Source organism: Gemmatimonadaceae bacterium (assembly GCA_035533015.1).
Classification (GTDB): Bacteria; Gemmatimonadota; Gemmatimonadetes; order Gemmatimonadales; family Gemmatimonadaceae; genus JAGWRI01.
The window spans coordinates 1-56,597 of record DATLUQ010000006.1; the positions used below are offsets into that span (position 1 = coordinate 1).

General features: G+C 67.8%; 56 protein-coding genes (1 of these 56 running past the window's edge). 46 read left to right on the forward strand and 10 right to left on the reverse strand.

Annotated elements, in window-relative coordinates; genetic code table 11:
• Positions 1 to 198: 198 nt before the first annotated feature.
• Positions 199 to 612 (forward strand): hypothetical protein, encoded by a 414-nt coding sequence (locus VNF92_00805; protein HVA56400.1) that lies wholly within the window; start codon positions 199 to 201, stop codon positions 610 to 612.
• Between the two features lie 1,542 nt (positions 613 to 2,154).
• A complete protein-coding gene (locus tag VNF92_00810; GenBank protein ID HVA56401.1) occupies positions 2,155 to 2,736 on the forward strand; it encodes an ECF-type sigma factor in 582 nt (193 codons plus the stop codon).
• Here the strand turns inward: VNF92_00810 and VNF92_00815 are convergent.
• Positions 2,733 to 5,351, reverse strand: a complete 2,619-nt coding sequence (locus VNF92_00815) for a serine/threonine-protein kinase (GenBank protein HVA56402.1) — start codon at positions 5,349 to 5,351, stop codon at positions 2,733 to 2,735. The genes VNF92_00810 and VNF92_00815 overlap by 4 nt on opposite strands.
• A gap of 193 nt (positions 5,352 to 5,544) precedes the next feature.
• Here VNF92_00815 and VNF92_00820 point away from each other — a divergent pair, with 193 nt between their 5' ends.
• The 5 genes from VNF92_00820 to VNF92_00840 all read left to right on the forward strand — a co-directional run bounded on the left by VNF92_00820 (position 5,545) and on the right by VNF92_00840 (position 9,733).
• Positions 5,545 to 6,924: a cytochrome c peroxidase gene (locus tag VNF92_00820; GenBank protein HVA56403.1), complete on the forward strand. Its 1,380-nt coding sequence runs from the start codon at positions 5,545 to 5,547 to the stop codon at positions 6,922 to 6,924.
• A 636-nt stretch (positions 6,925 to 7,560) separates the two neighbouring features.
• Positions 7,561 to 7,959, forward strand: a complete 399-nt coding sequence (locus VNF92_00825) for a hypothetical protein (GenBank protein HVA56404.1) — start codon at positions 7,561 to 7,563, stop codon at positions 7,957 to 7,959.
• Positions 7,960 to 8,170: 211 nt separating this feature from the next.
• On the forward strand, positions 8,171 to 8,710 hold the full coding sequence (locus VNF92_00830) for a hypothetical protein (GenBank protein HVA56405.1): 540 nt from the start codon (positions 8,171 to 8,173) through the stop codon (positions 8,708 to 8,710).
• The gene (locus VNF92_00835) at positions 8,700 to 9,245 is read left to right on the forward strand and encodes a Rieske (2Fe-2S) protein (GenBank protein HVA56406.1); all 546 of its coding nucleotides are present in this window, start codon (positions 8,700 to 8,702) and stop codon (positions 9,243 to 9,245) included. The genes VNF92_00830 and VNF92_00835 overlap by 11 nt, the downstream gene beginning before the upstream one ends.
• A 38-nt stretch (positions 9,246 to 9,283) precedes the next feature.
• Complete coding sequence (locus tag VNF92_00840; GenBank protein ID HVA56407.1) at positions 9,284 to 9,733, forward strand: ubiquinol-cytochrome c reductase iron-sulfur subunit; 450 nt, start codon at positions 9,284 to 9,286, stop codon at positions 9,731 to 9,733.
• A gap of 59 nt (positions 9,734 to 9,792) precedes the next feature.
• On the opposite strand, the gene VNF92_00845 is transcribed toward VNF92_00840, so the two are convergent.
• The gene (locus VNF92_00845; GenBank protein ID HVA56408.1) at positions 9,793 to 10,344 is read right to left on the reverse strand and encodes a DUF4142 domain-containing protein; all 552 of its coding nucleotides are present in this window, start codon (positions 10,342 to 10,344) and stop codon (positions 9,793 to 9,795) included.
• A gap of 195 nt (positions 10,345 to 10,539) precedes the next feature.
• Between VNF92_00845 and VNF92_00850 the strand changes: the two genes are divergently transcribed.
• Positions 10,540 to 11,193 carry a helix-turn-helix domain-containing protein gene (locus tag VNF92_00850; protein ID HVA56409.1) on the forward strand — a complete coding sequence of 218 codons (654 nt, stop codon included), beginning with the start codon at positions 10,540 to 10,542 and terminating at the stop codon, positions 11,191 to 11,193.
• A gap of 324 nt (positions 11,194 to 11,517) precedes the next feature.
• On the forward strand, positions 11,518 to 11,904 hold the full coding sequence (locus VNF92_00855) for a DUF1801 domain-containing protein (protein HVA56410.1): 387 nt from the start codon (positions 11,518 to 11,520) through the stop codon (positions 11,902 to 11,904).
• An 86-nt stretch (positions 11,905 to 11,990) separates the two neighbouring features.
• Here the strand turns inward: VNF92_00855 and VNF92_00860 are convergent, their stop codons facing one another.
• A complete protein-coding gene (locus VNF92_00860) occupies positions 11,991 to 13,595 on the reverse strand; it encodes an alpha/beta hydrolase-fold protein (GenBank protein HVA56411.1) in 1,605 nt (534 codons plus the stop codon).
• 265 nt (positions 13,596 to 13,860) lie between these two features.
• Positions 13,861 to 14,862: a hypothetical protein gene (locus tag VNF92_00865; GenBank protein ID HVA56412.1), complete on the reverse strand. Its 1,002-nt coding sequence runs from the start codon at positions 14,860 to 14,862 to the stop codon at positions 13,861 to 13,863.
• 432 nt (positions 14,863 to 15,294) lie between these two features.
• Here VNF92_00865 and VNF92_00870 point away from each other — a divergent pair, with 432 nt between their 5' ends.
• On the forward strand, positions 15,295 to 15,825 hold the full coding sequence (locus VNF92_00870; GenBank protein ID HVA56413.1) for a DUF1697 domain-containing protein: 531 nt from the start codon (positions 15,295 to 15,297) through the stop codon (positions 15,823 to 15,825).
• A gap of 61 nt (positions 15,826 to 15,886) precedes the next feature.
• On the opposite strand, the gene VNF92_00875 is transcribed toward VNF92_00870, so the two are convergent.
• The gene (locus tag VNF92_00875) at positions 15,887 to 17,296 is read right to left on the reverse strand and encodes an IS30 family transposase (GenBank protein ID HVA56414.1); all 1,410 of its coding nucleotides are present in this window, start codon (positions 17,294 to 17,296) and stop codon (positions 15,887 to 15,889) included.
• 374 nt (positions 17,297 to 17,670) lie between these two features.
• Between VNF92_00875 and VNF92_00880 the strand changes: the two genes are divergently transcribed.
• From VNF92_00880 to VNF92_00900, 5 genes are all read left to right on the forward strand, one after another.
• Positions 17,671 to 17,874, forward strand: a complete 204-nt coding sequence (locus tag VNF92_00880; protein HVA56415.1) for a hypothetical protein — start codon at positions 17,671 to 17,673, stop codon at positions 17,872 to 17,874.
• On the forward strand, positions 17,871 to 18,335 hold the full coding sequence (locus VNF92_00885) for an AraC family transcriptional regulator (protein ID HVA56416.1): 465 nt from the start codon (positions 17,871 to 17,873) through the stop codon (positions 18,333 to 18,335). The genes VNF92_00880 and VNF92_00885 overlap by 4 nt, the downstream gene beginning before the upstream one ends.
• Before the next feature lie 26 nt (positions 18,336 to 18,361).
• On the forward strand, positions 18,362 to 18,769 hold the full coding sequence (locus tag VNF92_00890) for a VOC family protein (protein HVA56417.1): 408 nt from the start codon (positions 18,362 to 18,364) through the stop codon (positions 18,767 to 18,769).
• A 10-nt stretch (positions 18,770 to 18,779) separates the two neighbouring features.
• On the forward strand, positions 18,780 to 19,178 hold the full coding sequence (locus VNF92_00895) for a DUF1801 domain-containing protein (protein HVA56418.1): 399 nt from the start codon (positions 18,780 to 18,782) through the stop codon (positions 19,176 to 19,178).
• 102 nt (positions 19,179 to 19,280) lie between these two features.
• Positions 19,281 to 20,849: a DUF4173 domain-containing protein gene (locus VNF92_00900; GenBank protein ID HVA56419.1), complete on the forward strand. Its 1,569-nt coding sequence runs from the start codon at positions 19,281 to 19,283 to the stop codon at positions 20,847 to 20,849.
• Here the strand turns inward: VNF92_00900 and VNF92_00905 are convergent.
• Positions 20,846 to 23,269, reverse strand: a complete 2,424-nt coding sequence (locus VNF92_00905) for a M1 family aminopeptidase (protein HVA56420.1) — start codon at positions 23,267 to 23,269, stop codon at positions 20,846 to 20,848. The two genes, VNF92_00900 and VNF92_00905, sit on opposite strands and share 4 nt — an antisense overlap.
• A 217-nt stretch (positions 23,270 to 23,486) precedes the next feature.
• Between VNF92_00905 and katG the strand changes: the two genes are divergently transcribed.
• From katG to VNF92_01005, 20 genes are all read left to right on the forward strand, one after another.
• On the forward strand, positions 23,487 to 25,667 hold the full coding sequence (katG, locus tag VNF92_00910) for a catalase/peroxidase HPI (protein ID HVA56421.1): 2,181 nt from the start codon (positions 23,487 to 23,489) through the stop codon (positions 25,665 to 25,667).
• 12 nt (positions 25,668 to 25,679) lie between these two features.
• Complete coding sequence (locus VNF92_00915) at positions 25,680 to 26,348, forward strand: matrixin family metalloprotease (GenBank protein HVA56422.1); 669 nt, start codon at positions 25,680 to 25,682, stop codon at positions 26,346 to 26,348.
• A 119-nt stretch (positions 26,349 to 26,467) separates the two neighbouring features.
• Positions 26,468 to 26,842, forward strand: a complete 375-nt coding sequence (locus VNF92_00920; GenBank protein ID HVA56423.1) for a hypothetical protein — start codon at positions 26,468 to 26,470, stop codon at positions 26,840 to 26,842.
• 369 nt (positions 26,843 to 27,211) lie between these two features.
• Positions 27,212 to 27,478, forward strand: a complete 267-nt coding sequence (locus tag VNF92_00925; protein ID HVA56424.1) for a hypothetical protein — start codon at positions 27,212 to 27,214, stop codon at positions 27,476 to 27,478.
• A 69-nt stretch (positions 27,479 to 27,547) separates the two neighbouring features.
• Positions 27,548 to 27,712, forward strand: a complete 165-nt coding sequence (locus VNF92_00930; GenBank protein ID HVA56425.1) for a hypothetical protein — start codon at positions 27,548 to 27,550, stop codon at positions 27,710 to 27,712.
• 72 nt (positions 27,713 to 27,784) lie between these two features.
• Positions 27,785 to 28,141, forward strand: coding sequence for a hypothetical protein (locus VNF92_00935; protein HVA56426.1), 357 nt, complete (start codon positions 27,785 to 27,787; stop codon positions 28,139 to 28,141).
• A 162-nt stretch (positions 28,142 to 28,303) separates the two neighbouring features.
• On the forward strand, positions 28,304 to 30,628 hold the full coding sequence (locus tag VNF92_00940) for a DUF2723 domain-containing protein (protein HVA56427.1): 2,325 nt from the start codon (positions 28,304 to 28,306) through the stop codon (positions 30,626 to 30,628).
• 180 nt (positions 30,629 to 30,808) lie between these two features.
• Complete coding sequence (locus VNF92_00945; protein HVA56428.1) at positions 30,809 to 33,805, forward strand: acyl-CoA dehydratase activase; 2,997 nt, start codon at positions 30,809 to 30,811, stop codon at positions 33,803 to 33,805.
• Entirely contained in the window at positions 33,802 to 35,013 is a 1,212-nt protein-coding gene (locus tag VNF92_00950) for a hypothetical protein (protein ID HVA56429.1), read from the forward strand. Before VNF92_00945 ends, VNF92_00950 begins: the two co-directional genes overlap by 4 nt.
• Before the next feature lies 1 nt (position 35,014).
• Positions 35,015 to 35,494: a hypothetical protein gene (locus tag VNF92_00955; protein HVA56430.1), complete on the forward strand. Its 480-nt coding sequence runs from the start codon at positions 35,015 to 35,017 to the stop codon at positions 35,492 to 35,494.
• Between the two features lie 207 nt (positions 35,495 to 35,701).
• Complete coding sequence (locus VNF92_00960) at positions 35,702 to 35,956, forward strand: GlsB/YeaQ/YmgE family stress response membrane protein (protein HVA56431.1); 255 nt, start codon at positions 35,702 to 35,704, stop codon at positions 35,954 to 35,956.
• Between the two features lie 203 nt (positions 35,957 to 36,159).
• The gene (locus VNF92_00965) at positions 36,160 to 36,576 is read left to right on the forward strand and encodes a DUF488 family protein (GenBank protein ID HVA56432.1); all 417 of its coding nucleotides are present in this window, start codon (positions 36,160 to 36,162) and stop codon (positions 36,574 to 36,576) included.
• Between the two features lie 12 nt (positions 36,577 to 36,588).
• On the forward strand, positions 36,589 to 36,840 hold the full coding sequence (locus tag VNF92_00970; GenBank protein HVA56433.1) for a hypothetical protein: 252 nt from the start codon (positions 36,589 to 36,591) through the stop codon (positions 36,838 to 36,840).
• A gap of 41 nt (positions 36,841 to 36,881) precedes the next feature.
• Entirely contained in the window at positions 36,882 to 37,331 is a 450-nt protein-coding gene (locus VNF92_00975) for a lipocalin family protein (protein ID HVA56434.1), read from the forward strand.
• Positions 37,332 to 37,401: 70 nt separating this feature from the next.
• Positions 37,402 to 37,875: a nuclear transport factor 2 family protein gene (locus VNF92_00980; GenBank protein HVA56435.1), complete on the forward strand. Its 474-nt coding sequence runs from the start codon at positions 37,402 to 37,404 to the stop codon at positions 37,873 to 37,875.
• A gap of 176 nt (positions 37,876 to 38,051) precedes the next feature.
• Positions 38,052 to 38,750, forward strand: coding sequence for a hypothetical protein (locus VNF92_00985; GenBank protein HVA56436.1), 699 nt, complete (start codon positions 38,052 to 38,054; stop codon positions 38,748 to 38,750).
• 147 nt (positions 38,751 to 38,897) lie between these two features.
• Positions 38,898 to 39,338 carry a VOC family protein gene (locus VNF92_00990; protein ID HVA56437.1) on the forward strand — a complete coding sequence of 147 codons (441 nt, stop codon included), beginning with the start codon at positions 38,898 to 38,900 and terminating at the stop codon, positions 39,336 to 39,338.
• A 7-nt stretch (positions 39,339 to 39,345) separates the two neighbouring features.
• Positions 39,346 to 40,131 carry a glycosyltransferase gene (locus tag VNF92_00995; protein HVA56438.1) on the forward strand — a complete coding sequence of 262 codons (786 nt, stop codon included), beginning with the start codon at positions 39,346 to 39,348 and terminating at the stop codon, positions 40,129 to 40,131.
• Between the two features lie 139 nt (positions 40,132 to 40,270).
• Positions 40,271 to 41,785 carry a hypothetical protein gene (locus VNF92_01000; protein HVA56439.1) on the forward strand — a complete coding sequence of 505 codons (1,515 nt, stop codon included), beginning with the start codon at positions 40,271 to 40,273 and terminating at the stop codon, positions 41,783 to 41,785.
• A 593-nt stretch (positions 41,786 to 42,378) separates the two neighbouring features.
• Positions 42,379 to 43,170 (forward strand): hypothetical protein, encoded by a 792-nt coding sequence (locus VNF92_01005; GenBank protein HVA56440.1) that lies wholly within the window; start codon positions 42,379 to 42,381, stop codon positions 43,168 to 43,170.
• Positions 43,171 to 43,262: 92 nt separating this feature from the next.
• On the opposite strand, the gene VNF92_01010 is transcribed toward VNF92_01005, so the two are convergent.
• On the reverse strand, positions 43,263 to 43,664 hold the full coding sequence (locus VNF92_01010; GenBank protein ID HVA56441.1) for a hypothetical protein: 402 nt from the start codon (positions 43,662 to 43,664) through the stop codon (positions 43,263 to 43,265).
• A 40-nt stretch (positions 43,665 to 43,704) separates the two neighbouring features.
• The gene (locus tag VNF92_01015; protein ID HVA56442.1) at positions 43,705 to 45,252 is read right to left on the reverse strand and encodes an AMP-binding protein; all 1,548 of its coding nucleotides are present in this window, start codon (positions 45,250 to 45,252) and stop codon (positions 43,705 to 43,707) included.
• A gap of 82 nt (positions 45,253 to 45,334) precedes the next feature.
• Here VNF92_01015 and VNF92_01020 point away from each other — a divergent pair, with 82 nt between their 5' ends.
• The 7 genes from VNF92_01020 to VNF92_01050 all read left to right on the forward strand — a co-directional run bounded on the left by VNF92_01020 (position 45,335) and on the right by VNF92_01050 (position 51,720).
• Positions 45,335 to 46,276, forward strand: a complete 942-nt coding sequence (locus VNF92_01020; GenBank protein ID HVA56443.1) for a ring-cleaving dioxygenase — start codon at positions 45,335 to 45,337, stop codon at positions 46,274 to 46,276.
• Position 46,277: 1 nt separating this feature from the next.
• Positions 46,278 to 46,922, forward strand: a complete 645-nt coding sequence (locus tag VNF92_01025) for a hypothetical protein (protein HVA56444.1) — start codon at positions 46,278 to 46,280, stop codon at positions 46,920 to 46,922.
• A gap of 80 nt (positions 46,923 to 47,002) precedes the next feature.
• Positions 47,003 to 48,007 carry a maleylacetate reductase gene (locus VNF92_01030; GenBank protein HVA56445.1) on the forward strand — a complete coding sequence of 335 codons (1,005 nt, stop codon included), beginning with the start codon at positions 47,003 to 47,005 and terminating at the stop codon, positions 48,005 to 48,007.
• Positions 48,008 to 48,118: 111 nt separating this feature from the next.
• Complete coding sequence (locus VNF92_01035) at positions 48,119 to 49,549, forward strand: APC family permease (protein HVA56446.1); 1,431 nt, start codon at positions 48,119 to 48,121, stop codon at positions 49,547 to 49,549.
• Positions 49,550 to 49,572: 23 nt separating this feature from the next.
• On the forward strand, positions 49,573 to 51,003 hold the full coding sequence (locus tag VNF92_01040; protein ID HVA56447.1) for a serine hydrolase domain-containing protein: 1,431 nt from the start codon (positions 49,573 to 49,575) through the stop codon (positions 51,001 to 51,003).
• A gap of 121 nt (positions 51,004 to 51,124) precedes the next feature.
• Positions 51,125 to 51,397 (forward strand): DUF4242 domain-containing protein, encoded by a 273-nt coding sequence (locus tag VNF92_01045; protein HVA56448.1) that lies wholly within the window; start codon positions 51,125 to 51,127, stop codon positions 51,395 to 51,397.
• A 68-nt stretch (positions 51,398 to 51,465) separates the two neighbouring features.
• The gene (locus VNF92_01050; GenBank protein ID HVA56449.1) at positions 51,466 to 51,720 is read left to right on the forward strand and encodes a DUF2892 domain-containing protein; all 255 of its coding nucleotides are present in this window, start codon (positions 51,466 to 51,468) and stop codon (positions 51,718 to 51,720) included.
• 96 nt (positions 51,721 to 51,816) lie between these two features.
• Here the strand turns inward: VNF92_01050 and VNF92_01055 are convergent, their stop codons facing one another.
• Positions 51,817 to 52,365 carry a hypothetical protein gene (locus VNF92_01055; protein ID HVA56450.1) on the reverse strand — a complete coding sequence of 183 codons (549 nt, stop codon included), beginning with the start codon at positions 52,363 to 52,365 and terminating at the stop codon, positions 51,817 to 51,819.
• Between the two features lie 150 nt (positions 52,366 to 52,515).
• Positions 52,516 to 53,868 carry a multicopper oxidase family protein gene (locus VNF92_01060; GenBank protein HVA56451.1) on the reverse strand — a complete coding sequence of 451 codons (1,353 nt, stop codon included), beginning with the start codon at positions 53,866 to 53,868 and terminating at the stop codon, positions 52,516 to 52,518.
• A 229-nt stretch (positions 53,869 to 54,097) separates the two neighbouring features.
• Here VNF92_01060 and VNF92_01065 point away from each other — a divergent pair, with 229 nt between their 5' ends.
• The 4 genes from VNF92_01065 to VNF92_01080 form a co-directional block, all read left to right on the forward strand.
• Positions 54,098 to 54,745: a GNAT family N-acetyltransferase gene (locus tag VNF92_01065; protein ID HVA56452.1), complete on the forward strand. Its 648-nt coding sequence runs from the start codon at positions 54,098 to 54,100 to the stop codon at positions 54,743 to 54,745.
• Between the two features lie 230 nt (positions 54,746 to 54,975).
• Positions 54,976 to 55,383: a hypothetical protein gene (locus tag VNF92_01070; protein ID HVA56453.1), complete on the forward strand. Its 408-nt coding sequence runs from the start codon at positions 54,976 to 54,978 to the stop codon at positions 55,381 to 55,383.
• 11 nt (positions 55,384 to 55,394) lie between these two features.
• Positions 55,395 to 56,021, forward strand: coding sequence for a carbonic anhydrase (locus VNF92_01075; protein HVA56454.1), 627 nt, complete (start codon positions 55,395 to 55,397; stop codon positions 56,019 to 56,021).
• A gap of 137 nt (positions 56,022 to 56,158) precedes the next feature.
• Positions 56,159 to 56,597, forward strand: partial view of an amidase family protein gene (locus VNF92_01080; GenBank protein ID HVA56455.1) — the 5' portion only. 1,361 nt of this gene lie beyond the right edge of the window; the window shows 439 of its 1,800 coding nt (coding positions 1–439); the start codon lies at positions 56,159 to 56,161; its stop codon lies beyond the right edge, outside the window.

Here is a 56,597-nt window from a genome sequence, read left to right on the forward strand (position 1 = left end):
CGGCCATGAGCAACGCGGAGGCGCGGCGCAGCTCCGCCGGAGAGGCGGCCTGACTCGGCGCTGCTGCTGGCGGCGTGGGGGGAAGTGGCTGGCGGCCTGCGGCCGCCTGCCGCTATTATGAAAGAACGCCGCCGCAGAGCGCCGCGACGTTAGCCGAACCATCGGAGCTTGATTGAACATCAACTGCCGGTGTCATCGATGACTTCAGTCGAGCGTTCCTCCGGTCTCTCCCGCGCGATCCGGTGGCGGATCACGCTTGGCCTGATCGTTGCCGGTGCGCTGGCCGGTGCCATGGTCGGCGTGGGCATCACCGTGCTGGGGAAGATCGTGGCGGGGGCGCCGCCCGCCGACGCCGCAAACTACCGGTGGAACGCCACGGTCTTCGGAGTGCTCGGTGCGTGTGTTGGACCGCTGGTGACGTGGTCGGCGCTCCGGCGAGTCCCGCTCTGGCGCACGATCACGGAGCCGCTTGTCGGTGCGTTGGTGGGGGCGGGGATCGGAACGCTGCTGGGTTCGGGCGTGTTATTCCTGCTCCTGACGCCGCTGGGCGCGGGTGCAGCAGTGCTGCGACTCGAGCGCCGGCACCGTGGCCGGGCGCTTCCACCGGGGTAGTGCGTAGGCGCGGGCCGGCTAACGAGGCACGGCTGCTGGCGGCGGGGGCTTCGGAGGCGGCTTGCTCGCTATGCTCGCATGCCGCAATCAATACGGGAACTACAGAAGGGAAACCTTGCTCTGGACACCCCGGCAAACACCAAATGAGACCGACTACCCAAGGTGTGCCCTGACGGCGACCTGGTCAGCGAGCCAGATGAGGACTGCGGCTGCAAATCGTGCATGGCCAGAAAGCGAGAGGCCAAAGGGGCGGTCTGCAAGCCATGCCGTTAGAGGACACGCAGCTCTGCCGGAGCACGGAGCGAACCAGCCATTCGTCAGCAGCCAAGGCCCTCTCTCGATCAATAGGATCGGACCTCCTCCGTCTGCGAGCGTCGTCCATGCCCAGGCCGCGATCAGTCCTGAGTTGTGGCCATCCACCTTGCTCTCTGTTCGGTAGAGGATTGCACACTAGCGTTCCGGGCCATGAAGCTGGCCTCCCCTGGGTACAGGCGGCATGTGGGCGCCACGCTCGGTGCCCTGTTCAGCGACTCATCAGCCGGCCCGCGAATGGCGGGCGCGATCTGCAAGGCGAAGGACGGGGATCAGCGCACCCACCTGCCCTTGGTATTCAGCGTAGGGAGAACCGAGAGATTGAACGAGCATCTGGTCCTCAACCTTGATGCGATACGCATAGGCCGCAGAAGTCGCTACGAGAGACGCTGCAAGAGTCACGATGTTTCCCGAGGCCAATGCAAGTCCATTCAGGCAGAGAAGAGACCCCAGGTAACCGGGATGGCGTACCCCACGATACGGTCCCCCGCGCTCGATCGAGTGCTGGTCTTGAACGAGCAGGGTTCTGGTGTAGCGCTCACGTCGTGTGAGGACTGACCACAGCCGAATGCAGAGACCGACAGCGCCCAGCGCTATACCAATCCAGGCGACGAGAGGAAGTCCAGGTAGCGCAGCCGGCGGAAACCAGTTGGAGACCCTATGGGAAGTGCCGGGGGAGATGGCCTTCATGGAGAGGGCAAATCCGAGGACTGGGACGGCGGCCACTGAGACGGCCAGGGTGCTCCTTCGGTCCGAGGCGCCGGTCCGATGGGCGCGGGCGCGCGCACCAAAGCGGATTTCGGACTGCACGGCGTACAGGAGGAGCACGAAGAGCCCGCCAATCCCGTAAGGCGGTCGTGCGGTGAAGCGTGAGATCCATTCAGCCATTCGCTCTCCACGATCGCAACTCAGACGGCTAACGCCGCGGCAGCAGCGTCTTGATGTTTCCACGCAGCTCCGGACGACGTAGCCTCTGATCATCCAAGTGATGGAGTTGGAGTCTCGACAACCTCAAGGCAATGCCGGGCAGCGGCGCATTCATGCCCGTGAATGCCGACGCCGGCCAGAGCGCGACGGTGGCCGTGATGCGCGGTTTCGCTTCGGTCGCCTTGCCCGGCCGGCGAAAGCCGGGGCGCCTCGGCGCGGGGTGGGCGCTGCTCCAGGTTTCGGTCGCGGTGGGTTGCGGGCAGCTTCCGCCGGCCCTATCGTCCCTCCGCGGCAGGAGGCCGTATGGACCCAGGCTTCGATTCCCTCATGCGGCGCGCCGAGCACGCGGATCCGGGCGCGGCAGACGAGCTGTTCGCGCTCCTCTACCGCGAGCTGCATGATCTTGCCGAGCGCAACCTGCGGCGCGCCGGCGCTCCGCCCACGCTGGGCCCCACCACGCTGCTGCACGAGGCCTACCTCAACATCGCAGAGCGCGGCGGCGTGGCCTTCCCCGATCGCGGCCGGTTCCTGGCCTACGCATCGCGCGCCATGCGTGGGTTGGTGATCGACTATGCCCGGCGGCGCCGGGCGCGAAAACGGGGACGCGAACTCGAAATAACGTTGACCGACGAGATCGGGTCGGCGGCCGGCACGCTGGCGGACGCAGACGAATTGCAGCGACTCGGCGACGCGCTGGACGAGCTGGCCATCCTCGAGCCGGCGTTGGCGGAACTCGTGGACATGCATTTCTTCAGCGGGTTCGCATTCGCCGAGATCGCCGGCGTTCGCGGCGTTTCCGAGCGCACGGTGCAGCGCGACTGGCGCAAGGCCCGGCTGCTGCTGCATCGCACGCTGCTCGACGGGGACGACGTGGCCGTCGTCTAGCGCGGGAGGCCGGCGAGCAGCGCGCGCGCCTCCCGCGTGCGCGGGTGCCCGGCCCCGACGCCGGCCGTGAGCGCCATCACGGCCTGCGTCAGGCTGGCGCGCGCACGGGCGGTGTCGCCGGCGGCCAGGAGTGCCCTCGCCTCGACCAGTCGCGCTTCGCCCACGTAGGCGCTGCGCGTGGCGGTGAGTGAATCCACGGAGGCGAGGGCGAGCGCGGCGCGGGCATAGCCGAGTGCGCTGTCGGGTGGGCTCACCTCGGCCGCCACGATGAGGCCGGCGCGCATCAGATCGCGCCGGTGGCCCTGGAAGTACCCGTTGTCGCGGAGCATGGCGACGACCTTCGCGCGGGCGGCGGCGGTGTCGCCCTCGGCCCGCGCGAGCAGCGCTTCGAGCATGCGGTAGTCCACGATCTCGTCGTCGCTGCTGCGCAGCGCCCGGGTCGTGCTGATCGGCCGGAAGCGGGCCATGGTGCGCCGAGCGGCGGGAAGATCGCCGGCGGCGATCTCCGCCTCCCCGAGACCGAACAGCGCGCGGCCCTCCCAGTAGGTATTGTGGTCCGCAACGGCCTGATCGGCGAGCACGCCGAAGTACTTCCGCGCCGAGTCCAGGTTTCCTCCGAACAGCGCCGCGCGCGCGTAGTGGATGAGCGCCTGGACCGGCAGGCGCCCGGTCGTATCGGCCTGACGCATCCGGCGCAGGACGTCGTAGAGCAAGGCGCTGGCTTGGACGTTCTCGCCCAGCTCGACATACACCAGCGCCATGTCGTGTTGGATGATGGTTCGAGCCACCGTTCCGCCGTGGCCGGTGGTGTCCATCAGGGCGGCGGCCCGCTTGGACACGGCGATGGACTCGCGCGGCCGTCCCGCGCGGTCGAGAGTGTAGGCGAGCGTGCTCAGCAGACCGGCGTACGCCACGTCGTCGACGTGGCCGAGGCGGCCGCGGACGGCGATGGCCCGGGTGATTGCGGAATCGGCGGCCTTCCAATTTCCGAGTTCGTTCTCGAGGTCGGCCCGATAGCCGAGACAGGTGGCCTCGACGTCGGGGTCGGGCGCGGCCGTGAGGAGCGAGTCCACGCCGGCGAATGCGCGGCGCGCCTCGTCGTAGCGTCCCTCGGTGCGCAGGTTGTCCGCCGCGGCGCACCGCGCGGCGGCGAGATCAGAAGAATCGTATGCGGCCGCGGCGAGGCCCCGGGCCCTGTCCAGCACGGCGCCCCGCACCTTGCTGTCGCCCAGCTCGGCGTACCGATCCGAGAGCTGCACGAGGAGCCCGGCCAGGAATCGCGGGTCCTGGGAGTACTGGCGTTCGAGCATTTCGCGCCCGCGGTCCAGGATCTCGCGCATCGTCATCGGCCGGTCCCCGAGTTGCGACATGAGCAGAGACTGAAAGGCAATCTGCGCGTCGGCACGAGCGCCGGCGAATACGGCGGCGTCGCGTTCGCGGTGGGCCGCCGCCGTCTGCCGGAGCGCGAACAGCGTGATCGCCGACAGCGCAGCGCCGATGGTGACGAAGCCGGCCACACCCACGCGATGCCGGAGGACGAATTTGCGCGCGCGGTACGCGACGGAATCCCGGCGCGCGCTCACCGGCTCGCGGCGCAGGTAGCGCGCGAGGTCGTCGGCGAGCGCGACAACGGTCTGGTAGCGCTCGCCGGGTTCCTTGCGCAGCGCCTTGGCGAGGATGGTGTCGAGGTCGTCCATGCCGAGCCGCGCCGGTTCCACGTCGAACAGGGCGCGGATCGCATCGGCCGGAGTGCGGCATCCCTCGGCCGTGGGGTGCCGCCCGGAAAGCAGGAGATAGAGGAGCACGCCTGACGCGTAAACGTCGGTGGCGGTGGTGACCGCGTCGCCCCGCACCTGTTCCGGTGCGGCGAAGAGCGGCGTGAGCGCGCCCGCGCCGTCGGCCGTGAGCGCGGAGTGCGCGCCGCTCCCGTCGGCATCGAGCAGCTTGGCGATGCCGAAATCGAGCAGCTTCACCGTGCCGTCGTGCGCGACGAGAATGTTCGACGGCTTGAGATCGCGGTGGACGACGAGATTCGCGTGCGCGTGGCCCACCGCGGCGAGGACCTGGAGGACCAGGTGGATGCGCTGCTCGCGCGAGAGATGATGGGCGTCGGCCCACGCATCGATCGGTTCGCCGTCCACGTGCTCGAGCACGAGATACGGCTGCCCGCTCGGGCCCACGCCCGCGTCGAGGAGCCGAGCGATCCCCGGGTGGGCGAGTCGCGCGAGCACCGTGCCCTCGCGTCGAAACCGCTCCTGACCGGTAGCGCTGAGGAGGGAGAGATTGAGCAGCTTGACAGCGGCAAGCCCTTCGAAACGGCCGTCGGTTCGGCGGGCGAGCCAGACGGAGCCCATGCCCCCGTGCCCCAATGGGCGCTCGATGGTCCACGCGCCCAACTCGAGTCCGGCGACCGACACCTCGAGCGGACCGGACAGGAATCCGCTGTGATCGGCCGCGGCCTCGCCCGAGAGGACCGCGGTCAACTCGGCCGCAAGCTCCGGGGACTCCGAGCGAAGCGTGTGCAGCCACGCCTCGCGCTCGGCGTCGGACAACTCCAGCGCGCGATCGAGGAGCGGCGAGAGAGCGCGCCAGCGCTCGGGGTCGAGAGAGGGCATGAGCAGCGGGATGGAATCGCCCAAGCATAGGGCGTCTGCGGAGTTCCGCAACCGGCGGGGCCGGATTCGGGTGGCGTGTCGGGTTCGGCGGGCGAATTGCGATCTAAGAGGTGAAGGGCTCGCGGCAGCGGCGACGGGGCGGGGCGGCCCGCCGCCGCATGGCGCGCGAAGAGGAACCGCACCGGAGGTGGCGATGGACCGCAGAAGCACGAGAACGATTGCCGCGGCGCTGGTCGCCGCACTGGCGGCGTGCGATGCGCCGCGCCCGGTTGCACCCGCGGCGCCGCCGATTGCCGCGTCACGCGATCGCGATGGCGGGGATGCCGACACGCTGGCGCGCACCGTGCGCTTGCTGGCTGCGGCGCGCGGCATCGTGCCGCTCCCGCAGCCGCCGCGAATTCCGCCGGCGCTGGTGCGTCTGGGTCGCGCACTCGCGTTCGATCGCATCCTGAGCGGGAATCGTGACATCGCCTGCATGACCTGCCACGCCGCGTCGTACGCGACCGGCGACGGGAAGAGCCTGTCCATCGGACAGGGTGGCGTCGGGCTGGGCCCGACGCGCTATCACCCGAAGGGAATCTTCATTCCGCGCAACGCGCCCCCGCTGTTCAACCTGTTCGGGATGAAGCATCTGTTCTGGGATGGGCGCGTGGAGGTGGACAGCCAGGGGCACCTCCACACGCCGGCCGGGGCGCAACTCACGCCGCAAATGGCGCGCGTACTCCGGTACGGTCCGGTGTCGGCGATCGGGATGTTTCCGGTGACGGTGCGCGCCGAGATGCGCGGCGACGGCGGCAACGAGTTGGCGGCGCTGGGCGACGACGACTACACCGGTATCTGGAACGGGCTCATGAAGCGACTCGGCCGGATTCCCGAATACCGCGCGATGTTCGAGGCCGCGTATCCGGGCGAGCGGTTCGACCGGATGAACTTCGCGTACGCGTCGAACGCCATCGGCGCCTTCATCGTGGATCAGTTGACGCTCGAGGATACGCCGTGGGATGGATTTCTCGCCGGGCACGACGACGCGCTCAGCCCGCGGCAGCTCCAGGGGGCAGAGACGTTCCTCACACTCAAGTGCTCGCTGTGCCACAACGGTGCGACGCTCAGCGATCAGCAGTTCCATGACGTGGCCGTGGCGCAGATCGGACCGGGCGAGGGGGACGGCGTCGGCGGGCACGACGACTTCGGCCGGTTTCGCGTGACGCACAACCAGGACGACCTGTACCGCTTCCGGACCACGCCGCTGCGGAACGTGGAACTCACCGGCCCGTACGGGCACGACGGCGCCATCGTGGATCTGCGCAGCTTCATCGCGCACTACAGTGAGTCGGACGTGAAGCTCACCTCGTACGATCCCAGCCAGCTCGAGCCGCTGCTCCGGAATACCCTGGTGCAGAATGAGAGCCAGGTGATTGCGGCACGGGACACACTGATCCTGGGGGTCGTGCTCACGGACGACTTGGTGAGCAAGCTCGTGGACTACATGAGCGCGCTCACCGATCCGCGGGCCGCCCATCTCGACCGGCTGGCGCCGGTACGGGTGCCGAGTGGGCTGCCGGTGGATCGGTAGCGAGACGCGGCGGGAGACGGGCAGGACGGGCGCAGCCGGCGAGCCAGGCCCGCCGGCCACGGGGTTGCTCCCGCGGCCGGCGCCTTGGCCCGCAGTTCGGAGCGGTTAGCGGCTGCCTCGGAGGTTCCTCCCGGATTTCTCGGAGCGGGCGCTACGGCCAATCCAGCCAGTCGGTCACGTCGAACGCCTGAGAAAGCTGGACCGCCAGTGCATGGCCCCCGGGGCGAACGAAGGAGCAATTCGCCGGGTTCACTTGCCACTGGTCCCAGCGATACGACGCCTTCACGATCGTCGACGCCGAGACGCGGTACCCGAACCCGGCTTCGGTGTCGCGACAGTCGGCGAGCCTAGCGACGTCGTATCACGCGCGCCGAATCTGTGGAAGGCGCACGAGGACGCGCCGCCCCGAGGGCCGATGGCAAACGAGGGCCGTGTCGTCCCGGATCGGGAACGTGTGGGGCAACGGCCACGCGCCACCCGCCCCACCACAACGCTCAACGGCATCACTCGTCAGCGTCGGATCCGGTCCCCGGTGAAACACGCCGGGCGCTGGCGGCCGTGGAACCGAAATCAGAAGGCGCGAGTACGTCGTCAGGGCCCCGTGATGCTGGTTCTCCCAACCCGGAGCATGGACCAATGCGAACAGGTACCGCCATGCTTGCCACCCTTGGTGTCGTCCTCGGCATCGGCTGCTCGAGCGGCGCGCCGACCGGCCCGCACAACCTCAAGGCCGACCTCCCCGGCGTCTGGGCACAATCGTTCCCCTTGCCGGCCGGGTCCTCTCGCGTGTTGTCGCTGTCCGTCCAGGATACGACCGTGACGGGCACGGGCACGTACACTGCCGAGGCCATGCAGGGCGGCACGCTCACCGTGGCGGGATTCATCACTGGCCCCTACGTCAACTTCGACATCACGGAGAGCCCAGGGGGCGTGTACCACTTCACCGGCCAATTGGCCGGAACTGACACGCTCGCCGGCAGCCTGTGGACGACCTCCGACCCGGTGCCGGTGACGTTCGCCCGCGTGTCGCGGTAACCTGATGCGCCCGCGACCTGGAGCCCGACAAATCCCTTACATGCCCGCCACGGACTTCCGGGAACGCGAATCGCCGACCGCGCATTCACATGACGTTGCCCCGGACTCGCCGGAGTACGCACAGTCGTCTGCCTCCGCGACAGCGCAACGCTGTATGCCCCTACCGCTCGGTGAGTGACGCATGTTGATGGCCGTTTCAGCTCTGGCATTGATGTTGGCCGCCTCGCCGCCGGATACGACTCCCGCCGCGGGGCACAACGTACCAGACTCGATTCCCCGATCGATCGTGGACACCGTGCACCGGCGTCCGCGCGCTGTCGAGGTGAGTGATGCCTACTATACCCGTCTGCAGATCCATCAGTGGTCAGCGTATTCCATCATTCCGCTGTTTGCCTTCCAGTATGTCGCTGGGAACCGCCTCTTCAACGATCCGGCGGCCGCTCCCACGTGGGCCAAGACCGGACACCGTGTGGGCGCGACCTTGCTGGCCACGGCATTCACCGTAAGCACGGTCACCGGACTCTGGAACCTCTGGGATTCGCGCAGCGTTCCGGAGAACAGAGCACTGCGTTACGTGCACGCGCTGTCGATGCTCGCCGCCGACGGGGCCTTCACCTACGCGGGCTCGACCCTGGCCACGCAGGCTCAGAACAGCCTCGCCAAGCGGCGAGAACATCGCACCGTGACTCTGGCGGCGATGGGCGTGACGTTGGCCAGTGCCCTCATGATGAAGATCTGGAATGCCCATTGACCGCCGCGCAACGCCCGACGCTGCGGAGGATTCCCGGCACGCCCAGTGCGCCGCCTGCGTGCTGGGCGGACGCCGGCGCTTCATACGCGATCTCGCCGTGGTAGCGGCCGGAACGCTGCTCGCGCTCGGCGCCGCGCCGGCTGAGGCCGCCGCCGGCGAGTGGCGATTCGTGCGCGCCGGCCGGACCCGAGGTGAGACCAAGGAGTATCCCATCCCGCCCAGCGACGGGGTGAACATCGACAACGACGAGTCGGTGATCGTCGCCCGCTACCAGGGCGCGGTCTACGCGTTCTCCCTCGCTTGCCCGCACCAGAACACGGCCCTCCGCTGGGAGGCCGACGAACACGAGTTCCGCTGCCCCAAGCATCACTCGGAATACACGCCGACGGGTGAGTTCATCGATGGGCGCGCAACGCGCGGGATGGATCGGTTCGCCGTCACCCGCGATGGAAACAACGTCGCGGTCAATCTGGACGCGTTGTTCCGCCAGGACGACGACCCGGACGCGTGGAAGAAGGCATTCGTCTCGGTTTGACGACGCGGTGCGCCGCGCGCCGCACTTCCGGAGGAACGATGGCTTTGAGCGACTGCATCAATCGTCGTGAGTTTCTAATCACCTCGGCCGCGGCGACGGCGGGAGCGCTGGTGATCACCGGCTGCGGCAACGGCCAGTTCGGGCCGACCGGCGTGAACGACGCCGGTCCCGGCGGCATTCCGACCGACGGCCCGAAGCTGATCACGGTCGGTGATTTTCCCGACCTCGCGACCACCGGGCGCCTCGTGCAGGTCGCCGACCTCCGGGCCGCTAAGCGGCTCACGGCCACGACCTTCGCCGCGTACTCGCTGATCTGCACGCACCAGCAGTGCGCCGCCGGCGTGCAGAGCGGGACGCAGATCGTCTGTCCCTGCCACGGCTCCCGGTTCGACGCCAGCGGCAACGTCGTGAACGGACCCGCCACGCGGCCCCTGGCCACCCTCAACACGAGTTACGACCCGGCCACCGGCATCCTGACGGTGCAGTAGCACGCGGACCGACGGCCGGCGCGCCCCACATGGGGCGGCGCCGGTCGTTGCGTGCTCCGCTACTCGCCTTGCCGGTCGAGCAGACGCTGAGCCGCCTTCAGGTGCGCGTCGAACGCCGGCACGACTTCCTTCACGAGGCTCTTCAACTCCTCGTTCTGGATCGCCGGGAGGAACGTCCCGTTGAGCGCGTCGATTACCGCGCGGTGATACGCCACCTCGTGCTCCAGGAACGCGCGATCGAATGCTTTGCCCTGCGCCGCTTCCAGGGTCTTCATCGCCGCCGCATGATCCGCGGCCATCGCGAAATCCTTGGGCGGGGTGGGCGTGACGGCGAGCTTCTTCGCCAGATCGCGTCCCATCTGCCGGACCTTGGTGTGGTCGCGCTCGAGCATCGCGCCGAAATCACGAATCTCCTTCGTCGTCCCCTTCTTCGCCGCGAGCGCGCCGGTCTGCATGTCCCAGGTATTTGCCGCGTCGAAAATTGCCACGATCGTGGGGTCGTCCAGCCCGGCCCCTGGCGTCTGCGCCCGTACCGGGCGCGCCGTCGCGCTCATGGTCAGCATCCCCGCCGTCGCCAGCATGACCGCGTGCCGCATCGCTCCCTGCTGCATACCGACCTCCCGTATCAGATTGTCCGATGTCCCCGGGGCCGAGGCGCCCCGCGGGATCCCGCCACACGTCGCGGAACGTAGGCCCCGCTCCATAATTTGTCCAGTTTTATCTGTACTTATTTGCCTTTTGCGCGCGTCCGTCCTATTCTTGCACCCTGGGACATCCGCCCGCGTCGGGCCACCCGGAGCCAAGTCATGCCCGCATCACTACCGGGAAGCCGGCGGTTCTTCGAGAGCACGCGCGGTCGAGTCGTCGAGCGGCTCCGCCGCGGCGCGTGTACGGTCGAAGCGCTCGCCGATGAACTGGAGTTGACCGACAACGCCGTGCGTGGGCATCTCGCCACGCTCGAACGCGACGGCATGGTACGCGCCGCCGGCGTCCGGCGCGACGGCGGTGTGGGGAAGCCCGCCACGATTTACGAGTTGGCGCCCGAAGCCGAAGCCGCGATGTCGCGCGCCTACGTTCCCATGGTCCGGGCGCTGCTCGGCGCCCTGGCCCACCGATCGTCCCCGCGTCAACTCCGGGCCGTGTTCCGTGACGCCGGGCGGCGCCTGGCGCACGGCGGACCTCCCGCGGCCGGCGGGCTTCGCGCCAGAGTGGAGGTCGCGGCCGCCGCGCTCACCGAGCTCGGCGGGCTGCTCTCGGTAGAACCGAGCGACGCCGGCTACCGAATCGTCGCCTGCGGGTGCCCGCTCTCGGAGGCCGTGGTCCAGCAGCCGGAGGTCTGCACGGCCGTGGAGACGATGCTCGCCGAGCTCACCGGGGCCGCGGTGCACCAGCAGTGCGAACACGGTGCGCGGCCCCAGTGTCGATTCGAGGTGTCGGCGTCGCGACCCGCCGGTCGCTGATCCACCGTGTCCCCGGGGCGCGGCCTCCCGTTCACGGTACGTTTCCGCTGTTCGCTTTGCTCCGGGAGATGCGGAGTTCCGTTCAAGTGGCATGATCCGGGCGCCGGCGATTGCCAACGTGCCCGAAGAGATCGCGGATCAGGCATCGTCCCGGCGTGGCGTCCAACGACGCGCTGCTGCCGCCATTGTGAAGAAACGCCGCAGCAGAGCGCTGGGACGTTGAGCCGGCAGTCGAGAACTAGCGGCGGGGTTGCTGCGAGAGCGCGGCATCGTGTGAGTGCCTCGTGCGCCGCCTGATAATATGCGAAGCCAGGGAGGGGTGAAGTGAACGCTCGCAGTTTACCACCGAAAAGCATCGACGCGTACATTGCCGCCGCACCCATCGAAGTCCGGCCAATACTGAAGAGAATACGACGCACCGTGGCGGCCGCCGCGCCGGAAGCGAAGGAGATCGTCAGCTACCGCATGCCGGCGTTCCGGCTGCACGGCATCCTCCTGTACATCGGCGCCTTCAAACACCACATCGGACTCTTCCCCCCGGTCACGGGCGACGCGAAGCTCGCGAAGGCCCTGGCACCATACGCCGGCCCCAAAGGCAATCTCAGGTTCCCGCTGGATCAGCCCATTCCCTATGCGCTCATCAGGCGCATCGTCCTGTTACGGGTCAAGCAGGACCGCGCTCGAGCCGCCGCGAGGCGGAAGAGGGCATAGTGAGAGCCGAGCGCCGACGGACTTGTGAGCGGGGCTTCCCATCTGCCGTGCTGATCGGGACGCGCCGCCGCTGATGACGTGGCGGCTCAGTACCGCCAGCTCCTGGTGTCGGCACCGGCCGGCGCGGTCCGTTCCATGTGCGCCGCCATCTTCTGCAACAGTGCCGGCAGCGGCGGCCCCCAGCAGTGCGGCGCCCCGGGCTGGAAGACGATCTCGCTGGTCCACCTCGGCGACCTGGTCCGGCGCAGGAAGTCGTCGAGCAGGTGCACGGCGTCGTTCAGATAATACGTATCGGCGTCGCCCACGTACACGTTGATCTTGTCGGCGAGCTTGGGCCCCAGTGTCGCCCAGTTGGTCTCCAGCCGGTAGCGCAGGTCGAAGTGCTGCTTCCAGTAATCGGCCACCTGATGATCGATGACGCCGGTCCGTTTGTCCCAGATGCGCTGCGGGTAGCCGTCCGCGCCCACGGGCCCGTACGCCGCTTCCCAGATGTCCCACTGTCCGCCCGACCGCGAGTGGTCGCCCACAGCGCGTTCATACCAGTTCTCGTCCTTCATCATCGTCTCGACGTTGCCGTCGGGGCGGCGCACGTCGGGACGTTCCACCGTCATCCAGCCATGGTTCACCCAGTAGGCGTTGGAGTCGGCGTAGATGTTGACGATCTGGTGATAGCGGAAGTCCACGGCATCGGGACAGAGCGACCAGGTGCCGCCGTAGAAGTCGGGGTGGAACACCTGCTGCGCGAGCGAGATCCATCCGCCCGTGGAGCCGCCGGTGAGCAGGCGGGCCCACGGCTGGCCGATCACGCGGAACCGCCGCTCCACCGCCGGAATCAGCTCCTGCATGATCGCGTCGTCGTATGGACCCTCGTTTGCCGAGTTGACGTCGTACGAGTCGTCGTAGAAGGGCGAGGGATGCTGCAGCGTGACGAGGATGACGCGCGGCGTCGAGTCGGCGAGCCACGCGGTCGTCGCCCCGCCCCCCGGCGGCCGCAGCGAGAAGTGCCCTTCGTCGTAGACGATCGGATATTTCACGTTCGGGTGCGTGTCGTACCCCTTGGGCAGCAGCACGGTTGCGCCCAGATACATCGGGTGCCCCCACCACCTGGTGAGGATCTCGCTCCGGATCTTGAGGTGCTTCACGTACTGGTCGTCGGTCGGCTCGACGATGGGGGGAATCACCTGGTCGGCAACGAGCGCGATCGGCGTGTTGGACTTGGGATCAAACGCGATCTTCACCGGCTCGCCAAAGAGGTTGCCGGGCGAGCGCTTCCAGTTCTGCCCTTCCCACTGGTCCATGTGCATCCACACCGTGTGCCCGTCCGCCCGGTGGAACTCGGTGTACACGTTCACGAACGCCTGGGCCCAGTAGGTGCCGGCGGGGATGTCGGCCAGCGACCGGACCGGGTACCCGAATGTCGACGCGTCGATCGCGACCGGCTGGCCCGGCTTGAGATTCGACACGTCCACCCCGAACAACGGCACGCCGTCCTCGCCCGTCTGGTCGATGGGCGTGTGGCGAGCGTCGTTGGTACGCGAGAGTGCCACGTACACGCGCCCGGTGATCGGCGCGGCGTGGGCCGACCCGCCGAAGGAGACGTTGAAGCGGGGCGTTCCCGCCGGCATCGTCCCCTGGGCTGCGCCCAGCGCGGGAACGCATGCGAGAGCGATGATGAAAGAGCGAATGCGCATCCTGTGTCCGCCTCGGTCGGTCGACGTATCAGAGAGTCACGCGACTGGCGAGCGGAGTATAGAGGCTCTGCCGGGCAGAGTCCAATGGAGCGCGAGGACTTAGGCCATCGCGTCTGGCGCGCCCGTCGCGGCCCAGCCGCCGCGACGGCTGGTGATTCGCTGGCAGCATCAGAAATATCCCGGGCTCAGTGCCGAAGGTGTGTCGCTGTGCACGATGGAACTGGAGCCCAACGGAACGGCAGACCGAAATCACTCACATCGACTCTCACCTCGAGTCGCCGCCCCCGATCGATGGATAAGTGAGTGCCCACTCCTTGATCCCGGCGAACAGCAGGTCATCCGCCCGGTCAACCGCAGCAATTGATGCCTCCTGCGCCTTTGCGCCGACCTGCTCGGTCAACTCGCTCTCGATCATGACGGGATCGCGCGTGGGATACTGCACGAGCAGGTAGCACGTGACAGTCGCCTGCGACGAGGAGCCGACAAGAAGCCGCGACAGGCACCTCGCCTCGCCCCGTTCCCGGTACGTGTACGCATGGGAAGAGACGAACTCGCCAGGCTTCATGCGAAACGTCTTGGAGTCGTACATCGCATAGATGTCACGGGCAGCCTCGGCCGCTGCTCGATCGCGATAGACGACGAACGAGATCGTTGCCGGACTGGTCGACCCCCGTACCTCAGCCTGTACGATGCCGATCACTCCGTCGCTCCGTTCCTGCCCGTCCGGATCGACCGTCTCGGTACGACTCACTGTCAAAGGCGCCGTGAGGATTCGGTCATCGAAAGTGTGATGGGACAGATAGTCGTAGATGGTGGCCGCAGAGTATATGCCCGCCCCTCCGTCGGCCGTCCTCGGGGTGCTGTCCGGACTCCTGCCCGCCGAATGCGAAGCTTGTGAATCGTTCGGCGTCTGGACTGGCGCCGGCTGGACGCGAGTCCACGATGCGGTGCCGAGCCTGCCGCTGGCACTCAGTGTGTTGCCCTGAATCAACTGGTACGTGCCGTTATCGTCCCAGGCCATTGTTGTCGATCGCAGCGTATACTTTCCGTTCCTGGCCTCGAAGATGCCGCTGTGCGAAGGAACTCCGCCCGGACCTTCCGCGTGAAAGTCGTAGGTGCCTCCGGCATGGATCACCCAGACCCATCGCGCGACTCCGTCAGCGTTGGGCACGTTCAATTCCCAGGTGCCGACCAGACCGGGGTCGACCTTCGAGCGAGCGCACGAAAGCGCCATGAGCAGCGACAGGAATGCGATCGCGTAACGCATGAGTCGTTCTCCGTTGCGGGAGGGCGTCTTGTCCGTCACCGCCAGCAGGGAAGTCGTGTACCCGTATCGGCTATCATAGTGCCCATGATGAGTGCATTCGACAAGGCCACCTCCACGTTCGGAAATGCTTGCAGGTCCGGATGTGAAAGCGATCCGGATTCGCGATGAAGTGCGGGATAGTTGCGCGACCGCCCCGACTTTGTCGCGCTGACCACGCCCCGGGATGGAACGAGGGCGCGTGGCCGACATCTCGAGGCGGAAGGGATCAGCATGGGGAATGCAATTGCCCCGCCTTGAACGCGCAGCGCTGGGACGGCGGTGTGGGGGCGGACGGTTGGGGCGGCGGAGCGTAGCGCGGGCTGGCGCTCAGGCCAGGCGCTTCCTTAAAATTGCGGCAATCCGTTCTCGCGCGGCGCCAGCAGGAGGAGAGGGGTGGCACTCGTCGTTCTTCTGAGAGGGGTCAACGTCGGCGGTCACAGAAGCTTCCGACCCACCACGCTCGCTGAGCAACTGAAGCACCTCGACGCCGTCAGCATCGGCGCGGCGGGCACCTTCGTGATCCGGCAGCCAGTGACCCAGGCGCAACTGCGCGCCGAAGTGGCACGCAGGCTTCCCTTTGATGCCGAGATCATGATCTGCCAGGGTCGCGAGATCATCAGACTGATGTCTCAGAATCATTTCGCGGACCAGCCCCTGCGGCCCGACGTCGTCCGCTTCGTGAGCGTGCTGTCAAAGCGCCCCCGCCCGGCGCCGAGGACACCCTTGAGCCTTCCTTCCAGCGGCAGGTGGCTGCTGAAGGTCCTCGCGAGGGACAACCGGTTCGTCTTCGGCGTGTACAGGCGCCACATGAAAGCGATCGGCTACCTTGGCACGCTCGACCGGCTTTTCGGCGTCCCCGTTACCACGCGCAACTGGAATACGATCACCGCGATCGCCAGGGTGCTGGGCACTGCAGGGAGCTGACCGACCGGCGGGCCATCATCGGCCAGCCAGACGACTTCTCTCTCCAGAGTACCCCTCAGGTTCAACTGGTCGTCGCAACAGGTGGGGTGCCGGCGGATTGTAGCAGTTCGGCGAGGGCTTCGGCAGGGGTCCGCCAGCCAAGGGTCTTCCGTGGGCGCGTATTGAGCGTCAGCGCCACGGCAGCCAGCGTCGATGCGCTGTGGGCACTGAGATCGGTGCCTTTCGGAAAGTACTGCCGGAGCAGCCCATTCGTGTTCTCGTTTGTGGCCCGTTGCCACGGACTGCGCGGATCGCAGAAGTAGATGGCGAGGTCGGTGGCGAGCCGGAGTTGGATGTGCTCGGCCATCTCGGCGCCTTGGTCCCAGGTCAAGGAGCGTCGCAGTGCCACCGGCAAGGTGCGGATCGTCCGCGTGATCGCGTCGCGGACGGCGGTTGCGCCGTGTCCGGCCAGCGCCGGCCCGTTCTTTTCCCGTAACCCGCGCCCGTGGCCCGCCATCGGCGGCAAATGGAGCAAGAGGGTGAAGCGTGTCGTCCGCTCCACGAGTGTGCCAATGGCCGAACTCTGAAGGCCGAGGATCAAATCGCCTTCCCAGTGCCCGGGCACGGCCCGATCGGCGACTTCCGGTGGCCGCTCGCCGATCATGACGTCGGTGCTAATGAAGCCTTTGCCTCGACGGCGGCCCCGGGCTCGCGGTACGCGCAGCGCCCGCCCGGTGCGCAGGCAGGCGGTGAGCTCCCGGCGGAGCGCGCCCCGTCCTTGCACGTACAGCGCCTGGTAAATGGCCTCGTGGCTGATACGCATGGTCGGATCGTCCGGGAACTCGAGCGGAAGCCGATGCGCAATTTGCTCCGGGCTCCAGGCCCGGCCCCAGCGGCGATGCTGGCGACGGCCACGTCCTCGGCCCGTCCACGACACGGTGGGGCCACGCACCGGCGCGCCGTCGGGCGTGGCGATCATCCCGGCTAAGCGCTCCTGCACATACTGCCGTAATTGCGGGTGCACCGCCAGCTTCGCGACTTTCGGTCGCTGCGCGGCCCGGTCGGCGTGCCACTGCGCGGTGGTGGCCCGGTAGTCGAGCGTCCCGCTACGCGTCGCCGCATTCCGGCGGAGCTCGCGCGAGATCGTCGAGGGCGCGCGGCCTAATTGCCGGGCGCACGTGCGCACGCCATGACCCTGGGCCCGCAGCACGGCCAAGGACTCGCGCTCAGCAAACGAGAGATAGCGATCGGAAAGCGGGGGCGCCGAGGGCGCCAAGTGGGAAGGCGGCATCCCGCCAGCTTGCCGAAACCAGCGCGTGCCCACCACCCAGGACACGCGGGCGTCGGCGACCGCGGTCCCGGGATAGTGCCCGCGGGCAATGGCGGCCCAGAACCGCCGCCGGTCCTCCCGGCGTCCAACGGGTGGTCGTCCCGGCGAGCGCAACTTCCGTCGTCCCGAACGATCTGAACGCCGTCGCGTCGGTTTCGTCATCACAACCTCCTCTACGAGGGTGTTGCAACGACCGATTGAATCCACCCCCCATGGGTCGTTTCAAGTGATGCTCCGAGACCGTTGGTGTTTCGCGCGAGTGCTGCCCAACATGCGCTGCCACTGACGGGCGCGTTAGAGATTGCGCGAGCTGCGCTCGCGGTCTCGTTTGATTTGCCCGCACCTGAGCTGGGGCGTCAGCCCGACTACCGGATCCCGTTCACGCGTTGCGACCTCACCGAAAATCGACTACCGTGGCGCCGATGCCAACTCGTAACGGCCGTTCCGCTCGCTCCGTCGAGCCCGCCGCGAACGCGAAGTCGTCCAAGTTGCCGAGCGCCGGGGAACGTGTGCCCCGGAAGGCCCGCAAACCCGCAATGCTGCCCAAGTCCGATGGGGACGCCGGCGTGCGGCCCTACATCGCGAGCATGGAGGCGAGGCAGGCCGCCATCGCCAACCGCGTCGACGCGCTCGTCGTGAAGCACGTGCCGGGCGTCCACAAGGCCATGAGGTGGCACTGCCCATTCTACGGCGTCGAGGGGCAGGGCTGGTTCCTCGCCTTCCCTGGTTGGGCGGCATGAGCGAAGGTCTGGCAAGCCAGGACCCCGAACTGTTGCGCCGCCTGCTGCGCGCGAAGGACCGGATGGACGCCGCCTCGCACGAGGACTGGCCCGTGGGGCGGCTGGCGCGCGTGAGCGGCGTGTCCGCGGCCCATTTCGCGCGATCGTTCAAACAGGCCTTCGGCACGCCGCCGCACCGGTACCTGCTCACGCGGCGCATCGAGCGGGCGACGGCGCTGCTCCGCGACACCGACCTTTCCATCACCGAGATCGCCTTCGAGACAGGCTGGCAGAGCCTGGGCACGTTCGGCCGCACGTTCCGCGACGTCGCCGGCCAGAGCCCAAGCGCCGTCCGTGCGCGCGCCAAGGCTTCGGCGCGCGGGCTCGACCGCGTGCCGGCGTGCATCGTCAGCGCCGCGCACCGGCCCCACCTCACGATGGCAGTTTCGGAGAAGCGGCGCCGAGTGCGGAGCGCTAAATAAACGGGTCCAGACGACAAGGAGATCCGATGACGCAGGGCGTGGACGTGGCCGGTCTGTACGTGCGGGATCAGGACGAGGCGCTGGAGTTCTACGTGGGGAAGCTCGGGTTCCGCGTCCATACGGACGTGAAGAACGGTGATTATCGCTGGCTCACGGTGCAGCACCCGGACCAGCCGTCGTTCCAGCTCGGCCTGTTCGTGCCGGGCCCGCCGGTGCACGATGCGGCCACGGCGCAGACGCTGCGCGCGGTCGTGGCCAAAGGCGCGATGCCGCCGCTGGTGCTGGTGGTGGACGACTGCCGCGCTGCCTGCGACCGGATGCGCGAGCGGGGGGTGGAGTTCACGCAGGAGCCCGTGGCCCGCTACGGCACCGTGGACGCCGGGTTCCGCGACCCGTCGGGGAACGGGTGGAAGCTGATCGAGGCGCGCCGCTGAGGCAGGGAAGATGAAGAAGACTCCATCGAAGAACGCAGAATCTCCGTCCGCGCGCATCGACGCGCGAATCGCGGAGTTGGACGACTGGCGGGGCGAGATGCTCTCGCGGATCCGCGCCCTGATCAGGGAGGCGGATCCCGACGTGACCGAGGAGTGGAAGTGGAGAGGGGTGCCGGTGTGGTATCACGATGGGATGATCTGCACCGGCGAGACGTATAAGAGTGTCGTGAAGATGACCTTCGCCAGGGGCGCCTCCCTGAAGGACCCTTCGGGCCTGTTCAATTCCAGTCTCGACGGCAACGTCAGGCGAGCCATCGACGTCCACGAAGGCGACCAGCTGGACGAGAAGGCGCTCAAGGCGCTCGTTCGGGCCGCCGTGGCCTTGAACAAGTCCGGAGCCCACGGCTAGTGTGAGAAGGGGCCCGCCCCCCTTGCGTGACCGTCCTTTGCATGATAAAGTCCTCTGTGTGTAGATAACAGAGGGTCCGTGAATCCCCCCGATTCAGCGCCGATGACCGCCGCCGCTACGTCCGACCGCATCGCCCGACGCGCCCTGCTCGCGGCCGCGCTCCTTGGCGTGCTCGCCGACCCGCTCCTCCGCAACGGACCATGGGGCCTCGGGCTCCTGGTCTGGATGTCGGCATTCGCCGCCGCCGTCGTCGCGCTCGCGCGCCGGAGCGCTCGGTCGCTCTCGCGCGAGAGCGCCATCTGGCTCACGGTTGCGGTCCTCTTCGCCGCGGGCCTGTCGTGGCGAGACGCCGACGTGCTCCAGCCATTCGACGTGCTGGCCATGCTCGCCGCGCTCGTCCTGCTCGCAATGAGCATGGGTGCCGTCCCCGTTCCCGGCCTCGCCCTCGCTCGCGTCCGCGATCTGATCGGCGCCGCGTTCGGAACGGGGCTCGAGGTGGCCACCGGCGTCGTGCCGCTTGTCGCGCGCGACGCGGGGTTCCACGCCGCGCCCCAGACGGCGACCGACGGGCGCGCCCGGCGCATCGCCAGGGCCGTGCTGATCACGGTTCCCATCATCGTCGTCTTCGCGCTGCTGCTCACGCACGCCGACCCGGTGTTCGCGTCGTTCCTCGCCATTCCCAATGTGGACCTCGCAGTCGTGTTCTCGCACGTCGTGGTCGCCGGCTTCTTCGCGTGGGTGGTGGCCGGCTGGCTGCGCCGGGCGCTCATCACGCGCCGCGCGCAGAACGGCGCGCCGGCCGCGCCACCGCCGCTCGCCCTCGGCCCCACTGACGTGACGCTCGCGCTCGGCGCCCTGAACGTGCTGTTCGCGGCGTTCGTGGTGGTGCAGATCGGTTGGTTGTTCGGCGGCCAGGCGCTCGTGCTGAAGACCACCGGCCTCAGCTACGCCGAGTACGCCCGGCGCGGCTTTGCCGAGTTGACGGGGGTGGCGGGCCTGTTGCTCCCGGTGCTGCTCGGCGCGCAGGCGCTCATTCCGGCTTCGGACGTCCGCACGCACCGGGTCTACCGGCGGCTCGCGGTTCCGCTGGTGGTGCTGCTCGGCGCCATCATGCTTTCCGCCGGCGCCCGCATGAAGTTGTACATCCACTACTACGGCATCTCCACCGACCGGCTGTACGCCTCGGCGTTCATGATCTGGCTGGCGATGGTGTTCGTGTGGCTCGCGTTCACCGTGCTGCGTTCCCGCCCACGCACCTTTGCCGCGGGGCTGGTGGCCACCGGATTCGCCGCGCTGTTCACGCTCAACGTCATCAACCCCGATGCGCTGGTGGCCCGGGCGAACCTAGCGCGCGGTGACGCCGCGCAGACCGTCACGGGGGGTCCGGATCTGCGGTACGTCGCATCGCTGGGCGGAGACGCGGTGCCGATGGTGGTGTCCGCGTTGACGGCGGGACAGTTCGCCGCCGACTCGGCCGCCCAGAGCGACCGCTGCGCCGCGGCCAAGATCGTGCTCGACCGATGGACGGGGGAGCGGCGTGCACGGATGTCCAGCAGCTGGACGCAGTGGAACGTGGCGCGGAGCCGAGCGACGCAGGCCGTCCGGGCGCATCAGGCGGAGCTGGAAGCGCTCGCCTGTCGCCCGAACGGCGCCGGTCCAACGCCTCGCTAACGCTTCTCGAGCGCCTGCTCGATGGCCTCCTTCACGTGCACCCGCGTCTCGGTCTTGAGCGCCGTGCGGAGCACGGCCTGCGCTTCCGGAGTCCCGAGTCGGCCCAGGTCCCGAACCGCGGCCTGGGAGTACAGCGGGTCGTAGTCCTTGAGCCCGCGCGTCGCCACGGCGATCGCCCGGGCGGTGTCGCCGCTCGCGAACAGGCCGCCGAGCGCCGACATGCGCAACTCCCGCACCTCGACCGGATCGGTGAGCTGCTCCAATGCGTCCAACGCCGACGGCGCGTGCATCCGCGACAGCAGCGCGGCCGCCGTGATGCGCACCCTGAGCGTGTGCGCCGGGCCGCTCGCCGCGATGACCGTGGAAAGCGCATTCGCGCCGGCCAGTCTCCCGTAGATCCCGAGCGCCGTCGCGCGCGTGCTGGAGGAGATGTCCTGGTGGTACATCGCGAGCGCCGTGTCGGCCACGCCCGCCGAGTCGAGTGAAGCGAGCCGTACCAGCGCCGCGCTTCGCACCGACGCGTCGGGGTCGCGCAGCGCCGAGCGGACGATCCGGATGGCCTGCGGCGTGGAGTCGTGCACCATCTGCTGCAGCGCCTCGACGCGGAGCTGCGGCATCCGCTCGTTCAGCACGATGAAGCGGCGCGCGTCCACCGCCGCGGTGTCCTGCGACTGCGCCAGGGCGTACAGCGCCCAGTTGCGCGCCGAGGTGTCAAGGTCGTGCTCCGCCATGTGCGCCAGCTCGTCCGGTGTCTGGTCGGTGTGCACGGTGCCGAGCAGCCACCCGCCCTCGTCGAACCGGAAGGACAGCGGCGCGCTCGGCAGCTGCATGTCGAACGTCTGCGTCTTCTCGGCCTGCACCATCACGCTGTCGCGCACGACCGAATCGGCCGTGATCACGCGGATCGTGGTGGGGAACTTGAAGAGCGGCCGCGTGGAATCGGTGGGCTGGACCTGCCGCACCGTCACGTGAAGGACGTTGGCCGCCGGATCCCACCGGCGCGTGACGTCGAGCTGTGGATAGCCAATTCCATATGCCCACTGGTCGAAGAACCAGCCGAGGTCGCAGTGGCAGGTCTCCTCGAAGGCGTCGGCGTAATCCTTGGTGGTGGTGGCCTTGTGGGCGTTGTTCACGAGGAAGCGGTGCATCCCCGCCCAGAACATCTTGTCGCCCAGCAGGCGGCGCAGTTGGTGCGCCAACTGGGCGCCCTTGGGATAGACGTGGCCGCTGAAGAAGAGCGCGATCGGATCGTTGCCCTGATACTGCCCCCAGACCAGCGGGCGGGCCTGGCGGAGATCGGCCTGCATGGCCTGCTGCTGCTGACCCCACCATTCGAGCTGCGCGGCGTCCCAGCCGCGGGTCTTCTCGTTCTGCACCGACTCCATGTACGTGGTGAGCCCTTCGTTGAGCCAGGCGTTGGCCCAGTTGGCGGTGGTCTCGTAATCGCCGAACCACTGGTGCGCCAGCTCGTGGGCGACGAGGCCTCGCGAGCCTTCCCGCGGATCGTTGCCGGGGCCCGGGAGCGAGAGATCGGTCTGCGTGGTGGCGGAGACGTTCTCCATTCCGCCGTAGGTGAAATCCGGGATCCATGATTGATCGTACTTGTCCCACGGGAAGGGGACGTCGGTGAGGCGCGAGTACAGCTCGATCATCGACGGCGTCTCGCCCGCCGCGCGCCAGCCGGCGTCGACGGTGTCGGGATAGACGTACTCGTCAACCGGCTTGCCGCGCCACTCGTCGTGCAGGATCGTGAACGGCCCCACGACGACCGAGTACAGGTACGTCGAGGCCTTCTCGTTCTGCTCCCAGTGCCAGACGTTCTGCTTGCCGCCATCCACCGGGGTCACCGAGGCCAGCGTGCCGTTGGAGAGCACCTTGAGGCCCGAGTCGGCGGTGACGAGGAACTCCCAGGTCGTCTTGTCGTTCGCGTAGTCGTAGGTGGGCACCCAGGCGCGGGTCTCGGTGGCTTCGCCCTGCGACCAGATCACGTGGCGGCGGGGCACGAAGTAGATGCCGCGTTCGGGATGCGTGTGATAGGCGAGCGTGAAGACGACCGTGTCGCCGGCGGGCACGCGCCGCGCCAGGTGCACGGTGACGTGGGTGGTATCCGACGAGAACTTGATCTGCCGCCCCCGCGCGTCGCTGGCGCGGTCGATGGTGATGTTCTCGGCGTTGAGCCGGACCGTGTCGGTCGCGACGTCGGGGATCACGGTGGTCGTCACGACGCCGGTCACCAGTCGCTTGGCCTCGTCGAACTGCACGGCGATCTTCTGGTGCACGAGGTCGAAGTCGTGTACGCCCTGCGGCCAGGTGCGCGGCGGGATGTAGTGCCCGATGGTTCCCGAATTGCGTTGGGCCAGGAGCAGCGAGGGAGCGGCCAGCGCCACGAGGGCCGCGGCGGCGAGTAGCAGGCGTTTCATGGACGGAGACTCCGAAAGTTACGAGTCGAACAGATAACACGCGCTCCCCGGCCGGGCTACCCAGCGCCCATGCGAGTTCTTAGCGCGCGGCGCTGGGTCGGGATGCGGCTGGCGCTCCGCGACTCGCGGCATGGCCCTCGGCTGGGCGGCCCGTGGGAACCGTTTACCTTTCAGGATAGCCCAGTTCACCCATTCACGTCTTGCAGGCGGAACTGACATGCCCAACGAAGCCAAATGCCCCGTCCCTCACGCCGGCGCCGGCACGTCGAACCGCGATTGGTGGCCGAACCAGCTGAAGCTCGAACTGCTGCGCCAGCATTCCTCCAAGTCCGACCCCATGGGCCAGGACTTCGACTACGCCGAGGAGTTCAGGAGTCTGGACTTGAAGGCGGTGAAGAAGGATCTCGCGGCGCTGATGACCGACTCGCAGGACTGGTGGCCGGCGGACTTCGGCCATTACGGGCCGTTGTTCATTCGCATGGCGTGGCACAGCGCCGGCACGTACCGCACCGGTGACGGTCGCGGCGGCGGCGGTAGGGGCCAGCAGCGCTTTGCCCCGCTTAATAGTTGGCCGGACAACGTGAGCCTGGACAAGGCGCGCCGGCTGCTCTGGCCCATCAAGCAGAAGTACGGCCGGAAGATCTCGTGGGCCGACCTGATCATCCTCACGGGCAACGTCGCCCTCGAGACCATGGGGTTCAAGACTTTCGGCTTCGGCGGCGGACGCGAGGACGTGTGGGAGCCGGATCAGGACGTGTACTGGGGCGCCGAGCAAACGTGGCTGGACGACAAGCGCTACACCGGCGACCGCGATCTGGAAAATCCGCTTGCCGCCGTGCAGATGGGGCTGATCTACGTGAACCCCGAAGGTCCCAACGGCAAGCCGGATCCCATCGCCGCCGCCGTGGACATCCGCGAGACCTTTGCGCGCATGGCGATGAACGACTATGAAACGGTGGCGTTGATCGCCGGCGGCCACACCTTTGGCAAGACGCACGGCGCTGGTCCGGTGTCGAACGTGGGTCCCGAGCCCGAAGCGGCCGGACTGGAGCAGCAGGGCCTGGGCTGGAAGAACAGCTTCGGCACGGGCAAGGGCGGGGACGCGATCACCAGCGGGCTGGAAGTCACCTGGAGCACGAAGCCGACGAAGTGGAGCAACGATTTCTTCGAGCACCTGTTCGGCTTCGAGTGGGAGCTGACCAAGAGCCCGGCCGGCGCGCATCAGTGGGTGGCGAAGAACGCCGAGGCGACGGTGCCCGACGCGCACGACGCGTCCAGGAAGCACCGGCCCACCATGCTGACCACCGACCTCTCGCTGCGCTTCGATCCTATCTACGAGAAGATCTCGCGGCACTTCATGGAGCATCCGGACGAGCTGGCCGACGCGTTCTCCCGGGCGTGGTTCAAGCTGACGCACCGCGACATGGGGCCGCACGCTCGCTACCTCGGCCCCGAGGTTCCAACCGAGGATCTCATCTGGCAGGACCCCATCCCGAAGGCGAATCACAAGCTGATCGGCGCGAAGGACATCGCCGCGCTCAAGGAAAAGATCCTGAAGTCCGGGCTGTCCGTTTCGGAGCTGGTGTCCACGGCGTGGGCGTCGGCGTCCACCTTCCGCGGGTCCGACAAGCGCGGCGGGGCGAACGGCGCCCGCATTCGGCTGGCGCCGCAGAAGGATTGGGAGGTCAACCAGCCGGCGCAGCTGGCCAAGGTGCTCAAGAAGCTCGAAGCCATCCAGAAGGCGTTCAACAAGGCGCAACCCAGCGGCAAGAGCGGCAAGCAGGTCTCGCTGGCCGATCTGATCGTGCTCGGAGGGTGCGCCGGGATCGAGCAGGCGGCGAAGAAGGCCGGGCACACCGTGAAGGTGCCGTTCACGCCTGGGCGGATGGATGCCTCGCTGGAGCAGACCGACGTGGATTCGTTCGCAGTGCTCGAGCCCATCGCCGACGGCTTCCGCAATTACCTGAAGGGCAAGTACACCGTGCCGGCGGAGGCGCTGCTCGTGGACAAGGCGCAGCTGCTGACCCTGACCGTGCCCGAGATGACGGTGCTCGTGGGCGGCATGCGGGTGTTGGGGACCAACGCGGGAGGCACGTCGCACGGCGCGTTCACCAAGCGGCCGGGAGCACTGACCAATGACTATTTCGTGAACCTGCTCGACATGGGCACGGAGTGGAAGCCGGTGTCGAAGGACGCCGAGCTGTTCGAGGGCCACGATCGGAAAACGGGCAAACTCAAGTGGACCGGCACGCGGGTCGATCTCGTCTTCGGTTCGAACTCCCAACTGCGCGCCTTGGCCGAAGTCTACGGGTGTCGGGACGCCCAGGAAAAGTTCGTGCACGACTTCGTCGCGGCATGGAACAAGGTGATGAACCTCGATCGCTTCGATCGTGCGTGACCGTCGGCGAACATGCAGCGATCATACGTTCAACTCCTCCTCTCGGTGATACTGCTCGTCGGAGCGGTGGCGTGTCGCGCGCGCGAGTCGGGTCGCGTCGACGCCGCGGCGCTGGAGCACTCGGCTACCGGTCCAGAGCTTCGGGTCACGATCCTCGGCAATCCTGACGATCCGAGAATTCCGCCAGTCCGTGAGGCGATTGCTCACTGGAACAGCGAGCTCCTTCGCCTCGGGCGGCGGGTTCGACTGGACTCGGGCACCGTCCTCAACGATTCTGTTCCCGACGAGCTCCTTCGCGCGGCGAGCCGAGCGGCAATGCTCGGGGGCGGGCCGGCTACCGCCCGCCTGCACGCCACGCTGCGCGACGTGCCGGCAGACGTCGTCATCGCGCTATCGCACACCGACCTGATTTCATTCAGTGAACCGTGGCATGCTGGGAGCCAAGGAGTCGTCGCCGTCCGTAGGGCCGACATCCTTCCCCTGTCGCTGCCGAACACGGTCCGCAACGTGGTGGCACACGAACTCGGCCACGTGCTCGGGTTGATGCACAACGGCGACTCCACCACGCTCATGTGCGGCCGGCCGGCGCCGTGCCGCCCGGCAACGTTCGCATTGGACCGTATCCAGTTCTTCCCGTTGACGGCGCGGGACGAACAATGGATTCGGGCGCGCTGGCCCTGAGAGATGCTCCAGCGAGCCGCCTCGTCCGTGCGGCGTACAGCGACCGTCCGCTTCGATAGCGGCATCACCGAACGACGCGCTGCCGACCGCCAGGCGTCAGGGCGCGAGGGAGGCAAGACTTGAATCTCGGTCCGGGCTTTCGACGCATCCTGTTGGCTAGCGCCACGCTGCTCCTGGTGGCGATGACCTGGATGGTGCTCTCGGGCGCCATCCACCAATGGCCTCGATCCCGCACGGGCGGCCAGCGAGTGGAAACCGCCGTGCAGCTCGCGTGCGGGCTTCTGAGCTTGCTGACCGTGCTCACGAGCTTCCGGTGGCGCCGATGGGGGCCCGGGGTCCGTTCCGCTTGGGCGGTCTCATTGACCGCAGTGGCGGGCCTCTCGTCGATCGTCTGGGGCCCCCCATCGTTGGCCGCCGGGTTCGTTCTCGCCGCAGTGGCGTTGCTCGTGGCGTTGGCGATCATCTGGCTGCTTCGGGCCGGGCTCGCGCGCTGATGATGCGCTGCCACTGATGGCGCGGGGCACGGGCGCGGCTGGCTGCGCGGGCCCGTCGTAACTTGCGACGGCGACCCCGCACAGAATGCCGGCGCGCTTTGGCAGGGTTTCGCGGTACTGCGGGGAGCGGGGTCCGTCAGGGCAGAGGCCGCTCTGGACTTTCCGGCAGAGGGTTCCAGATCAGGTGGCGTTGGTCGGACAATCCGGGGCCGGTTCTCCACCGTACGGGGCTTCTTCATGGCGGCTTCGTTCGATGGTGTTGGGCGCGCCGTTCGGCCGGCGTATGGCCTGGCGGCAGTAGCGGCGCTCGCGCTGGTCGGCCGGGGCAAGCCCGGTCGGGCGCGCGCTGGGATGCCGACGGGCCCTTCCATGTTCGCACCGAGTTCGCTCGACCCACGCGAGGGACCGACCGTCTCCAAGGTGCCCTTCGGCAACAAGTACATGACGGACGACGAGCACCGCGTAAACCGGGATGCCAATCAGAGCACGAGCCACCATGCCCCTGCGGATCTGCCTGGCGCGTTCCATGACGAGCAAGGGGGGCTCTGGTTCGCCAAGAACGGCTACTACGTCGTGGTGAGCGGCGCGAACGCGTTCAAGGAACCAGCGGCCCGGGTCCTCGCAGGCAAGCTCTAGAAGGGCACGCCCCGCCGGCCACCGGTCCAGGCGTCCTCAAGCGCGCAGAACGACCACCCAGTTCACCTGGTGAAGAGCCACGCGGCCGAGCCGATTGGCCGATTGAAAACACGAGGCGACGGCAACATGTTCGTGTTCGGGAGTGTCTACCTCTCGCAGACGCTGATGCACGAGAAGCTGCTCGATGAGCTTCGTCTCGGGATCGTCCCGCATCGGACGGAACGAAGCACGTGAAGCTCTCGTGGTCACACAGTCACGACAACCGACGAACCTCCTCAGTCCGACCATCCGCGCGCGAGTGCCACCATGAAACTGTCCAGTCTCGTCATCTACTTCATCACCGGCGGCGTGTTCACCGCGCTCATCGTGGCGCTGGAGGAGAGCGGCAAACGGACCCTGTCGGGCCTCGCCACGCTCATCCCGGTGTTCACGCTCGTCGCGTACTTCTTCATCGGGCAGAGTGCGGGAGGCGCCGCGGTCGGCCAGCACGCGAAGTGGGTATTGGCGGGCACCCTGGTCTCGTGGGTGCCGTACATGCTCGCCGTTGCGTACCTGGCACCGAAGATCGGTTCCGACAAGGCCATTCTCGCGGGAATGGCCATCTTCTTCGTGCTGGCGCTCTCGTACGTCGTGATCGCGAGTCGTCTGCGCCTGTTTCAGTGAGCGCCGGGGCCGGGTCGGAGCGCGCTTGGGGACCATAGGAAAATGCTCACAATCCTCTGACATCCGGCGCTTGCTTGCGGGGCCGGCGGTCCACATGCTGTAGGCGGCCCCCCGGACCGGCGTCGCCGGCGGAGGCGAGTTGTGGACTTCCCACCGACCGTCATGGCGACCAACGCGAAGACCGACCTCGACCACCGAGCCCCCTACCTCGCCGCCAGCATCGCCGGCGCGTTCGTGCTGCTGCTGTACCTGCTGACCCTCGCCCCGACGACGTCGATGTGGGACACCAGCGAGTACATGGCGGCCGCCTACACGCTCGGGCTTCCCCATCCGCCCGGCAACCCGCTGTTCGTGCTGCTCGGCCGGGTGATGTCGCTGCTGCCCATCGCGTCCTCGGTTGCCGCGCGAATCAACATCTTCGCCGCGTTGTGCAGCGCCGTCGCTGCGGCGATGTGGTTCCTGATCACCGAGCGCGTGCTCGCGGGGTGGTTCCAGGACCGGTGGCGCCGGATCGTCGGCGCGAGCATCTCGACGCTCCTCGGCGCCACGGCGTTCACGGTGTGGAACCAATCGGTGGTCAACGAGAAGGTCTACACCGTCTCGCTCGCCGGCATCGCGATCATCTCATGGCTGATGATCCGGTGGACCGACGCACCCGACGGGCCCAAGGCCGACAGGATGCTGGTGCTCGTGGCCTACCTGCTGGGGCTCGGCTACGCGAACCATATGGCGGGGATGCTCGCGGCTCCCGCGGTCGGCCTGGCGATCATCGTCCGCCGGCCGCGGTACCTGTTGCGCTGGAGGCTGATCCTCGCCTCGCTGCTCGCGCTCGGCTTCGGGCTCACCCCGTTCGCGACGCAGCCGATCCGCGCGGCCTTCGATCCGCCGATGAACGAAGGACAGCCCACGGCGTGCACGAATGGACTCCACTGGTCGTGCACGTTCAGCAAGGGGACGTACGACGCGTTCATGTACAATTTCAATCGCGGGCAGTATGGGAAGCCGGCGTTGAGCGATCGCCAGGCCCCATTCGTACAGGGCCAGGTGGGCATGTGGTGGTTGTACTTCAAGTGGCAGTGGATGCGCGATGCGCTCGGCCGGCACGAGGACCTGCAGAGCCTGCTCGGCGCGGCCATGCTGGTGCTCGGCCTGTTCGGCGGGTGGCTCCACTACACGCGCGACCGACGAACCTGGTGGTACTTCGCCGCGCTGCTGTTCACGACCACGCTCTGTCTGATCTACTACCTCAATTTCAAGTACGGCGCGTCACAGGCGCCGGGCCTCGGCGCCAGCGTGGAGCGCGAGGTCCGCGATCGCGACTACTTCTTCATCTGGAGTTTCTCGCCGTGGGGCGTGTGGGCGGGCCTCGGCCTGATGTCCGTCTGGGAATCCGTGGCGTCGCTGTTCGGGACGCGACCGGAGCGCATCGGGAAGAAGACCGTCGAGACGCCAGGGCGCTTCGGATGGCTGGCCGGTTCCCCCGTGCTGCTCGTCGCGATCGTTCCGCTCTTCGCCAACTGGCAGTGGGCCTCGCGCGCCGGCCAGACGGACACGCGCGACTTCGCGGTGGACCTGCTCAACTCGGTGGAGCCGTACGGGGTGCTCGTCGTGGCCGGCGACAACGATACCTTCCCGCTCTGGTACGCGCAGGACGTGGAAGGCATCCGCAAGGACGTGGTGGTCGCGAACACGTCGCTGCTCAATACCGACTGGTACGTGCGGCAACTCATCGAGCGGCCCATCTACGAGTACGATGCGGCCAAGGGGCCGGCGCTCTATCGCAACAAGGTGTGGCCCAGACCGACCACGGCGCCCCTCCGCATGACGATCGCCGAGGCCAATGCGGTGCCGGACTACGTGGCGATCCCGAAGAGGGCCACGTATGCACTTGGGCCGATCAACGCCACCATCGATCCCAAACGCCTGCCGCAGGACGCGGCCGGCACCGGCTACCTCGGGCGCGCTGACGTGTTCGTGCTGCGCATGATCAACGATTCATTTCAAGTCCGGCCCATCTACATCAGCCGGACGGCCGGGCCCATCGCGGACACGCTGGGCCTCGCGAACAACACCCTCACACAGGGGCTCGCGTCGAAGCTCTTCGTTCCGCCGGCGACCATGGGGCGCGACACCGTGCGCGTGCAGGGCGACGGCTATTTCGACGTCGACACGTCGAAACACCTTTGGAACGACGTATTTCTGGCGCCCAAGTCGTTGGCCAAGCGTCACGGGTGGGTGGACCAGCCGTCGATCGGCATACCGATCCTCTACGTGGCCACGGCCCTCGAGCTGGGACAGCTCGAACAGTCGCTGGGGGATACGCCGGGAGCCGCGCGCGCGATGCACGACGCTCGAGGCATCGTGACGGCGCTCGATCTGGAGGATTCCTTCCCGTCGCTGACGCTTCCACCGCCCCCGCTGCGGCCAGCGGGATCGGGCGATTCCGCGGCCGGGACGCTGACGCCGCTGCCGAAGCCGCCCAAGTGAGGGACGCAGGCACCGGCGCGCGATAGGTGAATCAGCGGCGCCGCGCGGGCAGATTCCCTGCGGTGCCGACGAACAGGCCACGACGTACGGGGACCCCCGACGTGCCGGTGGGCTTCTCCCGATACCCTCCGGGCCCCATATAGTTTCTACTATGGTGCACGCCTATCCCCCGGGTGCGGCATGCTCCCAACCTGCCTTGGCATCGACATCGGCTCGACCACCGTGAAGGTGGTCGCGCTCGATGCTGAACGGCACCTCCTCGCTTCGCGATACGTCCGCTCCTGCGGCCGCCCGCGCGCGGTGGTGGGCGAGACGATCGCGGAGTTGGGGCGAACAATCGATCTGAGCCGTGCCTCGATCGTCGGCCTCTCCGGCTCCGGCGGCGGTCCGCTCGCCGATCTGATCGGCGGAACCCACGTCAATGAACTGGTCGCGCAGACGCGCGCCGTGGGCGAATTCCACCAGGAAGCCCGGACGATCATCGAGATCGGCGGCCAGGATTCCAAGCTGCTGTCGCTTCGCTGGGATGAGGGGAGCCGCCAGATGATGCTGGAGGACTTCGCCATGAACGCGCTCTGCGCGGCGGGCACGGGGGCGTTCCTCGACCAGCAGGCGGAGCGACTCGGCATCGCCATCGACGGCGAATTCGCGCGTCTGGCCATGCAGAGCGTGAGCCCACCGCGCATCGCGGGGCGGTGCACGGTGTTCGCCAAGTCGGACATGATCCACCTGCAACAGGTGGGGACGCCGATGTCCGACATCCTGATGGGCGTCTGCCTGGCGATGGCGCGCAACTTCACCACGGTCATCGGCAAGGGCAAGCGATTCATTCCGCCGATCCTGTTCCAGGGCGGGGTGGCCTACAACGCGGCCGTGAAGCGGGCATTCGAGACCGTGCTGGATCTGGAGCCGGGGTCGATCCTCGTCCCCGAGCACCACACGATCATGGCGGCGCTCGGCGCGGCCTACGTGGCCATGGACGGGCACGACCGCGGGGAGACGACGCGTCGCTTCGTGGGCTTCGACCGACTGGAGGACGCGGTGCGCCGTCAGGCCGCCGCCACCGCCGGCCTGCCGGTTCTGGTGCGGGCGGAGGCGCCGGGGGCGGAGCGATCGGACGGCGCCGCGCTGCCCGCGATGGGGACGGTGGACGCGTGGCTCGGCGTGGACGTCGGGTCGGTGAGCACCAACGTCGTGCTGATCGACGCGGCGAGCCGCGTCCTGGCCCGCCGCTATCTCATGACCGCCGGACGCCCGCTCGAAGCGGTGCGCGAAGGGCTGCGGTTGGTGGCGGCCCAGGTGGGCGACCGCGTGATCGTGCGTGGCGTGGGCGCGACGGGTTCCGGACGGTATCTGACGGGAGATTTCATAGGCGCCGACGCGGTGCGCAACGAGATCACCGCGCAAGCGCGCGCGGCGGCAGCCGCCGATCCCGGCGTCGACACGGTGTTCGAGATCGGCGGGCAGGACAGCAAGTTCATCCGGCTGCAGCACGGTGCGGTGACCGACTTCACGATGAACAACGCGTGCGCGGCCGGTACCGGGAGCTTCTTGCAGGAGCAGGCCGATCGCCTGCAGATCCGGATCGAGGAGCAGTTCAGCGATCTCTCGTTCGACTCGTCGTGTCCCGCGGCGCTCGGGGAGCGGTGCACCGTGTTCATGGAGTCGGATCTGGTGCACCATCAGCAACAGGGTGCGCGGGTCACAGACCTGACCGCGGGACTCGCGTATTCGATCGCCGAGAACTACCTGAACCGCGTCGTCAACGGCCGCCCGCTGGGATCGAGGATCCTCTTCCAGGGCGGTGTCGCCTCGAATGCGGCGGTGGTCGCCGCCTTCTCAGCCAAGCTAGGCCGTCCGATCACCGTGCCTCCGAACCACGACGTCACCGGGGCGATCGGCGCGGCGATTCTCGCCCGCGAGGAGATGGCGCGGCGCAACGGCAACGGAGCAGGTACGCGGTTTCGCGGGTTCGATCTCTCGCAGCGCCGCTACGAGAGTTCGGTGTTCGAATGCAAGGCCTGCCCGAATCTGTGCGAGGTGCACAAGGTGGTGCTCGACGGCGAGACGCCGTTCTTCTACGGCGCGCGGTGCGACAAGTTCGAAGAGGCGGGTCGGGGGATCAGCGTGGGGTGGCGCCAGATTCCCGATCTGTTTGCGGAACGAGAGGCGCTGCTACTCGGGGGATGGACGGAGCCGCCCGCTCGCGCGACGGGCGAGCGGGCGCGGCTTCGCGTGGGCCTGCTCCGGAATCTGACGTTCTTCGATTTCTTTCCGTTCTGGCGCGGCTTTCTGGACCGGCTGGGCTGCGACGTCGTCCTGTCCGCGCCCACCAACCCGTCGGTGGTGAAACTCACGCAGCAGAACGCGGCGATCGAGTCGTGCTTTCCGGTGAAGCTGGCGTTCGGGCATCTGGCGGACTTCGCGGAGCGCGACGTCGACGCGGTGTTGCTGCCGAGCCTGCTGAATCGCGAGGACGGGGCGCCGGGGCAGCCGCATAATCATTACTGCCCACTCATCTCGGCGACGCCGAGCCTGCTGATGGGGAACCGGGCGTCGGGAGCGCAGGGGCCGCGCATCGTGAGTCGTGTGCTGCATCTGGCCAACGAGCGCGCGGCGCGCATCGAGCTGCGCGCGTTGGCGCGCGAATTGACCGGTGCGTCGCGCGGGCTGGCGGATGAGGCGATCCAGGCCGGGTGGGCGGCGCAGCAGGCGTTCGCCAGCGGGGTGCGGGCGCGTGGGCGGGAGGCGCTCTGCGGGGCGGGCGACGACGTGCCCAGGGTGGTGGTGGTGGGCCGGCCGTACACCGCCAACGACCCCGGCGCGAACCTCGATCTGCCGTACCGGCTTCGCCGTCTCGGGGTGCTGCCGGTGCCGATGGACTTTCTGCCGTTGGACGGCACGGGGTTGCCGGCGGTGCACGACGAGATGTATTGGCGGTCGGGGCAACAGATTCTGCAGGCGGCGGCGATCGTGCGGGACGATCCGCGGTTGCAGGCCATCTACCTGACCAGCTTCAACTGCGGCCCTGACGCTTTCCTGATCACGTTCTTTCGCGAGGCGCTCGGCGACAAGCCCTTCCTGGAACTCGAGCTGGACGATCACACGGCCGATGCCGGCATCATCACCCGATGCGAGGCGTTCTTCGACAGTCTCGATCTGCGGAGGATGGCATGACCGTGCCCGCCGAGTCGCGCACCGTGTACATCCCCTACATGTCGGATCATGCCGGGGCGGTGGTCGGGGCGCTGCGCCATCACGGAATTCCGAGCGCCGTGTTGCCGCCGCCGGACGACGAGACGCTGCAGATCGGGTTGGCGCTCTGTCGCGGGCGGGAATGTCTGCCGTGCTTCCTGGCCACGGGCGACGTCATCCGGGCGTGCCGCCACGGCACGATCGATCGGGCGCATGCCGCGTTTCTCATGCCGGGCAGTCCCGGGCCGTGCCGGTTCGGGCAGTACCGGATTCTGCACCGGGTGCTGCTCGACCGCGAGGGATTCGGCGACGTGGAGATCCTGGCGCCGAGTTCAGAAAATTCATATAGAGGCTTCGGGGCCCATCCGCAGGCGCTGCGCCTGCTGGCGTGGCAGGGCGTGGTGGCGGTGGACCTGCTGCTCAAGCTCCGGTACGAGTTCAGGCCGTACGAGCGCGAGGCCGGGGTGACGGAGGCCGCGTATCAGCGGGGGCTGCGCGGGATCGAAGCGGCGACCGCGGCGGGTGGTGGGGGGCGCCTGCTGTCGGCCATGGACGCCGTGGCCGCGGAGTTCGCGGCGTTGCCGGTGGACCGGTCGTCGCCGCGTCCCGTGGTGGCGATGTTGGGCGAGATCTACGTCATGCTGAACGCGCACAGCAACCAGGACATGATTCTCCAGCTCGAAGCGGCGGGGGCCGAGGTGGTGACGGGAACGCTCGCCGAGTGGTTCCACTTTGCGGACGAGACCAAGATCGACCGGGACGTGCTGTTCGGGTCGTGGGGGAGCATGCTCGGCACCAGGGCGCTGAGCACGTACCAGCAGCGGTTCGAGCGCCGGATGTTGGGCCGCGTCGCCCGCCTGCTGCGCCAGCCGGCCGATCCGCACATGCGCGAGTTGTTCGCCATGGCGAGCCCGTACTTCGATCCGCTGCTCGGCACGGAGGCGCTGCTCTCGGTGGCCAAGGTGGTGCATTACGCGCGCGAGGGGGTGTCGGGGATCGTGAACGTGATGCCCTTCTCGTGTATGCCGGGGATCGTGGTGAGCGGGCTCTCGGCGTCGCTGCGGCGCGACTTCGGGCAGTTGCCCTGGCTCGACGTGATGTTCGACGGCCAGAGAATCACGAACATCCGCACGAGGCTCGAGGCCTTCGTACATCAGGTATCCCAGTTCGCGCGGGCGAAGCAGAGCTGACATGGGGTGGACATCGGTGGTCAAGCGGGGGCGTTCCGTGATGCGCGTGATCGTTCGGGCGGCGGCTTCTGGCGTCTGGTTCGCGAGTGCGGCCTGCTTTGCCTACCGGCCCGTTGGTCTCGCCCCAACGCCCGGGTCCCAGGTCCGGATCGTGTTCACCAGCGCGATCACCGTTACCACGCTGGGGTCTGGATCGGACAGCACGCGGCGCGCGTACCCCGGCGTGCTGGAGGCGAACGGAACGATTCGGGCGGCCGCACGCGATACCGTCGCGTTACGCCTCGGCGAACTGCGAACGGCGCGCAGCACTCTCCCCGACGTGTCCGGGCAGGTGGCGCTCCTTCCCACGGCGCAGATCGCGCGGATCGAAGAGCGGCGCTTCCAAGCTGGGACCACGGTCTTGGTGAGCGTCGGCGTGGCCGTTCTTGCCCTCACGACCTTCATCGTCATTGTCACGGCGGCCCTGATCCGGGGATTCTAAGCCCCGACGTGGACGTCCGCGGCGTGACGTCGCTTGGCGCACTGGATCTTCGAGCGGGGAGCGGATGGCGCGCGCGCGGCGACGTTGCCGTGTCTGGCCGCATTTGCTTGACACCCGGCGAGGCGGGACGTTTAGTGTAGTGCGAAGGGTCGGCCCCGGCAGGCACCGTCAGGCGTCTGCCGCGGACCTCAACTGGGGGATAGCCACATGAATTGGATCGTCTCGTTGATCATGGGCGGAATCGTCGGCTGGCTGGCGAGCATGGTCATGAAGACCGATGCACAGATGGGCTTGGTAGCCAACGTGCTGGTGGGCATCGTTGGTTCGGTCCTGGGCTACTGGATTGCCGGACTGCTCGGCATGGCGCCCACGGGAGGCGTGATGCGCTTCGCGGTCGCGATCGCGGGTGCGGCGTTGCTGATCTTCATCCTGCGCAAGATGGGCGTCTTCGCGAAGGCGTAACGCCGGTGGCGGTGCAGCGGCGGGTGACCGCTTGGGCTGTAGGCCAGCGGCGCCCGCGCCCATGGAGTCGGCGAACTGCGAACGGCCGCCGGCTCTCTTCCTGACGTGGCGGGTGTGGCTCCGCGTTCGCGACCAATCGCGTTCATTTCACGGCCACCCTTGCGAAGGGAGGGTGAGTGTCCGCGGCATTAGGGGAATAGAATATGGCCATTCGCGTCGTTCGACTTGGCAGCCCTCGCCACGCAGACGAGGGAACCCGCATCGGGACCGTGCGCCGCCCGCCACGCGGAGTCCCGAAGGCCGAATTCGCAAAGCAGAACTGGTACGACGTATGGTTCCCGACCCTCGCGCCGAGCGCGGCGACGGTAAGGATCGGACAGGAGGCGGCCACGGTGGCGGCCTGGAACAAGTTCGCGAGGCGGTACCGGGCGGAGATGTCCTCTCGGGAGGCGGCTCACGCCCTGGACCTTCTCGCCGCGCTGTCGCAACAGAGCAACTTCTCCGTCGGCTGCTACTGCGAAAACGAAGAGCATTGCCATCGCTCGGTGCTGCGCGCTCTGCTTCTGGAGAAGGGCGCCAAAGTCGCCAGCGAAGGGGCGGTCGCGTCGCCGCGTTCGTAGCCGCGATCTCCGATGAAGCGCGTCGGCATGCTGGTGCCGGCCATCGACCTGGAGAAGGCAACCGGTCTGCTGGCCACGCGAGACGCGCCCGGGCGGTTCCGGGAATTCACGCCGGAGCGAATGCGATGCCCCTTGCTTCTCCTGACCTCAACGAAGTCTTTCCCTTATAGTCGCTCCAACGCGGAACGCGCATCATTCAACATGGCAGTGACCGGCCAGCATGGTGTGGGGCACGGGCAGGAAGGGGCGGGCCTGAACACATGACCGGTCGACCTGCGGAAACCGATGGCGTCGTGGGAGGGACTATGTGGAATCGCGCGAAGCTGTTCGTGGCGGGTTCGATGGTGGTATCGGCGATGCTTGGGGGATGCGGCGGCTCGTCGACGGGTCCGAGCCCGGCGTCTCTCACGGGGACGTGGACGGCGACCAAGATGGAGTTCGTGAAAGCGGGCAGCCCCGCCACGACGGCGGATCTCGTCGCCAAGGGCGCGACGGTCACGCTCGATCTGAGGGCAAGCCACGATTACACGCTGACGGTCAAGATGCCGGGGCAGGCCGATGAGTTGACGACGGGCACGTGGAGTTCGTCGGCGGACATGCTCTCGATGACCGTGACCGGTTTCACGGGTGAGCGGCAGTTCGCCATGAATCTGAGCGGCAATACGATCACGCTCGGTGGTGCGGACGTGGATTTTGACTTCAATGACGACGGGATTGACGAGCCGGCAAAGTTGAGTATGGTGTTGACGAAGTAACGCGCGCGCCGCGTACGGCGGCGGGCCGGTCCGCGTTCGCCCGATCCAACCCCCACAGGAACAGGCGTCCATGCACAAATCGCCGATTGTACTCGCCATGGCCGTCCTGGCCGCAGGACCGATCGCCGCATCCGCGCAGACGCCGGCGACTTCGAAGGCCGAGGTAATGGCGACCGTGCACCAGTTCGTGGACGCGTTCAACAAAGGCGACACGAAGGTGGTCCTGGCGGCCTGCGCCGATCAGACGTCCATCATCGATGAGTTTCCGCCCCACGAATGGCATGGGGCCGGGGCGTGCGCCCGGTGGTCGAGTGACTACGACACCGACGCCAGGAAGAATGGGATTACCGATGGGGTCGTCACGCTCCGCGACCCGTCGCACGTCGACATCGCCGCCGACCGCGCCTACGTCGTCGTGCCGGCGGACTACTCGTTCAAGAAGAACGGGAAGCCGGTCAAGGAAGTCGGCTCGGTGTTCACGCTCGTCCTGCACAAGGGCCAGGCAGGTTGGAAGTTGACGGGATGGGCGTGGGCCAAGCATTAGGCGCCGCCGCTCGGAGCGCGGAGTAGGGGAGCGCCCGGCTGGCCGTGTTCGCGGGTCATGATTATGATAGGTGCGCCGCGGTTCGCATACGACGCCAGTCGGAGGATGAAGCCATGAATGTCGCCCCACCGGCCAATTCCCAGAGTCCCGCCACGCTTCGCCCTTCGCTGGGATCGGTGGCGGCGCGGATCCTGCTGCACGCCGGGTTTCTGGTCGTGGCCGTGGGGTGCTTGGCGGCGTACGAGCACTTCAAGATCGAGGGACCGTCGAGTGCATCGCTCGTGAGCTTGGTGGCGGCCGCCGGCTTCGCGTTTGCTCCGCTGCGCGACCTGATCCGGGTCGCGTTCGGGGTCGAGGGCAAGGCGTTGCATCTGGTACACGGCGTGGGCGGACTGGCGCTCGTCGCGTTGCCGGTCACCGGCGTCGTTTCCGGCGCGCCGGTGCTGACCCACGCCGCGCTGGCGCCGTTCGCAATCATGGGCGCCGCACAGGCGGTCATGCACCAGAACCATCCGCGCAATGCGAAACAGGCCGCGGCGCTGCAAAGCTTCGCGGCGAGCCTGCCGGAGGTGGCGGTGTTCGCAAACTCGAAGAACCTCGCCTCGCCGGAGGCCGCTAAGCAGGCGGTGGTGGCTCTATCCGACATCGTGGCCAAGGCGCAGGCGCTGGGCGAAACCGAGCTGGAGTCAGATCCCGGTTTCCAGAGCGCGCTGAGCCAGGTGTCGACGCGCTTCGGGGCGAACCTGGGGCTGGACGCAGTCGACCTCGCGCTGGCCAAGCTGGCGGCGAACCCCGCCACGGCCAGCGCGGTACCCAGGCTGCGGGCGCAACTCGCATCGGCGCGCCGGACGATATCGGCCGCCGGGAGCCGTTAGCCGAAGCGAGAAGGGTGGCTCGCGGCGTTCGGCCGCCGGCAGTATGATTCGGCGCCGCAGTAGGCCCCATGCGAACGACGTCGTGAGCGCGGACTGGCCCGACCTGTCTCAATGAGCCCAACGTCCGATTGCCGGACGGGAGATTTCATGAACGCGAATTCGCCGGTACCCGACGGCGCCCCCAAGCGCGCCGAGCCCATGTCCTTCCGTGCCCGCGACCTCGCCGCTTCGCTGACCGTCAACGATCTGGCGAAGAGCCTGGCTTGGTACTGTGACGTCGTAGGCTTCACCGTCGACCAGAAGCATGAGCGCGAGGGGAAGGTACGGGCGGTGTCGTTGAAAGCCGGCGACGTGCGGATCGTGCTCGGTCAGGACGACGGAGCCAAGGGATGGGACCGGGTCAAGGGCGAGGGATTGTCGCTGCGTTTCACGACGGTCCAGAACATCGACGACGTGGCGGCGCGGATCAAACAGCGCGGCGGGACGCTCGAGTCGGAGCCTGCCGACATGCCCTGGGGGGCGCGCGTCTTGCGGCTGCGCGACCCGGACGGGTTCTTGTTGGCGATCTCGTCCGTGGCCGCGACCTGAGCGGGAGTTGGCCCGTTCCACGACGCTTCCCCGCGTCTCCATCGTGATCCCCGCGCGCAACGCCGGCCGCTTTCTGCGCCCGGCGGTGCTCAGCGCGCTCGCCGACGGGTTGGACGGAATCGAGGCCGTAGTCGTGGACGACGGCTCGACCGACGGCAGCCTCGTCGAGATCGCGGACCTGCCGGTGACCGTGGTCTCCGGCCCGCCGCGCGGCGAGGCCGCGGCTCGGAACGCCGGCGTGCGCGCTGCGGCGGCGCGTTTCGTGACGTTTCTCGATGCCGACGACCTCATGGTGCCGGGTAGCCTGGCGCCGCGCACCGCGCTCCTGGAGCGCGAGCCGGAGGTGCTCGCCGTGGGCGGCCTGCCGTCCCGACTCATCGGCGAGGACGGCGCGCTCCTGGCCGATGTCTTCGAGCGCATGGCGGCATCTCTGAGCTTTCCGCTGAACCTCGACATGGGGTTCTACCGCTCGGGGCGCTTCTTCCCGGTCCAGAGCGCGCTCTACGTTTACCGCCGAGAGGTCTTTGACGCGGTCGGCCCCTTCGACGAGGCGCTGCCCGGGGCCGTGGACGCGGACTTCCAGTTCCGCCTGCTCGCGCGCTCCGCGACCCCGCTACTGCGCGTGCCGGTTTTCGACCGGCGTCTGCACGGGACGAACCTCTCGTTCGGCGACGCGCGCACGGGAGCGCTGGCTTTCCGCCCACAGATGCTGGACGCGATCCGGCTGATCAACCGCCGCCACGGCCTGGACGCGGTGGAGGTCGTGCCGTGGGAGTGCGAGTACCTGGGATGAACGATCCGAGGTGTTGCGTCGACGGCTGACGGCTCACAGTTCGCCGCTCTCGATTGCGGTGGGGTGACGGGCCGCCGCCGTCTTGCCCCCTTCCGGTCCCCCCTCCATTTTCTCCCGGTTCAAGAGGGGGAGCCCACACATGCATGCCACACGAATGATCATCGGCGCGACGGCCGCGCTGCTCGTTTCGATTCCGGCCGGCGCGCAACAGCGGGGCCGCGGGCGCGGCGGAGCGCCGGAGGAAGCGGCGCCGACCGAGATGAACCGGTTGCCGGCCGTCGATTCGGTCGTCGTCACGCACCACACCGCCACGATCGGTGGACAGAAGCTCGACTACACGGCGACCGCGGGTACCTACGTGGTTCGCGACGACGCGGGCACGCCCAAGGCGACCTTCTTCTTCGTCGCGTACACCAAGGACGGCGTGGCCAACGTGGCCGACCGTCCGGTGGCGTTCGTCTACAACGGCGGGCCCGGCTCGGCGTCGCTGTTCACGCACATGGGCATGGGGCCGGAGAAAGTCGTGCTCACGCCCGACGGGCACGGCATGCCGGCGCCGTACCGCGTCAAGGACAACGAGGACTCGTTTCTCGACGCCACCGACCTCGTGTTCGTGGACGCGATCTCCACCGGCTTCAGTCGGCCGGCGCCGGGCCAGAACCCGTCGCAGTTCTACGGCGTGGTCCAGGACGCCAATGCGTTCTCGGACTTCATCTACCAGTACATCACGCGCAACGAGCGGTGGGACTCCCCCAAGTTCCTCATCGGCGAGAGCTACGGCACGACACGCTCGGCCGAGCTCTCGGGCGTGCTGCTGCATCGCCACAACATCAATCTGAATGGCATCGTGCTGCTCTCGACCGTCGCCTTCGCGCCGTGGGGCGCCGACGACCGGTCGGAGTTCTTCCTGCCGACGTACGTGACGTCGGCCTGGTTTCACCACCTGCTCGCGCCCGACCTGGAGAAGCTGTCGGTCGATTCCATCGCGCAACTGGCGCGGACCTTCGCTCACGGCGAGTACGCCCAGGCGCTGGAACAGGGCGACGAGTTGCCGCCGGCGCAGGAGCAGAAGGTCGTGGCCGACATGGCGCGCCTCACGGCGCTGTCGCCGGAATACATCAGAGAGTCGGATCTCCGGGTGAGCTCGTTCCGCTGGTTCGCGCAGCTCATGCGCGACAAGCGGGAGATCGTCGGGCGGCTGGACTCGAGGTTCACCGGCTACAACCGGGACGCGGCCGCCGAGCGCCCGGAGTACGACCCGAGCGAGGCGTCGTACCTCGGCGCGTTCACGGCGACGTTCATGGATTACGTGCGGCGCGACCTTCACTGGGACAGCAACGCGTTCTACACGGTGACGGCGAACGTGCGGCCGTGGGATCAGACCGGCGGCACCGAAGTGGCGGAAACGCTGCGCTCGGCGATGACCGAGGAGAGTTCGCTCAAGGTCCTCGTGCTGTGCGGGTATTACGATCTGGCCACGCCGTTCAACGGAATCGAGGAGACGGTGTCGCACATGCAGCTCGAGCCGGCGGTGCGGAAGAACATCAGCTTCGATTACTACGCGTCGGGGCACATGGTGTACATCGATCAGAAGGCACACGACAAGATGCATCACGACGTCGATGCATTCATCAATTCGAATTACGCGCATTGAATCGAGGCGCCACCGACACCTGAGGGCCGTGAGCGGCGGATGCGATCGGTGGGTGCATCCCCGTCAGCGCGTTCAAATATTGGGCAACGAAGACGCGGAGCAGCGACGCGTACGTTTCGTTCTCCTCGGAGTTGACGCAGATGTGGATCGTGGGAGGGGAACGGTCGCGCAGGTCGAGCGGATGCCAGTCCGAGGTTCTGCACGGCCATGACCTCAGGGTTCTGGCCGAGCCGGACCAGGAATTCGTGCCACCCGTTTCTGTTCAGGATGCTCAGACGCTTGCGCGTTGGCCGCGGTCCCGAACGCACAGCGTTTCGCGCCGCATGAACGCCGGCGGGTGGTAGACGTTGCAATCGGTCCTGCCGGAACCCGGCGACGCGATGGCGAGAATCGAGCCGTCGTCGGAGTACGTGAGCACGGGGCCTGTGCCAGCCAGGCATTCCATCCTCGCCTGGGCCCGATCTCGGACGCGCCATCACCGTACTTGCCTCGGCGGCGGCGCCTGGTCAGATTGGCGGCGCACGGCGTTACTCTGAAATCGTGCCGTGCCGGGTCAGGATGCGGTTCGGCCGCGCGCGCGAGGTGCTCGCCAAGTGTTCCAGAAACTCTCCCGCCTGCTGTACCGCGCGATGCGTCACGTCTTGCGCCTTGGCGTGATGGCCGCGGTGATGATGGCCGTCGGCTGGTTGTTGCAGGACGAGCTGACGGCCCAGACGTATTCCTATCTGACGCGCGTGCAAGGCGAGGCGCTCGCGGCGGTTAGAGGCATCAATCCGCTGCAGATCAAGGACCGCTTCGTGTGCGCGATGCGGCCCTCGATCGAGTCGATGAACCGGATGTCCGCCGGCCTGGCCTACCATCCGCCCCTGGCGTCGGACTGCATGTACACGCTGTCGAACATGCCGCGCACATCGGGACACGATTCGCATTCGGATTCGACCGCCAGTTCAGCGGCGGCGCTCCCGCCGCCGGTCGTGCGCCACTGGGCGGACAATTCTTCGCCCATGGTGAGCGCCGTGATCGCGTTCCTCGATACGGGTTGGCATCTGGTGGTTCAGCGGTCGGTGTTCGCAACGGTGTTCGCGCTGTTCGCGTTCGTGCTCGGCGCACTCATCGCCGGCATGCTGATGATGCTGCCGAGGTTCACGTGGCACCCGTACCTCGGTGGGGTGGTGTTCTGTGTCGGCGCGGTCGCCTTCGCTTGCCTCGTGGCGTGGGGCATGCAGATGCTCATGGAGGGCGGCCTCTACCTGTTCGGCAGAGTTACACAGATTGCCGGGCTCTGCTGCGGCGGCGCCGGCATGTCGTATCTCGGCTACAGCTTCTTCATGAAGACCATCGAGGTGAGGGTCCACGAGGGGATCGAGCAGGTCATGCCGCACTGAGCATTCGTCACGACCGACCGACGCCCGGCCATGCGCGCGTTCGGTGTGGCGCGGGCGGTTTGAGGAGCGCGGCGGGAGCAAGAGGAGACCGGCTAGAAATTGCCCTCGCAAATGAATCCTTTGGCATCCGGGCCACACACCGGACGCCAGGTGGGATGGCGAATCGCGAGTACCTGCGAATGCACCAGTTGAAGTTCGCCATTCCAGGATTCCAGAAATACCTCCAGCCAATGGGCTCGTCCCATCCGCTCCCAGTCGTGATAGATCGTACCACTCGGTCGCGGCGACCGACTCCGGTGGATGACGGGAATGGCGAAGCTCACGCGCTGCCACCAGTGGAGCACGTGCTCCTGGTCTCGAAAGATGCGGACGATGCGTCCGTGCACGCGGACTGCCTCGGCGCTTCTCTGCTGCGGCGCGGCGCCGAACCGCCGGATCTGAACGTGAATGGGCGCCTGTGCCCGCGCCTCTTCGTAGGCGTACGGTCCCATCATTCGTCGATCTCTCCCTGGTTACGTGGTGCGCGCCGCACCGTCATCGCGCGCTCACCGCCGCCCTGACGGCCGCCCGGCTCACCTTGCCCGCCGCATTTCGCTCCAGCCGCTCGACGAACCAGATCCGCTTCGGCGCCTTGACCGACCCCAGCTCGCCTTTGACCCAGGCAATCAGTTCGTCGCCGGCAACGGCCATTGCCGGGCGCACGACCACCGCGGCATTCACGGCCTCTCCCCATTTGGGATCTCCCATGCCGAACACCGCGCACTCGGCCACCGCCGGGTGGCGCGCCAATGCGGCTTCGACGTCGGCGGGGAACACCTTGAACCCGCCGCTGTTGATGACCTCGCGCAGCCGTCCGCGAATGAACAGGTACCCCCGGCCGTCGATCATCCCAAGGTCGCCCGTGTGCAGCCACCCGTCCACGATGGTTCGCTCGGTCTCGTCGGGTTGGTCGAGATACCCGTTCATGAGCAACGGACCGGACACCACGATCTCGCCCACGCCGCCCGGCGGCAGCATGGCGCCGTCGGCGCCCATGATGCCGACCGTCGCGACGGACGACGGCCGGCCGACCGACGTGAGATTCTCCTCGATCAGCAGTTCGCGGGCCCGCATCGCCGAGATGATCTGCGGCGCTTCGACCTGCCCATAGGCGGTCTCGATCACCGGCCCGAGCACGCGCTGGCAATCGCGAATGCGCTGCGGCGGCATGGGCGCCGCCGAGTAGATCACGTGGCGGAGCGACCGTAGCGCTGCCCGCGGGACCTCCGCGTGCCCGATCAGCGCATACAGCAGCGTTGGCGGCGCATATATCGTGGTGACGGCGTGCGTCGATATCGCATCGAGCACCGCCTTCGGTTTGGCATCCGCGAGCAGTACGTGGCGGCCGCCGACCTCCAGAATCGGCAGCACGAAGCACGACGCGCCGTGCGTGAGCGGCGCCGCGATGAGATTCACGTCATCACGGCGGAACTCGAAGAAATCCCGGAGCCCGTCCGCCTGGGCGTTGACGCAGCGCAGCGATTGGACCACCGGCTTCGGCGTGCCCGTGCTGCCGCCGCTGAACTTGATGATCTGCGCATCGCCGGCATCGCGACCGACGCGCGCCGGGGCCTGCCCGGCCCACTCCCCCACCAGTTCTCCGATGGTGAGCGGCTTCGCTCGGTGGCCTTCCGATTCGCGACGACCCCCGAATGTTTCTGAATCGCTCCGGGCGATGATCAGCGGTGCCGCGGTCGGTGTGAACCGGTCGACGCACGACGCGTCGGCCACGATGATCGCGGGACGCGTCGCCGCGATCATCGCGTCGAGTTCGGCGCGCCCGTTCCGAGGATTGAGCGGCACCCACACTTTTCCCGCGGCGTACGTGGCGAGCAGGGCCAGCAGGTGCTCGAAGGTATTGCCCGCGCAGATCCCGACGCGGCCGCCCGGCGCGCGATCGATACCCTGGAATGCCGCGGCGAGTGCGTGGACATGGGCCCCGAGTTCGGCGTACGTCACGTCGGCGCCGAGGCGGCCCGCGATGGCGACGGCGTCGGGATTCCTGGCAACGCTGTCGTAGAATCGGTCGATCGGTTGCAGCACTTGCTCCGTTCCCCGGGATGGGATAGTCTCGTGGCATCACGGGTCCCGTGTCAACGCTGTCGCCCCAGGTCAAACGCCCCGCATGAGCTTCCCGATCCTCGGCCTGCACCACGTGACGGCGACGGTCGACGACGCGCAGGCCGATCTCGACTTCGGCCTCGACGCCCTCGGCCTCCGTCTCGTGAAGAAGACGGTGAACTTCGATAATCGCGGTGTCTATCATTTCTACTACGGAGACGAGCGCGGAACGCCCGGGACGCTCTGGACCACCTTCCCCTATAGAACGCGGGGAGTTCCGGCGGGCATCAAGGGCGCCGGCCAGGTGACCGTCACCTCGTTCTCCGTTCCGGCGGGGTCCCTCGACCGCTGGAAGACGCGGCTCCGCGCCCGCGGCTTCACCGTGACCGACGCCCCGCCGCGATTCGGCGAAGAATCGATCATCGTCGCCGATCCGTCAGGACTGTTCATCGAACTCGTCGGCACCGCCGGTGACACGCGCCGTCCGTGGGTCGCCAGCGACATCGACGAGGCGTCCGCCGTGCGCGGCATTCACAGCGTGACGATGACCGTCGGTGATCCCGCGCCGACGCTGGCGTTCATGCGCGACTGGTTCGGCTTCGACGTCACCGAGGAGATGGAGGGACGCCGGCGGGTGTCGGTGAATGGAGTGGGGCCGGGCAGGTCCATCGACGTTCTCACGTCGTCGGACGGCGCGCGCGCCCGGAACGGCGTCGGGACGGTGCACCACGTGGCCATGGCGATCGCCGAATCGGGCGAGCAGCTGCGGCTGCGCGAAGCGCTGATCAGCCGGGGAATCGCGGTCACGCCCGTGATGGACCGGTCGTACTTCCAGTCGATCTACTTCCGGGAGCCCGGGGGCGTGCTGTTGGAGGTGGCGACCACGGCCCCCGGATTCGCGGTCGACGAGCCGGTGGAGCAGTTGGGGCGCGGACTCAAGCTGCCGCCGTGGGAAGAATCCAAGCGCGCCGAGATCGAGGCCGCGCTTCCGCCCGTACGGTACTGAGATGGAACCCCACGCCGCGCACCGCGTCGCCCACGCCGGCCCTGTCCTGGACCGCGCGGAAGCCGTCATGATCATGGTGCACGGCCGGAACGCGGGCCCGAGCGCCATTCTCGCGCTTCGCGCCGTCATCGACCGACCGCGCTTTGCCTGCGTGGCCCCCGCGGCGCCCGGCGGCACCTGGTATCCGTTTGGCTTCATGGCATCGCGGGAAACGAACGAACCCGGCCTGAGTTCCGGGCTCGCCGTCATCGAGTCGCTCGTGGTCGATCTCATGGCACGCGGCTTGCCGTCGCACAAGATCGTGCTGCTCGGCTTTTCGCAGGGAGCCTGCCTGGCGTCCGAGTTCTCGATTCGGCACCCGCGACGCTACGGGGGCGTGCTGGTGCTGAGCGGCGGTCTGATCGGCCCGCCGGGCACGACCTGGGACGACGTCACCACGTCGCTCGACGGCACGCCGGTGTTTCTCGGATGCAGCGACATCGACAGTCACATCCCGATGCAGCGCGTGATCGAGAGCGAGGCCGAGTTCACGCGGCTCGGCGCGCGCGTCACGCGAATACTGTATCCGGGGATGGGCCATCTCGTGAATGACGACGAGATCGTCCACGTGCAGGCGGTGCTGGACGAGGTGCTGCCCACGCCGTGACGACCCGCCATGCCAGCGGCCCACGGGATTCAGGCGAGGCCGCCCCGCTGAGTTTCCGTCGCGATCTCCCGGGAACGCGGGTGGTATTCGCGCCCGGCGCGCTGCGGGAGTTGCGGCCGCAGCTCGCGCACCTGGGCGTCCGCCGCGCGTTCGTCGTGACGACGGGCGGCCGAGCGGCCGGGCTCGCGTCGCCGCGGGACGTGCTGGGCGATGCACTCGTGGAGGTGTTCGGCGGCGCGCGCGAGCACGTGCCGGTGGACACCGTCTCGGAGGCGCTCGGCCGCTTTCGCGCGTCGCGCGCCGACGGGTGCATCGCGATCGGGGGCGGGTCGGCGATCGGACTCGGCAAGGCGATCGCCAGAGCGAGCGGCGCTCCGCTCGTCGCCGTGCCCACGACCTATTCCGGTTCCGAGATGACCTCCATCTGGGGTCAGACCGACGCCGCCGGCAAACGCACCGGCCGAGATCCGGCCGCGAAGCCGCGGCTCGTGATCTACGACGTCGCGCTCACCCTGGGGTTGCCCGCCGACCTGAGCGCGGCCAGCGGCATGAATGCGATGGCGCACGCGGTGGAGGCGATGTACGCCGCCAATGCCACCGATGGCACGCGCGCCATGGCGGAAGAGGCGGTGCACTCCCTGACGGCCGGCCTGCCGGCCGTGGTCGCGATGGGAAGCGAACTCGGGGCGAGGACCCTGGTGCTGGTCGGCGCTCATCTGGCCGGGTGCGCGCTCGACGAGGCGTCGATGGGGCTCCATCATCGGATCTGTCACGTGCTTGGCGGAACGTTCAAGCTGCCGCACGCGCGCACGCACGCGGCCGTGCTGCCCCACGTGGTGGCGTTCAATGCGGAGTCGGCCGCGGAGGCGATGCGGCGGCTGGGCGACGCCATCGGGAACGCGGACGTGGCGGCGGGCCTCGCGGCGCTCAATCGCACGCTGCGCATCGGCGCCACGCTCGGCGAGCTCGGGCTGCGCCGCACGGATGTGGATCGCGCGGCCGACGAGATCGCGGCGGCGCCGTATCCGAACCCCAGGCCCGTCACGCGCGAAGACGTTCGCATGGTGCTGTCGGCCGCACTCTGAGGCCGGCATACGGTCGGTTCGCCGTGCGGGGCGACCGCCAGTAAGATAGATGCCGCACCATCGCGCCCCCGCATTCCGCGTCCCGCGCGGTGACCACCATATGGAGACCCCATGTCCGAGCCGAACGCAGGAACGGGACTTCGCCGCGTACTGCGCCTGTGGGACCTGGTGTTCTTCTATGTGGTGGCGGTGGTGGGAATGCGATGGGTTGCCGTGGCCGCTGCGGCCGGCCCCAGCGCGCTGGTGATCTGGGTGGTGGCCGCCGTGGCGCTCTTCATCCCGCTCGCATTCACGGTGCTCGAACTGTCCTCCCGGTATCCACAGGAGGGCGGGATCTACATCTGGACCAAGCAGGCGTTCGGTGAGTTCACTGGTTTCATGACCGGGTGGACGTATTGGGGCGCCAACCTGACGTATCTGCCCGGGCTCCTCTATTTCGCCGCCAGCAGCGCGCTCTACATTTTCGGCGGTCGCTTCGCGCATCTCCAGAGCAGCGGGGTCTACTTCATGGCCGTGGCGCTCGGCGGGCTGGCGCTGGCGACCTGGCTCAACATCGTGGGCCTGCAGTTCGGCAAATGGCTCGCCAACGTCGGCGCCTTCGCCACCTGGATCCCGATGGCGGTGCTGATCGCGATGGGCCTCTTCGCCGGCTGGAAGTTCGGCTCGGCCACGCCGATCACGGGTGAGAGCCTGATGCCGAGCACCGGCTTGAAGGACATGATCTTCTGGGGCACCATCGCCTTCGGGTTCAGCGGCCTTGAAGCCGGCTCGTTCATGGGCGAGGAGATCGAGAACCCCCGGCGCACGGTGCCCCGCGCCGTCCTCATCGCGGGTGTGATCATCCCCGCCATCTACATTCTCGGTACCCTTGCCATCCTGCTGGCGCTGCCCCGCGGACAGATCACGGGGCTCCAGGGCATCATGGACGCCATCGTGCGCACTGGCGACCGGGTGGGCGTCACGGGATTGGGGCCGATCGCGTCGGTCCTGATCGTGGTCAGTACGCTTGGCGGCGTGGGCGTCTGGCTTTCGGCTCCGGCCCGGCTTCCATTCGTAGCCGGCATCGACAACTATCTGCCTCGTGCGTTCGGCCGGCTGCATCCCCGCTTCGGCACGCCGTACGTGGCGCTGCTGCTCCAGGCCGGCGTCGCCGCCGTCTGCGCCATCCTGGGGCAGGCGGGAGAGACGCCCAAGAAGGCCTATGAGATCCTCGTCAGTCTCGGAATCATCTCCTACTTTCTGCCCTACCTGACCATGTTCGCGGCCATGATCCGGCTTCAGCGCGAACCCGCCGGTTCCGAAGTGATGCGCGTGCCGGGCGGCAAGTCCATGGCGATCCTGTTCGGGGCGCTGGGGTTCACGACCTCGGCGGTCTCGATCGTGCTGGCCGCGATCCCGCCGGCCGGCGAACCCCATCCCGGCCGATACGTGTTCAAGGTGGTCGGGTTGAGCGCTCTGCTCGTGGTCGCCGGCGCGGTGACGTATGCCGCGGGGAGTCGCAAGCGAGCGCGCGCGATGCTCGAGCGAGAACGTACGCCGTGATGTTCACAACAGGAGACCGCTTCATGCTTCGTTCGTTCAGACCACTCGCGCGTTCCGCGTGGATCGCCGCCGCGTTCGTCACACTCGTTTCGGCGCGCGGCGAGGCGCAGGGCATCGACAGGCTGCCCGCCGATCTCTCGGCCAGAGTCCGGGCCACCGTCGCCGATGTGATCGGCAGGACCCAGGTGCCGAGCGCCGAGGTGGGGATCGTGCAGAACGGGCGAATCGTGTACGTGGCCGCGTTCGGCCACGCCCGGTTGTCGCCCCCGCTGCCCGCTTCACCCGACATGCACTACGCCATCGGATCGATCAGCAAGCAGTTCACGACGGCCGCCGTGCTGCTGCTTGCCCAGGAGGGCAGGCTGACGCTGGACGATCCCGTCGCGAAGTACTTTCCGGAGCTGACCCGCGCCAGCGACGTGACCATACGCAATCTGTTATCGCATACGTCGGGTTACGAGGATTACGCCCCGCAGGACTACACCATTCCGGCGTGGACGAAGCCGACGACGGCCGAAGCCATTGTGCACGAATGGGCCACCAAGCCGCTCGACTTCGCGCCCGGCACGCAGTACCAGTACAGCAATACGAATTTCAATATCATCGGGCTGATCGTCGAGAAGGCGAGCGGCCAGCCGTTCTGGAGCTTCCTCAAGTCACGGGTGCTCGATCCGCTGGGGTTGACCCATACGATCGATCTCGATACGCAGCGCGATCAGCTCGAGCCAACCGGGTACTTCCGCCACGCGCTCGGTCCACTCCGGCCGGCCCTGATGGAAGCGCCGGGCTGGTATTTCGCCGACGGGGAGATGGCGATGCCGGTGGGCGACCTCCTGCAGTGGGACATCTCGTTGATGAACCAATCGCTGCTGGCGCCTGCCTCGTATGCTGCCATGGAGACCCGCACCAGACTGAAGAATGGTCAGGAGATCGCGTATGGGCTCGGTCTGAGCGTCGGGGTCCTCGACGGGCACCGCATGGTGACGCACGGCGGTGAGGTGGGCGGCTTCGTGGCGTCGAACACCGTGTTTCCCGACGACAAGACCGCGGTGGCCGTGCTGACCAATCAGGAGGCGAGCCCCGCCGCCGGCGCGATCGGCCGCGCGATCTCGGCGCTGCTGCTCGGCCCGGCGCCGGCGTCCGACGAGACCGCGAAGGCCGAAGCCCTGGCCCGCCAGGTGCTTGCCGGGCTGCAGAAGGGTACGATCGACCGCGCGCTGTTCACGGCCAACGCCAACTTCTATTTCGACAGCACCGCGATCGACGACTACGCCTCGAGCCTGTCGCCATTGGGCGCGATCAAGACGCTGCGGCAGACGTCGATGTCGCTCCGTGGCGGGATGACGTATCGCGCGTTCGCGGTGGAGTTCGCCGGCGGCGCCAAGGTCATGATCTCGACCTACACGACGGGCGACGGGAAGTTCGAGCAGTTCCTGGTGGAACCGGCGGGGTGAACGCGTGCTGTCGAGAGGGGGGGAACCGGGCCGCTTCCGGAAGGCAGGGGCGGGGTCTGGCGGTGGGGGGCGGCCAAGGGTACTGTAGTCGTTCCAACCTCTTCCCCCAGGAGGCCGTCCCATGCCGCAGTATGTGATCGAGCGCAACATCCCCGGTGCCGGCAAGCTCACGCCCGCCGAACTCAAGGCCATCTCGCAGAAGTCGTGCGGCGTGCTGGACCAGCTCGGTACCAAGATCCAGTGGGTGCACAGCTACGTCACCGCGGACCAGATCCTCTGCATCTACCGCGCGCCCAACGAGCAGATGGTGCGGGAGCATGCCCGCCTCGGGGGGTTCCCCGCCGACAAGGTGTCGGAGATCAAGACGATCATCAATCCGACCACAGCGGAGTAGCATGCCGGGTGGTGCCCAATGGCCATCCGTCCCCCCGCCACGGCCAGACAATGGCCGAGGAGACGACCATGAGTGTCGCAGAGTCGTTCGGCCAATCAGGGTTCGCTCAGTTCATCAACAGCTCCGCAGGTCGCATCCTGCGCCTGGTCGTGGGTGTCGCCCTGATCTACTGGGGGTACATGCAGCGCGGCACCCAGGCCGGGACGGTCTTCATGGTGATCGGACTCGTTCCGCTGTCGGCCGGGCTCTTCAACTGGTGCTATATCAGCGCTCTGCTGGGCGGCCCCCTCAGCGGCGCCCGCATCCCGAAGCGCAAGCCGTAGTCCCGGCGGTGCGAACACGGCCCCGAGATGCTCGGGGCCGTGTTCGCGCATGCGACGTGGCGGTGACCAGGGAACGCGCAGGTCGCGCGACGATGCTCAGGGCTTTCGTTCGTTGGCCGTCGGGAACGGCGCCACCCGGTCGGCCCCGTACTTCGGATCGGCGTACTCACTCGCCCAGAAATCCGGCGGACCTTCGCTGTCGGCCACCTTGTTGACCACCGGCTTGAGGCCGCGTTTGAGATACGCCACGATGTCCCACAGATCCTGTTCGGGTATATAGCGCCAAGTGGTCCAGGGCATGGGCGGGGCGAGATAATGCGGATGTTCCGGGAAGTTGCCCTTGCCCGGTATCGTCGATGTGATTTCGACGTCCGGCGTGTCTTCAGGCCGCAGGCCGAAACGCAAGGCGTTGAAGATCTGGCGCTCCGTGAAGCGACCCAGGCCCGTGGCGTCGTCCGGCGTGAGATTGCGCGGCCGCGTAGTGAAGCAGGGCTGGGCGCCAGGCGTCACGTAACAGGGGCCTATCTTGAACTCCATGTCTGGGCTCGTCACGCCGGCGAGCCAGCCGCGCGCGGCCGGATTGCCGAAGCCGCCATGACAGCCGCCGCAGTCGTGCTGGATGGCCAGCGCCCGGCCGCGGAGCACGTTTCCTCTGGGCGGAGCCCAGGCGGTGTCGTGGGCGTGAGGTAAGCCGGCGGGTGAGCGGGTCCAAGCGGCGATCACAATGACGAGAATGAGTACCGACCCCAAGAGTCCCGCCAATCGTGATGTGGCGCGTCCAAAGTATCTCATGCGCTACCTCCCTGTGGGTGTGACCGCGAGAATCCCCATCATGCCATGGTCCTCATGGGTGAGGATGTGGCAGTGGTACATCCATTTGCCCGGGTAGTCATCGAAGCGCACGATGATCCGCACCCTTTCGTGTTTCGGCACGTTGACCATGTCCTTCCAGGCGCGGAACGGTTCGGGGACCCCATTCCGATCGAGCACCTGGAACTGGAAACCGTGCAGGTGGAAGGGGTGGTCCATCCCTACCACGTTCTCGATCTGCCAGATCTCGGTGGCCCCGAGCCGTGCGTGCTCGTCCACTCGGTGCATGTCCATCATTCTGCCGTTGATGAGTCCCTGACTGAGTACGATGACGCGTCTGACCGTGACTTTCGTCGTGTCGAGTGCCGGAATGGCGCGCAGGCGGGTGGGCAGCACGACCGGCTCGACCGGCGCCTCACCGGTGTATTGCAGCGTGAGCAGATCGCGCGGAACGTTCCAGTCCGCGGGCCGCGTCTGCGGTACGTAGCGATCGTAGGGCATGGTGCGCAGCACGGCGCGGCTGCCTGGAGCTCCCGTGGCACGCACCAGGAGTTCGACACGCTCGCCCGGCGCCAACATCATTTCGCTGACCGGGACGGGGCGCTCGAACAGGCCGCCGTCGGTGCCCACCTGCAGAAACTCGTGACCGGTGAGCGCGAGGCGATATTCGCGCGCGGCCGACGCGTTGACGACTCGCCACCGCTGGACCTCGCCGCTCCGAATCGAGATCGTCGGCATGATCTGGCCGTTGACGAAGAGGACAGGCCCTTCGCGCCCGTTCTCCTCGTCGATCTCCCCCTGCGGCGAATCAGGCGGTGGAAGGTCGAGGTTGCCGCCGGGTAGGAACCGGTTGTCCGAGAGCACGAGGAGCTTCTCGGGGATCGCGGCGAGCGGATCGCCGGCGGCGCGAATGATGATCGCGCCGTACAGCCCCTTGGCCACCTGATATCCGGCGTCACGGTCCGGATGCGGGTGATACCAATACGTGCCCGCCGAGCCTGGGAGGACATCGAAGATGTAGTCGAACGTCCCACCCGGTTTGACGGGTTCGAGCGGACTTCCATCCATGGCGGCCGGAATGTGTAACCCGTGCCAGTGGATGGTGGTCGCTTCGGGAAGGTCGTTGTGAAAGTGGATCACCACGTGGTCGCCTTCGCGAAACTCCAGCGTGGGACCGGGCACCTGGCCGTTGTAGGCGAAGACGTCAGTGGACTCGCCGGGCACCAGCGACAGCCGTGAGGGTGCGGCCGTCAGCGTCAGCTCGACGACGCGCGCCGTGGGGCGGGCGTGACCGGACGCGACGACGAACGCCGCCGACGAGGCAACCAACGCGGACAACGATGTGAGTTTTGCCAGGCGCAACTTTGACGCCAGGGATTGGGGGTGGGAGAACATTCAACGGAACGGTCGCGGGCACAAGGGCGGACGCGGGCCCTGTCCCCGGGTGCCTGGGCCGCCGTGCATTCCATGGCGAGGGCGGCGGGCATGCTCAGGGCGGCCTGGTTCTGGCGCTGCTCGGCCGACGGGGCCACGTTTCGCGGCGGCGCCAGCCCTCCAGGGTGCATTCATGACCACCGGTGACCGTATTGCCGGAATCGAATACGCGATTCTCGAAGCCCGTGAACTCGGCGCGATGGCCGGCCTTCTCGCCGAGGCGTTCAGCGGTCATGAGCCGCCGGCGGTTGCTGTTGGCCTGTCGGCGCTCGAGATCGAGGGGGTCGTGAGGACGTTCGGTGACAAAGCGGTCGGCGAGCGGCTCAGTCTGGTCGCGCGAGTCGCGTCCACAGGCACGCTCGCGGGGGCACTCCTCGGTGAGGACTTCGGCACGCCTCCGCCCGCGGGCCTGGACGACGTGTCTCCGCGCTTCGCCCCGATCAGGGCGCTGCTCGATGGTCTCGATGAACGGTACCGAGCATCGCGAGACATTCTTCCTGGAGCGTACGCGCATCTCTTCATGGTTGGCGTGGCGCAGGACTACGCCGGGCAAGGGATCGCGCAGCAACTCGTCACCCGGTGCCTCGCGAACGCGAGGGCGCGCGGCTATCGCGTTGCAGTCACCGAAGCGACCGGAACGACGTCCCAGCACGTATTCCGCAAGCTGGGCTTTCGTGAGGTTCTCGCCACCCGCTACCAGGACTTTCGCTTCCGCGGACGACGAGTCTTCTCGTCGATCGTCGGCCCGGATGCGACCGTCCTCATGGAACGAGCGCTGTGACGCCACTCGCTCGTGTCGGTGCGGGCTTCCGTGGTGCTGCGGTCGCGGCCTGCGCAACGAGAGCGAGTGAAGCGAGGAACATGGCACGGCGCATAACGACCTCGGCGTGGCGTGACCGGGAAGACCATATCCCTTTCCGGGATTCGCGGCGACGGCGGGGGGGCCGTGCCGATCGGCCATCCTTCAGGCGACCCTGACCGGTGGCCGGGGACTTGTGCTAACTTGGACCCATGCTCACCTATACCGTGGCTCGCGACACGCTGATCGAATTCCTGCGAGCGGACGCCAAGGCGCACGCCGCGGGCCGCTACGACGAGATCGGGCGGCGCTTCGATCGCTTGGAGCACCAGTTCCCCACCGGCAACGCGCCGGAGTTGGGCCGGCTGCACATCGCGCTCGCCTTCTGGGACGGCTGGATCGACGCCCGCAACAACGGGTGGCCGCGCGGCCCGATCGCGCTCGATGCCTGGCCGGGGCTGGCCGAACAGGTGGCCGACGACCTCGCCCACGATCGCGAGATCTCGTCGCCCCTCGTGCTCGACCGCTTCGACCTCGTGGCCCATCCCAACCTGAACGAGCGCGTGCAGACGCTCGCCGCGCGGCTCCGGCAGCGAGAGACACCGCTCGCCGCCGGCTGACCGGCGCTCGCATGATATCTGCCCGAGAAGCCCTCGCCCGACTGCAGGAGGGCAACCGCCGATTCGTGTCCCGCATCGGGACGCACCAGCCCGCGCTTCAGGACTCGCGGCCCTTCGAACTGGCCATGGAGCAGCAGCCGTTCGCCATCGTCCTCGGATGCTCGGACGCGCGCGTGCCCGCCGAGATCGTGTTCGATCAGGGATTGGGCGACCTGTTCGTGATCCGCGTGGCCGGCAACATCGTGGCGCCGTCGCAGATCGGGAGCGTGGAGTTCGCGGCTTCGCGGTTCGGCACACCGCTGGTGGTGGTGCTCGGCCATTCGCAGTGCGGCGCGGTGCTGGCGACGATCGAAGAGTTGCAGCGGCCCGCCGAGACCCAGTCGCGGCATCTGCGCTCGATCGTCGATCGGGTGCGTCCGTCGGTGGAGGGGTTGCTGCGCACCGAACTGCGCCACGACATGGAGGCGCTGGTGCGTCACGCGGTGCGCGCCAACGTGAGCCTGGCGGCCAGCCACCTGCGCTACGGGTCCGAGGTGCTCGAACAGTTGATTCAGGACGACCGCCTCCGCGTGGTGGGCGCCGAGTATTCGCTGGAAACCGGCGTGGTCGAGTTCTTCGATGGCGTGAACCTGGACTGACGGCGCGCTCGGCTCTGGCGGGACGGGGCGCAACGGGAACACCGTGCGCCAACTCGCGGCGCTGGCCGGGGTGGCCCGAGCCGCCGTACATTCAGCCCCGACCCGCACCGGCTGTTCCGCCCTCACCCGGAAGCGCCATGAATACCCGCCGCCAGTTTCTGATCCAGGCTCCCATCGGTCTGCTCGGCGTGCTCGCCGCGTGTCGCGGCGACGAACCGAAGCCCGGCACGCAGACCACGACGCCGGGTGCGCCCCCGGCGTTCAACACGGCGCCCGCCGCGGGGCCCGAAGTGTCGCCTGCCACGTTCGCCGAGGCGGAGAAGCTCGTGCAGGTGCAGTTGACCGATGCGCAGCGCACGATGGCGGCGAAGAGCTGGCGCACCTCGATGGCCGGTGTGCTCGAACGCCGCACCGGTCCGCGGAAGATCGCCCTCGAACCGGAACTCGCACCGGCCACGGTCTGGAATCCCATTTTGCCGGGCCAGACGCCGGGCCCCGCGCGCGACCGATTCGCGCGCAGTGCCGGCGATCCGGGGCCGCTACCCTCGAACGACGAGGATATCGCGTTCGCACCGG

Excerpts from the sequence above, each read along its gene's own strand:
- VNF92_00890 (HVA56417.1), top strand. The coding sequence starts at position 18,362 with ATGACGCAGGGCGTGGACGTGGCCGGTCTGTACGTGCGGGATCAGGAC.
- VNF92_01020 (HVA56443.1), top strand. The coding sequence starts at position 45,335 with ATGAGCTTCCCGATCCTCGGCCTGCACCACGTGACGGCGACGGTCGAC.
- VNF92_00925 (HVA56424.1), top strand. The coding sequence starts at position 27,212 with ATGTTCGCACCGAGTTCGCTCGACCCACGCGAGGGACCGACCGTCTCC.
- VNF92_00875 (HVA56414.1), bottom strand. The coding sequence starts at position 17,296 with ATGACGAAACCGACGCGACGGCGTTCAGATCGTTCGGGACGACGGAAG.
- VNF92_00835 (HVA56406.1), top strand. The coding sequence starts at position 8,700 with ATGCCCATTGACCGCCGCGCAACGCCCGACGCTGCGGAGGATTCCCGG.
- VNF92_00950 (HVA56429.1), top strand. The coding sequence starts at position 33,802 with ATGACCGTGCCCGCCGAGTCGCGCACCGTGTACATCCCCTACATGTCG.
- VNF92_00935 (HVA56426.1), top strand. The coding sequence starts at position 27,785 with ATGAAACTGTCCAGTCTCGTCATCTACTTCATCACCGGCGGCGTGTTC.
- VNF92_00960 (HVA56431.1), top strand. The coding sequence starts at position 35,702 with ATGAATTGGATCGTCTCGTTGATCATGGGCGGAATCGTCGGCTGGCTG.
- VNF92_00955 (HVA56430.1), top strand. The coding sequence starts at position 35,015 with ATGGGGTGGACATCGGTGGTCAAGCGGGGGCGTTCCGTGATGCGCGTG.
- VNF92_00815 (HVA56402.1), bottom strand. The coding sequence starts at position 5,351 with ATGCCCTCTCTCGACCCCGAGCGCTGGCGCGCTCTCTCGCCGCTCCTC.
- VNF92_00940 (HVA56427.1), top strand. The coding sequence starts at position 28,304 with ATGGCGACCAACGCGAAGACCGACCTCGACCACCGAGCCCCCTACCTC.
- VNF92_00905 (HVA56420.1), bottom strand. The coding sequence starts at position 23,269 with ATGAAACGCCTGCTACTCGCCGCCGCGGCCCTCGTGGCGCTGGCCGCT.
- VNF92_00845 (HVA56408.1), bottom strand. The coding sequence starts at position 10,344 with ATGCAGCAGGGAGCGATGCGGCACGCGGTCATGCTGGCGACGGCGGGG.
- VNF92_00895 (HVA56418.1), top strand. The coding sequence starts at position 18,780 with ATGAAGAAGACTCCATCGAAGAACGCAGAATCTCCGTCCGCGCGCATC.
- VNF92_01040 (HVA56447.1), top strand. The coding sequence starts at position 49,573 with ATGCTTCGTTCGTTCAGACCACTCGCGCGTTCCGCGTGGATCGCCGCC.
- VNF92_00860 (HVA56411.1), bottom strand. The coding sequence starts at position 13,595 with ATGCGCATTCGCTCTTTCATCATCGCTCTCGCATGCGTTCCCGCGCTG.
- VNF92_00880 (HVA56415.1), top strand. The coding sequence starts at position 17,671 with ATGCTGCCCAAGTCCGATGGGGACGCCGGCGTGCGGCCCTACATCGCG.
- VNF92_01075 (HVA56454.1), top strand. The coding sequence starts at position 55,395 with ATGATATCTGCCCGAGAAGCCCTCGCCCGACTGCAGGAGGGCAACCGC.
- VNF92_00965 (HVA56432.1), top strand. The coding sequence starts at position 36,160 with ATGGCCATTCGCGTCGTTCGACTTGGCAGCCCTCGCCACGCAGACGAG.
- VNF92_00830 (HVA56405.1), top strand. The coding sequence starts at position 8,171 with ATGTTGGCCGCCTCGCCGCCGGATACGACTCCCGCCGCGGGGCACAAC.
- VNF92_01065 (HVA56452.1), top strand. The coding sequence starts at position 54,098 with ATGACCACCGGTGACCGTATTGCCGGAATCGAATACGCGATTCTCGAA.
- VNF92_00885 (HVA56416.1), top strand. The coding sequence starts at position 17,871 with ATGAGCGAAGGTCTGGCAAGCCAGGACCCCGAACTGTTGCGCCGCCTG.
- VNF92_00840 (HVA56407.1), top strand. The coding sequence starts at position 9,284 with ATGGCTTTGAGCGACTGCATCAATCGTCGTGAGTTTCTAATCACCTCG.
- VNF92_01045 (HVA56448.1), top strand. The coding sequence starts at position 51,125 with ATGCCGCAGTATGTGATCGAGCGCAACATCCCCGGTGCCGGCAAGCTC.
- VNF92_00850 (HVA56409.1), top strand. The coding sequence starts at position 10,540 with ATGCCCGCATCACTACCGGGAAGCCGGCGGTTCTTCGAGAGCACGCGC.
- VNF92_00865 (HVA56412.1), bottom strand. The coding sequence starts at position 14,862 with ATGCGTTACGCGATCGCATTCCTGTCGCTGCTCATGGCGCTTTCGTGC.
- VNF92_01025 (HVA56444.1), top strand. The coding sequence starts at position 46,278 with ATGGAACCCCACGCCGCGCACCGCGTCGCCCACGCCGGCCCTGTCCTG.
- VNF92_00970 (HVA56433.1), top strand. The coding sequence starts at position 36,589 with ATGAAGCGCGTCGGCATGCTGGTGCCGGCCATCGACCTGGAGAAGGCA.
- VNF92_01000 (HVA56439.1), top strand. The coding sequence starts at position 40,271 with ATGCATGCCACACGAATGATCATCGGCGCGACGGCCGCGCTGCTCGTT.
- VNF92_00810 (HVA56401.1), top strand. The coding sequence starts at position 2,155 with ATGGACCCAGGCTTCGATTCCCTCATGCGGCGCGCCGAGCACGCGGAT.
- VNF92_01050 (HVA56449.1), top strand. The coding sequence starts at position 51,466 with ATGAGTGTCGCAGAGTCGTTCGGCCAATCAGGGTTCGCTCAGTTCATC.
- VNF92_00825 (HVA56404.1), top strand. The coding sequence starts at position 7,561 with ATGCGAACAGGTACCGCCATGCTTGCCACCCTTGGTGTCGTCCTCGGC.
- VNF92_00820 (HVA56403.1), top strand. The coding sequence starts at position 5,545 with ATGGACCGCAGAAGCACGAGAACGATTGCCGCGGCGCTGGTCGCCGCA.
- VNF92_01070 (HVA56453.1), top strand. The coding sequence starts at position 54,976 with ATGCTCACCTATACCGTGGCTCGCGACACGCTGATCGAATTCCTGCGA.
- katG (HVA56421.1), top strand. The coding sequence starts at position 23,487 with ATGCCCAACGAAGCCAAATGCCCCGTCCCTCACGCCGGCGCCGGCACG.
- VNF92_00915 (HVA56422.1), top strand. The coding sequence starts at position 25,680 with ATGCAGCGATCATACGTTCAACTCCTCCTCTCGGTGATACTGCTCGTC.
- VNF92_01035 (HVA56446.1), top strand. The coding sequence starts at position 48,119 with ATGTCCGAGCCGAACGCAGGAACGGGACTTCGCCGCGTACTGCGCCTG.
- VNF92_00900 (HVA56419.1), top strand. The coding sequence starts at position 19,281 with ATGACCGCCGCCGCTACGTCCGACCGCATCGCCCGACGCGCCCTGCTC.
- VNF92_00975 (HVA56434.1), top strand. The coding sequence starts at position 36,882 with ATGTGGAATCGCGCGAAGCTGTTCGTGGCGGGTTCGATGGTGGTATCG.
- VNF92_00980 (HVA56435.1), top strand. The coding sequence starts at position 37,402 with ATGCACAAATCGCCGATTGTACTCGCCATGGCCGTCCTGGCCGCAGGA.
- VNF92_00805 (HVA56400.1), top strand. The coding sequence starts at position 199 with ATGACTTCAGTCGAGCGTTCCTCCGGTCTCTCCCGCGCGATCCGGTGG.
- VNF92_00990 (HVA56437.1), top strand. The coding sequence starts at position 38,898 with ATGAACGCGAATTCGCCGGTACCCGACGGCGCCCCCAAGCGCGCCGAG.
- VNF92_00945 (HVA56428.1), top strand. The coding sequence starts at position 30,809 with ATGCTCCCAACCTGCCTTGGCATCGACATCGGCTCGACCACCGTGAAG.
- VNF92_01010 (HVA56441.1), bottom strand. The coding sequence starts at position 43,664 with ATGATGGGACCGTACGCCTACGAAGAGGCGCGGGCACAGGCGCCCATT.